This is a genomic window from Streptomyces sp. NPDC001270 (assembly GCF_042896695.1).
Lineage (GTDB): Bacteria > Actinomycetota > Actinomycetes > Streptomycetales > Streptomycetaceae > Streptomyces.
Map to the genome: position 1 here is coordinate 165,937 of NZ_JBIAXM010000014.1, position 56,841 is coordinate 222,777.

A 56,841-nucleotide genomic window follows, 5' to 3' on the forward strand; every position below is an offset into this window, starting at 1 on the left:
TGGTGCGTTCGGAGGCGAGCACCATGTCCAGGGCCTGGTCGATCTCCGCGCGCGTGAGGCCCGTGGCCGTCAGCGTCTCGTCCCAGTCGGCGGCGCGGGCCGCCTCGGTGAACTCCTCGAAGCCATGGGTGTGCTCGCGGACGAATGTCTCGTCGACGGCGCCCTCGGCTTCCAGGATCAGTTTGTTGAGGAGCCGGAACAGGGCCTGGTCGCCGCCGATGCGGATCTGCAGGAACAGGTCGGTCAGCGCGGCGCCCCTGAGCATGCCCTGGGCGGTCTGCGGGTTCTTGAACCGCTCCAGGCCCGCCTCGGGCAGCGGGTTGACGCTGATGATCTTCGCGCCGTTGGCCTTGGCCTTCTCCAGGGCGGAGAGCATGCGCGGGTGGTTGGTGCCCGGGTTCTGTCCAGCGACGATGATCAGGTCGGCCTTGTAGAGGTCTTCCAGCAGGACGCTGCCCTTGCCGATGCCGATGGTCTCGGTCAGGGCGGACCCGGACGACTCGTGGCACATGTTCGAGCAGTCGGGCAGGTTGTTCGTGCCCAGTTCGCGGGCGAAGAGCTGGTAGAGGAAGGCGGCCTCGTTGCTGGTGCGGCCCGAGGTGTAGAAGACGGCCTCGTCGGGGGAGGACAGGGCGGTGATCTCGTCGGCGATGATGTCGAAGGCGCGTTCCCAGGAGACCGGCTCGTAGTGTTCGCCGTCCTCCGGGAGGTACATGGGGTGGGTGAGCCGCCCCTGCTGTCCCAGCCAGTAGCCGCTGCGGTTGGCCAGGTCGGCCACCGGGTGCGCGGCGAAGAACTCCGGGGTGACCCGGCGCAGGGTGGCCTCCTCGGCGACCGCTTTCGCGCCGTTCTCGCAGAACTCCGCCGTGTGCCGGTGGTCCGGTTCCGGCCAGGCGCAGCCCGGGCAGTCGAAGCCGTCCTTCTGGTTGACCCGGAGCAGGGTCAGTGCGGTGCGCTTCACGCCCATCTGCTGCTGGGCGATGCGCAGTGTGTGGCGGATGGCCGGCAGTCCCGCGGCCGCGTGCTGGGGCCCGTCGACCTGCGGCGCGTCCTGAACCGGATCGGTCTGCGGCGGCTTCGTCGCCATCGCGCGCTCCCTTCGCCATGCATCCGTGTGCTGTGCACTCGATCCTCGCATGCGGGGGTGACAGCCCTTGCGGCCGGGCGATCGGGCGCTGGGAGGCCGGGTGACCGCGTGGCTGGTCGGCCGGGTGGCGGGAAGCTGGTCGGCTGCACGGGCGGGCGGGCGGTCGGGCTCGGGGCGGTCCGTGGGCATCGGCGGCGGTTGACGCGCGGACCTGCCACCGGCACTCCCGCGGTCGCTCCCGGTCGGCCGTCGCGGTCGTCTCCCGCCGGGCGGCACCGCTGCCCGGCTGGGGCCGGGGCACGGGGCCGGGCCCGGCTGTCAGCGCGGCGTGGCAGGATCGGGTTCGTGGCAGAGACAGCATCGAAGAAGACCGACAAGACCTCCGGCGGCGGCCGTCCCCGGCTCATGCTCATGGACGGGCACTCGCTGGCCTATCGCGCGTTCTTCGCGCTGCCCGCGGAGAACTTCACGACCGCGGCGGGCCAGCCGACGAACGCGATCTACGGTTTTGCGTCGATGCTGGCCAACACGCTCCGCGACGAGGCGCCCACGCACTTCGCGGTGGCCTTCGACGTCTCCCGCAAGACCTGGCGTTCCCAGGAGTTCACGGAGTACAAGGCGAACCGTTCCAAGACCCCGGACGAGTTCAAGGGCCAGGTCGAGCTGATCGGTGAACTGCTCGACGCGATGCACGCCCCGCGCTTCGCCGTCGAGGGGTACGAGGCGGACGACATCATCGCGACACTCGCCACCCAGGCCGAGGCCGCGGGCTTCGAGGTGCTGATCGTCACCGGTGACCGTGACTCCTTCCAGCTGGTCACCGAGCACACGACGGTGCTGTACCCGACCAAGGGCGTGTCGGAGCTGACCCGCTTCACCCCGGAGAAGGTCGTCGAGAAGTACGGGTTGACGCCCGCCCAGTATCCCGACTTCGCGGCGCTGCGCGGCGACCCGTCCGACAACCTCCCGGGCATCCCGGGTGTCGGTGAGAAGACGGCCGCCAAGTGGATCAACCAGTTCGGTTCCTTCACGGAGCTGGTGGAGCGCGCCGACGAGGTCAAGGGCAAGGCCGGGCAGAACTTCCGCGACCACCTGGAGGCGGTCAAGCTCAACCGCCGGCTCACCGAACTGGAGCGGCAGGTGGAGCTGCCGGGGACCGTGGCCGGTCTGGAGCGCGCGCCGTACGACCGCAAGGGCGTCTCGCTGATCCTGGACACCCTGGAGATCCGCAACCCGTCCCTGCGGGAGCGGTTGTTCGCCGTCGACCCGGGTGCCGAGGAGGCCGGGGCGACCGTGGTCGTGGCCGACGGCGTGGAGCTGGACGGCACCGTGCTCGGCACCGGTGAGCTGGCTCCCTGGCTCGCCGAGCACGGCGGCCGCCCCCTGGGTGTGTCCACGGTCGACAGCTGGGCGCTCGGTGCCGGCTCGGTCGCCGAGGTGGCGCTCGCCGCGGCCGACGGGACGGCCGCCTGGTTCGACCCGGCCGAGCTGGACGAGGCCGACGAGAAGGCGTTCGCGGCGTGGCTGGCGGACGCCGGCCGGACCAAGGTCCTGCACAACGCGAAGGGCGCCATGCGGGTCTTCGCCGAGCACGGCTGGCGCGTCGACGGTGTCAGCATGGACACGGCACTCGCCGCGTACCTGGTCAAGCCGGGCCGTCGCTCCTTCGACCTGGACGCGCTGTCCCTGGAGTACCTGGGCCGTGAGCTGGCCCCCGCCGCCGCGGCCGACGGGCAGCTCGCCTTCGGCGCGGACGACGGCGCCGAGGCCGAGGCGCTCATGATCCAGGCCCGGGTGGTCCTCGACCTCGGTGAGGTCTTCGAGGGCCGGCTGAGCGAGGTCGGCGCGGCGGACCTGCTGCGGGACGTCGAGCTGCCGACCTCGGCGCTGCTGGCCCGCATGGAGCGGCACGGCATCGCGGCCGACCGGGCGCACCTGGAGGCCATGGAGCAGACCTTCGCGGGCGCCGTGCAGCAGGCGGTGAAGGAGGCCCACGCCGCCGCCGGGCACGAGTTCAACCTGGGCTCGCCCAAGCAGCTCCAGGAAGTCCTCTTCGGTGAGCTGGCGCTGCCCAGGACCAAGAAGACCAAGACCGGCTACACCACGGACGCCGACGCCCTGGCCTGGCTCGCCACCCAGACCGAGAACGAACTCCCGGTGATCATGCTCCGCCATCGTGAGCAGGCGAAGCTGCGCGTCACCGTCGAGGGTCTGATCAAGACGGTCGCGGGCGACGGGCGGATCCACACGACCTTCAACCAGACCGTCGCGGCCACCGGCCGGCTCTCCTCGACCGACCCGAACCTGCAGAACATCCCGGTCCGTACGGACGAGGGCCGGGCGATCCGCCGTGGTTTCGTCGTCGGAGAGGGCTTCGAATCCCTGCTGACCGCCGACTACAGCCAGATCGAGCTGCGGGTGATGGCGCACCTGTCCGAGGACGCGGGCCTGATCGAGGCGTTCACCTCCGGTGAGGACCTGCACAGCACGGTCGCCTCGCAGGTGTTCTCGGTCGACCGGACCGGGGTGGACGCGGAGATGCGCCGCAAGATCAAGGCGATGTCGTACGGCCTGGCGTACGGGCTGTCCGCCTTCGGCCTGTCCCAGCAGCTGAACATCGACGCGGCCGAGGCCCGTGCCCTGATGGACACGTACTTCGAGCGTTTCGGCGGTGTGCGGGACTATCTGCGCCGCGTGGTCGACGAGGCGCGTGCGACGGGCTACACCGAGACCCTGTTCGGCCGCCGCCGTTACCTGCCGGACCTCAACAGCGACAACCGGCAGCGCCGTGAGATGGCGGAGCGCATGGCCCTGAACGCGCCGATCCAGGGCACGGCGGCCGACATCGTCAAGATCGCCATGCTCAATGTCGACCGGGCGCTGCGTGAGGCGGGCCTCGCGTCCCGCATGCTGCTCCAGGTCCACGACGAAATCGTCCTGGAGATCGCCCCCGGGGAGCGTGAGGCCACGGAGGAGATCGTCCGCCGGGAGATGGCCGCCGCCGTCCACCTGAGGGCCCCGCTGGACGTCTCGATCGGCGTGGGCCCCGACTGGGAATCAGCGGCCCACTGAGCACCCCGCCGGCGGAGAGGGCGGCCCCACCCCCACCCCCTCCGCCGGCACCCATCCCAACGCGCCCACTCCGAACAACGGCCCGCCACACGCACTCGGTGGCTCCCCGGCCGACGGCCGGATGTCCGCCCCACGCCACCTCACCGCACGGTCGGCCCGCCCCTGTTCCGCCGCAGCGCGGCTCGGCCCTCACAGCGCATCCCGGCGGTGCCGATCCCGCCCTCACCTCACCGCACGGTCGGCCCGCCCCTGTTCCGCCGCAGCGCGGCTCGGCCCTCACAGCGCATCCCGGCGGTGCCGATCCCGCCCTCACCTCATCGCACAGTCGGCCCCGCCCCTGTCCCGCCGCAACGGCGAACATCCCCCCACGACCCACCCCGGCGGCGCCGAGCCCACCTTCGCCCCACCCCTCATCACCAACCCACCCGCACCACCCCCGCCCAAGCCCCGCAGGGAGCCGTCACTCACGTGGCCCCCGCCAAAACGCCCCCGCCCCGCCCGCCAGCAAGGATGCGAGCATGGGTATACGCATGCTCCACCGCCGGACGGCACAGGCGCGGATCATGGCCAGGGCGGACGCCGCCGTGGCCCCGTCCCCGCAGTCCCCGCCGGTCCCGGCCCTCGCGGCTGACGCAAGCACCGCCCGCATCCCCACCGCCCCGGCGACGACGGTGCGCAACGCCGTGACGGACCTCGGGCGTCGACTCGGCGGGCACGCCTCCCGCCCCGATCCGGCCCGGCGCTGGCGCCACTGGAACGAACTGGCCCGCAGCTACCTCGCGCTGCTCCTCACCCTGCTCCCACGCCCCCGCCCACGGCCGTCCCGCACCATCACCGTGTTCGTGGCCACCGTCACGGAGCGACCGTCCGGGTCCGCCGCGCATCGTCCCCACCGGGACCGGCGGGAACCAGGGCCGGACGCCACACCCTGACACCCACGGCGTACGCCACCAGCCCCGGAACCAGCCACGCGCCCGCCCCGAAGCACACCGCGGGCAGCAGGTCCCAGGGGTGCGCCGGGGCGCTCCAGGACGCCCACCAGCGGCCCGCCCGTTCGACGGCTCCGATCGTCGCGCAGCCGCCGAGCACGGCACCGGCCCGCCACCGGTCCCGTACGGACAGGACCGGCACCCCCACCGGTTCGCGCGCCGCGGCCCGCCGCAGCGCACGCGCGGCGAACGCGGTGATCACGAGCGCGGCCAGGGCGGAACCGGCGTACTGCAGGTACCAGTACAGCGGCGCGCCCGCCAGGTCCCGGTCCAGTACCGGGACCAGTCGCGTGCCCCAGCGGCCGTGGTGCGTGAAGGCGTCCCACACGACGTGCGTCAGCGCGCCGAGGACCGCGCAGACGTACCACCACGCGACCGTCGCGGGCCGCACGCGCGCGCGGGGCGCCCCGCACCGCAGCAGGGTCGCGGGCCGTTTCTGGCGGGCCCGCGGCAACAGCGCCACCAGCGGTTCGCGGACCAGCAGCCACAGCGCGACCAGCGCCCACGCGGTCAGCACGTCGATGCCGAGGACGCCGCCGGCCGAGTGGGTGACCGTGCCGTACTCCATCGCGCCGGGCAGGACGCTCGCCGCGTAGAACGTCATGTCGGGGGCGAAGGATCCCGCGACGAGCACCGCGGGCACCAGCCTGCCCCGCCCGGTCCCGTCCGGGCGCAGCGCGGGCAGGACGGCTGCGGCGTGGCTGAGAGTGAACGGCAACGAAAGCCCCCTGGAGCGGTCGTCGGCCGCTGTGCCGACCCGGTGAACGCTTTCGTCAAGTATGAGGGACCTCTTCGAGCACAACGGCATATGGCCAACCGGTGAAAACCGGGCGGCAACGGGTGCCCGTGCAAAGAAAGTTGCCGTAGGGTCACACGGGTCGCCGCCCGGGACGTTCGGCCGAACGGGTCACCGTACGTACTCGGTCGGCGCAACGGGGCAACCTCTGCTCCGGATCGATCGTCGAAACAGAGCGAGCAGACAGTCGGAAGACGGGCGCTGGGACGTCCACGGGGAGGGGTTCACCTTATGGCGGCGCATTTCGGCAGGAGGCTGCGCAAGGGGGCCGCGACGACCGCGGTGGCCGCGGCGGCGGTCGCGGCCCTTTCGGCGTCCCAGGCGCCGAGCGTGACGGCCGACCAGGACAACCGGGCCGCCGCCGGCACCAGTACTCCTGGACCGGAGGAGGGTTCCGGACACAACGCCACCGGTAACTCGCCGTACTACACGGACCTGCCGCCCCTCAACAGCCCCAACCCCAGCCCCAGCCCGTCGTCGTCGCCCGTCGGCACCCCGGTCGCCCAGGGCGAAGCGGAGGCGGGTATACCGGCCACCGTCCTGGACGCGTACAAGAGGGCCGAGGCTGAGCTGCGCACCGCCAAGCCGGGCTGCAACCTGCCCTGGGAACTCCTCGCGGCCATCGGCAAGGTCGAGTCCGGTCAGGCACGCGGCGGCCAGGTCGACGCGAACGGCAACACCCTGGGCAGGATCCTCGGCCCGCAGCTCGACGGCAACGGCTTCGCGCTGATCAAGGACACCGACCACGGCCAGTACGACGGCAACAGCCAGTACGACCAGGCCGTCGGCCCCATGCAGTTCATCCCGTCCACCTGGGCCTGGGCGGGCCGCGACGGCAACGGCGACGGCGCCAAGGACCCGAACAACGTCTACGACGCCGCACTCGCGGCCGGCTACTACCTGTGCCGCTACGACTGGGACCTGTCGACGCAGGCCGAACTCGACCGGGCGATCCTCAGCTACAACAACTCGCAGGACTACCTCGACACCGTCCTGTCGTGGCTGGAGTACTACCGCAAGGGCACCCACTCGGTCCCCGACGGCGCCGGTCACCTGCCCTCCCACCGCAGCGACGAACCGGCCGACCCGAAGCCCCCGTCGACGCCCGGGAAACCGGCCGGGTCGAAGCCGAAGCCGGACGAGCCGTCCGGCACCCCGCAGCCCAGCCCGCCCGCGTCGGGTACGCCGACGCCGCCGCCCGCGTCCGGTACGCCGTCGACCCCGCCGGCCACGCCGCCGACGCCCACCGACACGGTGGACCATCTGGCGAACGCGGGCACCGGCACGCTCTCGGCGATGGCCGGCGACGCCTTCAGCGGGAAGATCAGCACGCGGGCCGTGACCAAGCTCGGCAAGTCCGTCGGGAAGGTTCGCGTTCGGTTCACCCTGGTCGGGGACACCGACGCCACGTTCGCCGGCGGCGAGAGCGTCGCCACGGTCACCACCGACACCAGCGGCGTGGCCGTCGCGCCGACGCTCACGGCGGGCGAGAAGACCGGCGAGTTCACGGTCCGGGCCACCGTGGTCGGCCGGACGGCGGTCAAGGCCCTCGACTACTCCGCGAAGGTCACCCCGCGCGCCGCCGACGCTCTCACCGACGCCAGCAGCGACGCGGCGCTGACCTGCCCCGCGGGCGGCGAGTTCGCCGACCCGGTCACGGTGAAGGCCACGTACCGGGGCGCGGCCGCGGACGGTGTCGCGGCCACCGCCACCCTGGTCAAGTCGGTGCTGGACGACAGCGTGAACGACAAGGGCCCGTACTTCAAGAACGCCGACGGCGACGCCGTACGCACCCTGACCGGCCTGGTCACCGACGAGAACGGACAGCTGAAACTGCCCGAGCTGTACGCGGACGACACCACGGGCACGTTCCTCCTCAAGATCACCACCACCGGCGGCGCGACGCTGACCGTCAGGCTGACGGTGACCGAGGCCGACCCGTCGGGCTCCCCGTCGCCGAGTCCCTCAGCGTCGTCGTAACGACCGCGGGCAGCACGCTCCCTGACGAGGGCGCCCCTCCGCTTCGGCGGGCGGGCGCCCTCGTCCGTGTGCGACCTGTTCTCATCTCGCCCTCCCGTTGCTACCGTGCCGGACCTGACGAACCATCAGTTCGCCACCGGTTCGCGACCGCCGCGGACAGGCGCGCGACTGTGCCCGACTGTTCCGGACCGTCCGGGGAGGCTCCGTATGCGCGCCCTGATCGCCGCCGTGGCGGGTCTCGCCGTCGCGGTCGCCCTGGTCCTCGCCATCACGGCCGTGGGCCTGCCGGACGGCAGGACCTCCCCGAAGCCGCTGCTGACGACCGTGCCCGCACACCCGTGACCGCCCGCCCAGGAGGGAGGCCGAGATGCGCCGCAAGGCCGGCCTGATCCTGCTCGCCCTCGCCGTGTTCTTCGCGGCGCTGTCCCCGCTGCTGCGCTGGTACGCCTTCCCACGCCTCGCCAAGATCCCGCCGAACCAGTACCAGGACATGGTCCTGGAGGCGAAGGACGCCACCCTCCTCGACTACGGCACGATGCGGGCGCGGAAGGTCCCCAAGGTCACCATCGTGCAGACCCTCAAGGGCAATGTGGAGGCCGCGGACAAGGTCGAGCGGACGGCGGGCCGGGACGTGGTCGTCTGGGACGGCATGTCCTACGTCCAGGGACCCGACGGCAAGATGGTCTCCGAGATCCCCGAGCGCTACATCTTCGACGCCCACTCCCAGGAACCCGTCCACGCCACCGGCGAAATGGTCGACGGCGACCCGGTCCGGCGGGACGGCATCGAGTACAAGTGGCCCTTCCTCACCGAGAAGCGGGACTACGAGTACTTCGACGCACAGAGCCGCACCACCAGCCCCATCCACTACAAGGGCACCCAGAAGTTCCGCGGCCTGACGGTCTACTACTTCGAACAGACCATCCCCTGGACCAAGGTCCCCTTCCCCAAGGCCATGCCCGTCGAGGGCATCACCCCCGAGTCCGTCGCCAAGACCGGCACGACCCGCTGGTACAGCACGGTCCGCAAGTTCTGGGTCGAGCCCGTCACCGGGGCGCCCGTGTACGGCGAGGAGATGCACCAGGAGGAACTGCGCGGCGGCACCCTGCTCGGCGGCCGGGACAAGGTGACCGCGTTCGCCGGCGATGTGAAGATGCGCGAGGACTACATCGACAGCACCGTGTCCATGGTCAAGAAGAACCGGACCGTCGTCCTGCTGCTGACGTCGTACCTGCCCTGGGGATGCCTGGCCCTCGGCGCCCTGCTGCTGGTCCTCTCCCTCTGGCTGGAGGCGCGCGGCCGCCGGCCGGGAGAACCCGCACCCGCGGACGTGGCCGAACCCGAACCGGTCGGCGCGTGAACCCGGCCGCTCCCGGGCGACGCGGTCCGCGAGCCGGTCAGCGCCCGAGCCGGGCGTTGGTGTGCCGGGTGGGTTCGGCCGCGGCCGGGTCCTCGGGCCAGGGATGCTTCGGGTACCGACCGCGCAACTCCGCCCGCACACCCCGGTAGCCGTCCCGCCAGAAGGAGGCGAGGTCGGCGGTGACCGCGGCGGGCCGGCCGGCGGGGGAGAGCAGGTGCACGAGCAGCGGCACCCCCGCGACGGCCGGTGACTCGTGCAGCCCGAACATCTCCTGCAACTTCACCGCGAGCACGGGCTGTTCGGGATCGCCGTAGTCGATCCGGACCCGGGACCCGCTCGGCACGGTGATCCGTTCCGGGGCCAGTTCGTCCAGCCGCGCGGCCGTTCCGTCCGCCCAGGGCAGCAGCCGCCCGAGCGCCTGCCCGGCGTCGATCCGCACGAGATCGGCCCGCCGCCGGGCTCGCCCCAGCTCCGGCTCCAGCCAGTCGTCCACGCGCGCGTGCAGCGCATCGTCCGACACGTCCGGCCAGGGCGCACCGAGCCGCAGTCGCAGGAAGGCCAGCCGCTGCCGCAGCACGCCCGACTCCGCGGACCACCGCAGCAGCCCCAGCCCCTCCTGCCGCAGCCCGTCGAGCAGCGCCCCGCGCACCAGGGCGGGCGCCGCGTCCGGCAGCGCCCGCACCGACAGTTCGACGGAGCCCAGCCGCTCCACCCGGCGTGCCGTGACATCACCGTCGGCCCAGCGCACCTCGTCCTGTGCGGCGAGCAGCGCCCCACCCGCGAGCCGGGCCACGTCCTCGTCCACCACGGCCCCGAGCCGCACGCGCGCGTGGCCCCTGCCCACGGGCCGGTCCGCGGCGGCGACGGCGAGCCACTCGCAGCCGCGCAGCACCGAACCCTCCGCGGCCTCGGCCCGCGTCCCCGACACCATCAGCCAGGACCCGCCGCCCCATTTCCCCACCCGTTCAGGGAACGCGAGCGCCGCGACGACACCGGCCGCCCGGTCCGCCCCGGAAACCACCGGACCGGCCGTACCACCCGCGCCACCCGGACCGGCTGGACGGGCCGCACCGGCCGGCGTCGGCGCCCGCGCGGGGACACCGGCGTCGGCGGCCGCGGACTCGGCGGCGGCCCGCAGCCGCCGTACCTCCGTCCGCCACCGCCCCGCGTACCCGTCACCACCGCGCCCGGCCGTCCGCACGGCGGCCGCGAGATCGTCGCCGTACGCCCGCGGCGCCTCCTCGCTCAGCAACGCCACCACCTCCGCCGCCCGCTCCACACCCACCAGGGGCACCGCGTCGAGCAGCGCCCGCCCCAACCGGGGGTGCAGCCCCAGCCGGGCCAGCCGCAGCCCCCGGGGCGTCGCCCGACCCGCCCGGTCCACCGCGCCGATCGCCGCGAGCACCTCGTGCGCCGCCGCCATCGCCCCGCCCGGCGGCGGATCCAGCAGCGCGAGACCGGACGCGTCCGGATCACCCCAGCAGGCCGACTGAAGGGCGAACGCCGTCAGATCGGCCACCTTGATCTCCGGCGCGGGGAACCGCGGCAGACGCCCGTCCTCGGCCTCCGCCCAACACCGGTACACCACACCCGGCCCCTCACGTCCGGCCCGGCCCGCCCGCTGCCGCCCGGCCGCCTGCGACGCCCGTACCGTCGTCAGCGCGCTCAGCCCGCGCGCGTGGTCCACCCGCGGCTCCCGCGCGAGCCCCGAGTCGACCACCACCCCTACCCCCGGAACCGTCAGTGAGGACTCCGCCACCGACGTGGCCAGCACCACCCGGCGCCGCGCCCCGGGCGCCAGCACCGCGTCCTGCACCGCGGCCGGCGCCCGCCCGTGCACCTGGAGCACGTCGACGTCACCGAGCGCACCGGCATCCCCCAACTGCCCGGCCACCCGGGCGATCTCACCGACCCCCGGCAAGAAGCACAGCACGTCCCCGGACCGCTCGGCCAGCGCCCGCCGCACCACCGACGCCACATGCGCCGTCAGCGCCGGATCCACCCACAGCCCGTGCGGCGGCCGCACAGCACGCGCCGGAGGCGCCCACACCACCTCGACCTCGTACGCCGCACCCCGCGCCGCCACCACCGGCGCCCCGCCCAGCAACCACGCCCACCCCTGCGCGTCCGTGGTCGCCGACGCCGCCACCAGCCGCAGCTCCGGACGCAGCGTCTCGCGCACGTCCCACAGGAACGCCGCCGCCGTGTCCGCGTCCAGATGCCGCTCATGGCACTCGTCGAGCACCACGACGTCGACCCCGGACAGTTCCTGGTCCCGCTGGAGCCGCTGGAGCAGCACGCCGGTCGTGACCACCTCCACGCGCGCGTGGCGCCCCACCAGCCGCTCGCCGCGCACGGTGTAGCCCACGCGGTGCCCGACCTCCTCGCCCAGCAGCCACGCCATCCGGCGGGCCGCGGCGCGCGCCGCGATCCGCCGCGGCTCGGCCACCACCACCCGCCGCGCCGGCCCCTCGCCCAGCAGCCCGGCCAGCGCGAGCGGCACCAGCGTCGTCTTGCCGGTGCCGGGCGGCGCCACCAGGACGGCGGTGCCGTGCCCGGCCAGGGCGTCGTCCAGCGCGGGCAGGGCACCGCGTACGGGCAGGGCGTCCAGGGCGTCGTAACGGATCACGCCCCCAGTGTCGTACGCCGCCGGGACCGTCCGGCACACGCGCGTGCCGGACGATTCCGCTGCACGCGCGTGTGCGCACGTGCGTGCGTCCCGCACCGGACCGCGCCTCCCGCACGCGCGCGTGAGTCCCCGTCCGCGGATCCCCCGCGTCAGTCCCCGTCCGCGGATCCCCCGCGTCAGTCCCCGTCCGCGGACCCCTCGCGCCAGGCCCCTTCGAGGCCCCTCTGCCTCAGTCCCGTTCGCAGACGAAGATCGCAGTCCCCGGGAGCAGACCGCCGCGCAGCGGGGACCAGCCGCCCCACTCCGACGTGTTCCACTCCGGCCACTCCGGCTCGACCAGGTCCACCAGCCGGAAACCGGAGGAGGCGATGTCCCGGACGCGGTCGCCGAGCGTCCTGTGGTGCTCGACGTACACCGCCCGGCCCCGCTCGTCCTGCTCGACGTAGGGGGTGCGGTCGAAGTACGACGCCGAGACGGTCAGCCCCTCCGGCCCCGGCTCGTCCGGGAACGCCCAGCGGACCGGGTGCGTGACGGAGAAGACGAACCGGCCGCCCGGCCGCAGCACCCGCCGCACCTCCCGCAGCACCAGCCGCGGATCCGCCACGAACGGCAGCGCCCCGTACGCCGAGCACGCCAGGTCGAACGAGGCGTCCGCGAACGGCAGCGCGGCGGCGTCGGCACACACCAAAGGAAACGATCCGCCGATGCGCAGCGCGTGCTGCAACTGGCGGTGCGAGAGGTCCAGGGCCACCGGACGCGCCCCCTGCGCGGCCAGCCAGCGCGCGCACTGCGCCGCGCCCGCGCCGATCTCCAGGACAGCCTTGCCCTTCAGCTCGTCCGGCGGGCCGAGCAGCTCCGCCTCCACCTCGTCGAGGCCCTCGGGACCCCACACGAAACGGTCGTCCCCGAGGAACGTGCCGTGCTCGGTCTGGTACTCGTCCGCATTCCGGTCCCACCAGCCGCGATTGGCGCGGGCGCTCTCCACGGCACCGGCCGCACGCCGGGTGGCCTCCGGTTCGGACGCTTCGGACTCTTGGATGATCGGCTCCCTCGTCGTACTGTTCCTCTTCCGCACAGCCCTCAAGGTGGGTCGCAGAAGGCGTACCGAGAGACACCCCGCGGACCGGCGTGGCCTGGCTGGACGCATTTTGTGCCGGGTATGCGACGATCCGCCCCGGCTGTGCGCCTTCGTACATTGACCCTGTCCGGCTGCCCCCGTATGCTACAAGTTGCGCTGCGGGCCTGCGCTCCTCAGACGTAGCAGGCTGCGCTCGCATCTGTTGTATGTCCCCTCGGTTGTCGAGGCGCCATCGCCGGATCACCCCGGTGGGGCGCTTCCTTGGCTGTCCGGCTTCTGCAGAGCGAAACGGGCTCCTGGCGCAAGCAGTACCTACGACTTCAATGTCCGTACCGGAGCCCTTTCCCACATGACGAGCAGCACCGAGACCACCGCCACCACCCCGCAGGTAGCGGTCAACGACATCGGTAACGAGGAAGCCTTCCTCGCAGCGATCGACGAGACGATCAAGTACTTCAACGACGGCGACATCGTCGACGGCGTCATCGTGAAGGTCGACCGGGACGAGGTCCTGCTCGACATCGGTTACAAGACCGAAGGTGTCATCCCGAGCCGCGAGCTCTCGATCAAGCACGACGTCGACCCCAACGAGGTCGTCGCCGTCGGTGACGAGATCGAGGCCCTCGTCCTCCAGAAGGAGGACAAGGAAGGCCGCCTGATCCTCTCGAAGAAGCGCGCCCAGTACGAGCGTGCCTGGGGCACCATCGAGAAGATCAAGGAAGAGGACGGCATCGTCACCGGTACCGTCATCGAGGTCGTCAAGGGTGGTCTCATCCTCGACATCGGCCTCCGCGGCTTCCTCCCGGCCTCCCTGGTGGAGATGCGCCGCGTGCGCGACCTCCAGCCGTACGTCGGCAAGGAGCTCGAAGCCAAGATCATCGAGCTGGACAAGAACCGCAACAACGTGGTCCTGTCCCGCCGCGCCTGGCTGGAGCAGACCCAGTCCGAGGTACGCCAGACGTTCCTCACGACCCTGCAGAAGGGTCAGGTCCGTTCCGGTGTGGTCTCCTCGATCGTCAACTTCGGTGCCTTCGTGGACCTGGGCGGCGTCGACGGTCTGGTCCACGTCTCCGAGCTGTCCTGGAAGCACATCGACCACCCGTCCGAGGTCGTCGAGGTCGGCCAGGAAGTCACCGTCGAGGTGCTCGACGTCGACATGGACCGCGAGCGTGTCTCCCTGTCGCTGAAGGCGACCCAGGAAGACCCGTGGCAGCAGTTCGCCCGCACCCACCAGATCGGTCAGGTCGTCCCGGGCAAGGTCACCAAGTTGGTTCCGTTCGGTGCGTTCGTCCGTGTCGACGAGGGCATCGAGGGCCTGGTCCACATCTCCGAGCTGGCCGAGCGCCACGTGGAGATCCCGGAGCAGGTCGTCCAGGTCAACGACGAGATCTTCGTCAAGGTCATCGACATCGACCTGGAGCGCCGCCGGATCTCGCTGTCCCTCAAGCAGGCCAACGAGTCCTTCGGCGCCGACCCGGCCTCGGTCGAGTTCGACCCGACCCTGTACGGCATGGCCGCGTCCTACGACGACCAGGGCAACTACATCTACCCCGAGGGCTTCGACCCCGAGACCAACGACTGGCTCGAAGGGTACGAGAAGCAGCGTGAGGAGTGGGAGCGCCAGTACGCCGAGGCGCAGACCCGCTTCGAGCAGCACCAGCAGCAGGTCATCAAGTCCCGCGAGGCCGATGCCGCCGCTGCCGCCGAGGGTGGCGAGGCCGCCGCTCCGGCCGCGTCCGGTGGCGGTTCGTACTCCTCCGAGGGCCCGGACACCTCCGGTGCGCTGGCCTCGGACGAGGCGCTGGCCGCGCTGCGTGAGAAGCTCGCCGGCGGCCAGAGCTGAACGGTCCCCGAGGGGACTGATTCCAGCCGGCTGCTGAAGCCAGGCAAGTGACCGAGGGGTCGCATCCGTTCCGGGTGCGGCCCCTCAGTCGTGCGCGCGGCCGGGCTTCGGCCGAGGACGGCTCTCGCCGGAGGCGCTCCCGGCGGTCCCGCGAGAGTCCGCTCGCGGCTGGTCGCGGGAGTCACTGCGCAGCCCCCCATGGTTCTCCTCGACATCGAGGCGTGCGAGGCGTGCGAGGCGTGCGACGCGTGCGAGGAATCGAGGCATCCGAGGTACTTGAGGCATTTGAGGGCGCGCCCGTACGGGAGTTGGCGCCAGTACGGCAGAAACCTGCAAGATACATGAGTAGCTGATGGGCTGTAACCGGCCACTGCGAGGCTTCCTCGGTCGTTCATGATCGAGACAGGAGCCTCAGCCATGACAGAGTCTCAGTTCGCATCGGGCACGAGCCGCCGTGACTTCCTGCGCAGTGTCGGCGTCGCCGGCGGAGCGGGAGCCATGTTCGCCACCATGGGGGCGCTCGGTCTCGCCCCCACCGCCGCCTACGCGGCCGAGAAGGACGCACCGTTCCAGGCGCCCCGCCGCAGCGACTTCACCCTCCAGGGCCGCACCGGCAAGCCCGCGAAAGTCGTCGTCATCGGCGCCGGAATCGCCGGCCTGACCTCCGCGTACGAACTCGGCAAGGCCGGTTACGACTGCACGGTCCTGGAGGCCCGCGACCGCGTCGGCGGCCGGAACCTCACCATCCGCGGCGGTGACCGGCTCACCGACATCAACGGCGTGAGCCAGACGGCCGGCTTCAGCAAGGACCAGTACATGAACGCGGGACCCGCCCGGCTCGCCCAGTGGATGGTCACCCTCGACTACTGTCGCGAACTCGGCGTACCCATAGAGGTCTTCACCAACACCAACGCCGGCGCGCTCATCTACAACGAGAGCACCGGCATGAGAGCCCCGGTCCAGTACCGCACCGCCAAGGCCGACGTCTACGGCTACGTCTCCGAACTGCTCTCGAAGGCCACCAACGCGGGCGCCCTCGACGGCGACCTGACGGCCGGCGACAAGGAACGGCTGCTCGCCTTCCTGAAGGACTACGGCTCCCTGGGCGCCGACTACGCCTACACGGGCACCGAACACCGCGGCTACACCCTCGTCCCCGGCGCCGCCGGCACCCCCGGGAAGGAACTCGGCGACGTCCCCACGCTCTCCGAGGTCTTCGCCTCCAACGTCGGCCGGTACTTCTCCTTCGAGTTCGGCTACGACCAGGCCATGCTCATGTTCCAGCCCGTCGGTGGCATGGACCGGATACCCAGGGCGTTCGCCCGCGCCATCGGCGAGGAGCGGATACGCACCGGCGCGCCCGTCACGGACATCAAGAACACCGGCGACGGCGTCGTCGTCACCTACACCCAGCACGGCCGCACCAGGACCGTCACCGCCGACTACTGCATCGCCACACTGGCACCGCACATCCTCGCGAAGACCGCGCACAACCTCGGCTCCGCCGTGCAGACCGCTCTCCTCGCCGTACGGCCCTCCTACGCCTCCAAGATCGGCCTTGAGTACAAGAGCCGCTGGTGGGAGCAGGACTTCAGGATCTTCGGCGGCATCACCGAGACCGACATGGACCTGGACCACATCTGGTACCCGTCCTACGGCCACCTCGGTGACCGCGGTGTCGTCATCGGCTACTACAACACCGGCGCCCACTCCGACGCGTACTCGGCGCTCACCCCCGCCCAGCGCCTGGAACGCGCCCTCTCCCAGGGCGCCAAGATCCACGGCGACAAGTACCGCACCGAACTGGCCACGTCCTTCTCGCACCAGTGGAAGCTCGCCCCCTACCTGGAGGGCGCCTGGCACTCCATGCCCGGCGGCCCCGACGCCCCGGCGTACGCGCCGCTCAACCAGGCGCAGGGCAACGTGTACTTCGCCGGTGACTACCTGAGCTACCTGGACGCGTGGCAGCACGGGGCGATCTCCTCCGCCCGCAAGGTCGTCACCGAACTGCACCAGCGCGTACTCGCCTCCTGACGCGCCCACCCACCGAGGCCGGGCCGAGAGCGGGCCGAGGCCGGGCCGAGGGCGAGGTGAAGGCGAGGTGAGGCCGAGTACTGCGGGGGAGGACCGCAGGGCAGACCGTGGGGGGAGGCGGGAATGCCCGCGTCCCCCCGGGCGTTGAGCCCTGGGGAACAGAGGAGGAGCGGTCACAGTGCTTGATCCGCAGGGTTTGTACGCATGGGAGCCGAAGGGGCTGGCCGTCGTCGACATGGCGCTCGCCCAGGAGTCGGCCGGTCTTGTCATGCTCTACCACTTCGACGGATACATCGACGCGGGCGAGACCGGCGACCAGATCGTCGACCGGCTCCTCGACTCGCTGCCCCACCAGGTCGTGGCCCGCTTCGACCACGACCGGCTCGTCGACTACCGGGCCCGCCGCCCGCTGCTGACGTTCAAACGGGACCGTTGGATCGACTACGAGGTCCCGGCCATCGAGGTCCACATGGTCCAGGACGCCACCGGCGCGCCCTTCCTGCTGCTGTCCGGACCGGAACCGGACGTCGAGTGGGAGCGCTTCGCCACGGCCGTACGGCAGATCGTGGAGCGGCTCGGCGTCCGCCTCTCCGTGAACTTCCACGGCATCCCCATGGGCGTCCCGCACACGCGTCCCGTGGGCATCACCCCGCACGGCAACCGCACCGACCTCGTCCCGGGCCGCAGCCCCTTCGACGAGGCCCAGGTGCCCGGCAGCGCCGAGGCGCTGCTGGAGTACCGCCTCATGGAGGCCGGACACGACGTCCTCGGCGTCGCCGCGCACGTCCCGCACTACATCGCCCGCTCCCCGTACCCGGACGCGGCACTCACCGTTCTGGAGGCCATCACGGCGGCCACCGGTCTGGTCCTGCCCGGCATCGCGCACTCGCTGCGCACGGACGCGCACCGCACCCAGACCGAGATCGACCGGCAGGTCCAGGAGGGCGACGAGGAGCTGACGGCCCTCGTCCAGGGCCTTGAGCACCAGTACGACGCCGCCGCGGGCGCCGAGACCCGGGGCAACATGCTCGCCGAACCGGTCGAGATCCCTTCGGCCGACGAGATCGGACAGGAGTTCGAACGATTCCTCGCGGAGCGGGAGGGCGAAGCCTGACCGACACCGCGAGCCGAGAGGCAGAAGCCCTGGGGGCGAGACCCGAGGAACGCGCCCGCACGGGCCCGGAGGCGTACGGGGCCGGGACGGTCCGGCAGCACGACGCACGGAAATCGCGAACGGCGCGGACCGCACGGGGTGCAGGGGATGCACGCAAGACATGCGATGCAGAGAACGCATGCGATGCAGGAAACGCATGCGATGCAGGAAACGCATGCGATGCAGGAAACGCATGCGATACGCGCACGGCACGCGATACACGGAACGCACGGAGTGCGGGGTGCCGACCTCCAAGGTCGGCCCGCACCGCCCCCTCCGCCCGCGGAGCGGAGCGTCTAGGCTTTCGCCCATGCTGAAAGTTGGCCTGACCGGTGGGATCGGCGCCGGCAAGAGCGAGGTGTCGCGGCTGCTCGTCGACCACGGTGCCGTGCTGATCGACGCGGACCGCATCGCGCGCGAGGTCGTCGCACCCGGCACCCCGGGACTCGCGGCGGTGGTCGAAGCCTTCGGCGAGCAGATCCTCACCGCCGACGGCAGCCTGGACCGGCCCGGACTCGGCGCGATCGTCTTCGCCGACCCCGACAGACTGGCCGTCCTGAACTCGATCGTGCACCCCCTGGTGGGCGCCCGCTCCCGCGAACTGGAGACCACGGCCGCCCCCGACGCCGTCGTCGTCCACGACGTCCCGCTCCTCGCCGAGAACGGCCTCGCGCCGCTCTACGACATCGTGGTCGTCGTCGACACCAGCCCCGAGACCCAGCTCGACCGGCTCGTACGGCGGCGCGGCATGACCGAGGAGGACGCACGCGCGCGTATGGGCGCGCAGACGACCCGTGAGAAACGCCTGGAGATCGCGGACGTCGTCATCGACAACGACGTACCCCTGGACGCCCTGCGCCGCCGCGTCGCCGAGGTATGGACCGACCTGGTCCGCAGAGAGCAGGCCCACCGCGCCGGCTCCCGGCGGGCACCGGGGGAATAGCCCGCACGCGCGCGGGCGTTGAATGTCGTCTGCAAGGGAAGGACTGTGCCGTGCCCGAGACCAGCGGATCGCCCGGACGTACCCCGGAAACGCACGTCATCGACTTCCGTGCCGCCGAGCAACTGCTCAACGCGCGGGATCCGCGGGGCGCGGTGAAACTGCTCGACGGGGTCATCGCCGCGCACCCCGAGAACACGGCCGCCCGTCTGCTGCGCGCGCGTGCCTTCTTCGCCTCCGCACAACTGAGGCCCGCCGAGCTGGAGTTCACCATCGTCCTGGAACGCGAACCGGACAACGCGTTCGCCCACTTCGCGCTCGCCCGCACCTACGAGCGCCAGGGACGCCGTGACCAGGCAAAACGCCACTTCCGGCTGGCCGCCGCACTCGACCCGAACCCGCAGTACCTGAAGGCCGCGCGATTCGATTCCTGACCCCGGCGGACGGGCGGACGGGCAAATGGACGGGCGCGTGTGGCTAGGGGTGGCGGTGCCGCGGCGGACGCCCGTAGGACGGACGGCTCTGCGGCGGGCGACGGTAAGGGGGCGGGACCTCCGGTGGCGAGTACGGCGGCACGTCCCGGCCCGGCTGATAGTGCGGACCCTGCCGGATGTGCCTGAGGACCACGGCCATGTCGACGGTGGCCACCAGCCACAGCACCCCGCAGGCGGCGGCCCAGCCCGGACGCCCGACCAGCGCGAACACCGCCGTGCCGAAGACGGCCCAGACCAGCCCCCACATGCTCAGCCAGAACCGCGCCCGCAGCGCACTGCGCGCGGTCGTCGGTTCACTGCCCGTACGCATCGGATCACCACTCCTGCTTGCAACGTACTCTTCGACCCACGCCCCGACCAAGGCACACACGTCCGCTGGGACACGGACCTTTGGCGCTGAGACGTGGACGTACACACCGGCCAGGACGTACACATCGACCAGAACGAGACGCGAACGCCGTCCGGAGAGGGGAACCGCGTGGTGCTGCCCGCCGCCGAGGACCTGCCCGAGCTGCTGCTCGACCTGAGCGTGCCGCACGAGGACATCAACGAACTGGTACGCCTCCACCGCACCGTCACCGGTGACGCCGGCGCGCTGCGGCTCCTGGAGGAGTGCGTCGAGGACCTGGTCCGGGACATCGGTCTCCCCGGCCGTCCGGTGCGGCCGGCGGAGCGACTTGCCGAGGCACCGGCGCGGACGGGCCCCTACTTCCTGGCCTACGTCTTCCTCGGCGCCCTCCCGCACACGCGCGCGTACCACCGCGACCGCGGCATCCCGGCCGACGTCTCCCGGCGCACCCTCGCCGACCTCGGCCGGGCCATGGCCGTCCACCGCAGGCAGCACGGCCACGGCGGGGTACAGGCATCCGACTGGCTCGTCCGCCACTTCCGCGGCGCGCTGTACCAGCTCGGCCGGCTCCAGTTCGAGCGGACGGCGCTCGGGGAGCGGGCGGCGCACGAGATCACGGAGAGCGGGCAGCCGGTCTCGCCCGGTGACCCCACCCTCGCCCTCCACATCCCCGACTTCTCGGGACCACTGACCCCGGCCGCCTGCGACCGCTCCCTGGCGCGTGCACGAGAGTTCTTCACCCGGCACTTCCCCGAGGAACGGCACCGGATCGCGGTCTGCCACTCCTGGCTGCTCGACCCGCAGCTGAGGCGGTACCTGCCGGCAGACTCCAACATCGTCCGCTTCCAGCAGCGGTTCCGCCCCACCCACGAGGACACGGAACCGTCGGACACCGACCCCGTCCGGTTCGTGTTCGGCGACCCCGGCCTTCCCGTCGACGACCTCCCCCGACGCACATCCGTCGAGCGTGCCGTCGTCGACCACCTACGGGCGGGCGGCCACTGGCACCTCGGACACGGATGGTGCCCGCTGCACCCGGCACCGCCCCACACGTAGTTCCCGACGCTTCCCCACAGTTCCCGACCAGGCCAGAAGTACTCGAACGAGTGAACTAGCCCGCCCCAGGAACGGCCCAGCCACACCCACCCGTTGTTCGGGCATGACGGTCAAAATGCGAGACGGATACCAGGGAACCGGGCCCGGCGCGATCACTCCGGACGGCTGCGCCGTGGAGCTGTATTCACGCCTGCCGGTGAACAACGAGCCCGACATCATCGCCGCGGCCGTGCCCGCCGGAGCACACATCCTGGAGCTGGGCTGCGGTGTGGGACGCATGACGCACCCCCTGATGGAACGCGGGTTCACGGTCACCGCGGTGGACGAGTCCATCGAAATGCTGGAACGCGTCCGCGGGGCGCGCACGATATGCAGCCCGATCGAGGATCTCGACCTGGGCGAGACGTTCGACGTGGTGATGCTCGCGTCGTTCCTGGTGCACGCCGGGGACATAGAAGTACGGCGGGGTCTGCTGCGCACCTGTGCCCGGCACGTGGCGGAGGGCGGCAGCGTGCTCATCCAGCGGGAGGGCGAGGACTACCACACGAATCTGCCCCGGGAACGGGTCGACCCCAGCGGCTTCACGATCCGCATGGTCTCGGCCGAACCGGTCGGCGACGGGGTGAACTCGGTGGTCGCGGAGTACGTGTTCCCGGACGCGGTCTGGACACAGACGTTCCTGGCCCGGCCGCTGACGAAGGAGCAGTTCGAGGCCGCGCTGGCGGAGGCCGGGCTGGAGGTGGCCGAGTATCTGACACCGGACCGGGTGTGGGTGCGGGCGGTTCGGACGGCCTAGTGAGCTGACGGCACAGCTTCACCGGCTGACGGCTGTGCATGTCTCGCTCGCCTCGCCGGAGACCCCGGCCGCCTACGCCGCAGGCTCCGCTACGGTCTTCGACGCGTCCACCTCCGCCATGGCCTTCGGCGCCGCCGGCTCTGCCACGGCCTTCGGCGCATCCGCCTCCGGTTACACGTTCGGCTCGGCCGTCGCCGAGTCCACATCGGCGCGAAGACTCCGCGCCCGCATAACAGTGGGAGGGGGGCGGGAGGGGGAAGGGGGAGGCCCCCGGGTATGGCTAACGTGCTCCCGGAGGTCGGTTCCCCAGTCCCCGCAGGGCCCGTAGCCGTTCCAGTTCGCGGCGGTCGCGTTTGGTGGGGCGGCCGGTTCCGCGGTCACGCAGGCCCGCGGGGGCGACAGCCTCACGGGGCGGGGGTGGAGGCGAGTTGTCGACATAGCACTGAATCGCCACGGAGGCGCCGACCCGCTTGCGGATCAGGCGCTTGACGATGACGATCCGTTCCCGGCCCTCCTGCCGCAGCCGCACCTCGTCGCCGATACGCACGGAGTACGCGGGCTTCACGCGCTCACCGTTGACGTGGACGTGCCCACCACGGCAGGCGGTGGCACCCAGGGAGCGGGTCTTGATCAGACGCACCGCCCAGATCCAGCTGTCGATGCGGACGGTCTCGCCCTTGCCGGGGCCGGCCGCATCAGCGGCTGCGACCGCGGCGGCGACTTTGGGATCCGGAGCGTCGCCGGAGCCGGACACCTCAGGAGCTTCATCGGGCCCGGCGTCGGCACGCGGCCCGTGACCCTCGGCGGAGTCGTCGGCAAGGTCGTGGTCGGGGGCGCTCGCCCGCGTGTCCTGGCGGGCCTCCTCAGGGTCCGCGGGCCGGTGTCCGCCGGTGCCGGATCCGTCGGACGCCCGGGCCCGGCGGACAGCGGATCGCCCGCTCGCCGTCGGAGCGCCGGTCCCGCCTGCCGCGTGGTTCCTGTTCTCGACCGCGTCCTCGGAAGCCATGCCCCGACCTTAGCCCTCGGGACCGGGAGACATCGCAGCGTTTTCCGCGCCCGCCACCCGTCGGCCGGTCCACTCGGCCACGCGCCACTCCGTCTGTGCGTTCGTTGCGATGGGGCGATTTCTCGGCAGGCATACCGTAGAGGCATGGACAGCAGCGGTCTCGACGATCTCTACAGTCTCTACGGTGTCGACGAACTCGATGATCTCGGCGGTCTGGACCGTCGTATCACCGATTGCCGGGCCTGCCCGCGGCTGGTCGCCTGGCGGGAGGAGACGGCCCGCACCAAGCGCGCCGCCTTCAACGACTGGACGTACTGGGGTCGCCCCGTGCCCGGGTACGGACCGCCCGACGCCCGGCTGTTGATCGTCGGGCTGGCTCCCGCCGCGCACGGCGGCAACCGGACCGGCCGCATGTTCACCGGCGACCGCTCGGGAGACGTGCTGTATCAGGCGTTGTACGACATCGGGCTGACCTCACAGCCCACCTCGGTGACCGCGGACGACGGTCTGGAACTGTACGGCGTACGCGTCACCGCACCCGTGCACTGCGCCCCACCCGCCAACAAACCGACCCCCTCCGAACGCGACACCTGCCGCGCCTGGCTGGTCCGGGAACTGACGTTGCTGCGGCCCACCGTGCGGGCCGCGGTCGTGCTGGGCGCGTTCGGTTGGCAGGCCGCGTTGCCCGCGTTCGCCGAGGCGGGCTGGACCGTCCCCCGCCCCCGGCCGGCCTTCGCGCACGGCACCCGGGTGTCGCTCGGCGGTCTGGACCTCTTCGGCTGCTACCACGTGAGCCAGCAGAACACGTTCACCGGCCGGCTCACCCCCGACATGCTGCGGGACGTGCTGCGCGCGGCGGCGGACGCGGCCGGACTGCCCGGAAAGAAATAAGGGGACGGACCCGTCGCGGGACGGGGTCTACGCGCTGATCAAGCTGATCACGGCTGCCACACAAAGCGAACGTCCGGTTCCCGCTCCTCGTTCGCGCTGCCGTCCGTGAACTCGACGGCGACGAAGCCGTGCCGCTCGTAGAAACGGTGGGCGGGCTTGTTGACCTGGAAGGTCCACAGGGTGAGGCCCCCGGGACTGCGTTCCTTGGCCAGGCCGACGAACCGGTCGCCGATGCCGCGGCCCCGCCAGCCGGGGTCCAGATAGAGCTGGGAGAGCAACGTGCCGTTGAGCACCATCACCCCCACGATCCCGCTCCCGTCGGCCGCCTCGGCGACCCAGGTTTCCCTGAGCGGCACGACGACGTTCCGGAAATGGTTCCGGACGTCGTCGTCGGAGCGTGGACGCACGACCGTCGGCAGTGCGGCGTCGTAGGAACGCAGCCAGACGTCGGCGGCGGCGCGCGCATCGGATGCGACGGCCCGCCGCAGGACGACGTCGGTCACGCCGGCCCCGGCGCTCACGCCGGCATCCCCCCTCGATCGTGCTTCGTGCCGGGTTCGCCGACGACGGACGCGCGGCGGTGCCCGAGCGGCGAGAAGAGGGCGGGGACGGTGACCCACTGGGACACGGCGACTCCTGGCACGGGTGGTCGACTGAGGACGATCCGCCGATCATCCAGGGCCGGGTTCCGCATCCGCATCCGAATTATTCGGCTCGCACGTACGACCCACCACACATACGCTTCCCGCGACCTCCATCTCCATCGCACCGCCCACACCGGGCTGTACCGCATCCCGCCGCGACACAAGCCTCCACCCCTGTGCGCCGAACCACCCCACCACGCCCAACGCAACCCCACCCAACCTCATCTCGCACCACCCCGTACCGCCGCGTACCCCACCTCTGCCCCACCCGCCGGAGCCGCTTTCATGCTGTCCCAGCCCGACCAATCCGATCAGACCTTCCTGGACACCACCGCCGACCGCCTCGCCGCGCTCCCCGGTGTGTGTGCCGTGGCCCTCGGCGGCTCCCGGGCCCAGGGAACCCACCGTCCCGACAGCGACTGGGACCTCGCCGTCTACTACCGAGGCCACTTCGACCCCGCCGACCTGCGCGCACTCGGCTGGCCCGGCGAGGTGTCGGAGATCGGCGGCTGGGGCGGCGGGGTGTTCAACGGCGGCGCCTGGCTGACCGTCGACGGCCGTCGCGTCGACGTGCACTACCGCGATCTGGCCGTGGTCGAACACGAACTGGCGGAGGCGCGGGAAGGCCGCTTCCGAGTGGAGCCGCTGCTCTTTCACCTCGCCGGGATCCCCAGCTACCTGGTCGTCGCCGAACTGGCGGTCAACACGGTGCTGCGAGGTGAACTGCCGCGCCTCGGGGCCTATCCACCGAAGCTGCGTCGTACGGCTCCCGAACACTGGTACGCCACCGCCCGCGCCACCCTCGGCTACGCCAAGGCCAACCACGCACCGCACGGCCGTCTCACCGAGGTCGCAGGCGCCCTCGCCGTGGCCGCCGCCCAGAGCGCCCACGCGGTGCTGGCGGCACGCGGGGAATGGGTGACCAACGAGAAACGGCTGCTGGAGCGGGCGGGACTGCGCGCCGTCGACGACATCGTGACCAGGCTGCACGACGGTGGGCCCCACAGCGACGGGCCGCTCGGGGCTGGGTCAAACGCTGATGGGTCAAACGGCGTGCGCGATGACGGACCGGACGGCGATGCTCTCGTGGCCGGGATCGAGCGGGCCGAGGCCCTCTTCGAGGAGTCGGTCACGGCAGCTCGCGCTCGACCAGCTGCGGCGGCGCCGGGCCGGAGTGCCTGATGAGGTCGGGCATGTGTCCAAGATGCGTCCGGCGCTGGGGCTGCTGGACCAGCTGGCCGAGCAGGGGCTGGTGGTGCCGGTGATCGTGGCGGATGCAGGCTATGGCCGCAGTGTCTCCTTCCGGATCGAGCTGGAGGAACGCGGCTGTTCCTACGTGATGGCCGCGGATCCCAAGGAGATCGCCCGGCCCGTCACCGCCGGACCTCATCAGCCCGACTACGGCGGGCTGGGGCCGCCCACACTGTCTCGTTACCGCGAGTCCGCCCGGCCGCTTCCCGGTCTCGTCGAGGCTGGCGCCCTCTTTCGGGAGGTCACCTGGCGGCAGGGCAGCAAAGGCGTGATGACCTCGCATTTCGCTGTGCTTGAGGTGAGGCCGTCGGGAAAGGAAGCCACCCGAACCGCCCAGGAACAGGCGGCGGACGCAGCCGCTGGGACGGGGTGCTGCCGTTGCGGACTCTGCTGGTTGAGCAGCCCGACGCAGCGTCGGAGCCGACCGGATACTGGATGAGCAACCTGCCGGCCACCACCCCGATCGCCGACCTGGTGCGGTGGGCGAAGATGCGCTGGCGGATCGAGCACGACTACCGCGAACTCAAGCACGGCCTGGGCCTGGACCACTTCGAGGGCCGCACCTGGCGCGGCTGGCACCACCATGTCACCCTCGTCACCGCGGCCCGAGCCTTCCTCACGCTCAGGCGGCTCGGCCCCCCAGACGCCGGCCTGACCCTCTACCAGGTCCTCGACACGCTCCACGACCTGCTGAGGTGCTGGACCGGCATCTGTACCACCTGCGGTCGAACCCTGCCAACCAGCAGAAATAGAACCTAACGAAGCACTACTAGGCTGGAGCTCATGGATCTCGCGGACGGCCTGCTCGACCACCCCTACGACGTGTACCGCCGACTGCGCGACAGTGCGCCGGTCCACCGCATCACCGGCCCCGACGGCACCCCCGCCTGGCTCGTCACCCGCTATGACGACGTGCGGACCGCCCTCGCCGACCCCCGGCTCTCGCTCGACAAACAGCACGCCACAGCGGGCACCTACAAGGGTTTCTCCCTGCCGCCCGCGCTGGACGCCAATCTCCTCAACATGGATCCGCCCGACCACACGCGCGTGCGCCGACTGGTCGGCCGGGCCTTCACACCACGCCGCGTCCAGCAGTTGCGTGCACCGATCCGGCGCACCGCCGACGCGTTGCTGGACGCGCTCGGCCCGCACGGCAGCGCCGACCTCGTCGCCGCCTACGCCGCGCCCCTGCCGATCACCGTCATCTGCGATCTGCTCGGCATCCCCGACGAGCACCGGTTGGACTTCAGGGCCTGGACCGACGTCCTCGTCGCGCCCGATCCGGCCCGGCCCCAGGCCGGCAAGGAGGCGGTGGCGGCGATGCTGGGGTACTTCACCCGGCTGCTCGGCGACAAACGCGCGGACCCCGGTGACGACCTGCTCTCCGACCTGATCGCCGTCCGTGAAGCGGGCGACCGGCTGAGCGAGGACGAGCTGATGTCCCTCGCCTTCCTCATCCTCTTCGCCGGATACGAGAACACGGTGCAGCTCATCGGCAACTCGGTGCTCGCCCTCCTCACCCACCCCGCCCAACTCGCCGAACTGCGCCGGGATCCCGGCCGGCTGCCGAGCGCCGTCGAGGAGTTCGCCCGCTACGAGGGACCCGCCCTCTTCGCGATCCGCCGCTTCCCGGTCGAGGACGTGACGATCGCCGGGGTGACCGTGCCCGCGGGCGAGACGGTCTGGCTGTCGCTGGCCGCCGCCAACCGCGACCCCGCTCGTTTTCCGGACCCCGACCGCCTCGACCTCGGCCGCGACGCCACCGGTCACCTCGCTCTCGGCCAGGGCATCCACTACTGCATCGGCGCGCCGCTGGCCCGCGTGGAGACCGAGATCGCCCTGGCCGCGCTGCTGGAACGGTTCCCGGATCTCGCACTCGGCGACGGCGAGTTGCGCCGGCGCCGGTCGCTACGCGCGCGTGGCCTGGTCGCGCTCCCCGTGACCTACTGACCTCAGGGAACACGGGCTGCGAAAAAAATTTCCCGCGCGGCGATGAGTTCCGCCCCGCCCGTCGGTCACCACTGGGAAGGCAGCGTCGTGGCCGTCGTACAGGAGGAGTTCATGCGGTTACCGGAGGTCGTCTCGCGTGAGCAGTGGCGCGCGGCGCGGGCGGATCTGCTCGCCAAGGAGAAGGCGGTCACCCGCGCGCGTGACGTGCTCAACGCGGAGCGGCGCGCGCTGCCCGTGGTCGAGATCGACTCGGAGTACCTCTTCGAGGGCGGCGACGGCAAGGCGACGCTGCTCGACCTCTTCGAGGGACGGCTCCAGCTCATCGTGTACCACTTCATGTTCGCGCCCGAATGGGACGCGGGCTGCCCCAACTGCTCGGCATTCCTCGACCAGGTCGGACACCTGGCGCACCTCCACGCGCGCGGGACGTCGTTCGCGGCCGTGTCCCGGGCACCGTTCACCCGGATCCTGCCGTTCAAGGCGCGGATGGGCTGGACGCTGCCCTGGCTCTCGTCGTACGACAGCGACTTCAACCGTGATTTCGACGTGACCCTGGAGAGGGAGGGGCGGCTCGTCGAACGGCCGGGGATCAGCTGCTTCCTGCGGGAGTACGACCGGGTTTTCCACACCTACTCGGCGTACGAGGACGGGCTGGACGGGCTGGGCTCCGTCCCCAGCCTGCTGGATCTGACGGCGCTCGGCCGCACGCCCGAGGGCAGTGACCGCGTCCGTTATCACGACGAGTACGACTACTGACCCGGGACGGCGGGCCACCGACCTGGGACGTGGGCTGCTGACCCGGGCCGCCGAGCGGGCAGCCGACCTCGGACAGGACAGTGGGCTACCGGCCCAGGTCACCGGGCTGCTGACCCGGGCCGCGGACCGCGGGCTACTGACCCGGGACGGTGGGCGTGGGCAGCTTCGTCGTGAACTGCTCCGCCTGGAGCCCGTACAACTCGGCGTAGACCCCGCCGAGGGCGAGCAGTTCGTCCGGGGTGCCGGACTCCACCAGCCGGCCGTGTTCGAGGACGTGCACCAGATCGGCGTGGCGCACCGACGCCAGCCGGTGGGTGATCAGGACGACTGTCTGACCGCTGCCCGCCAGTGCCCGGATCTTCTCGAAGACCTCCAGTTCGGCGCGTGCGTCCAGGGCAGCCGTCGGTTCGTCCACGATCAGGATGCGCCCGCGCCGGTACGCCGCGCGGGCGATGCCGAGCCGCTGCCACTGGCCGCCGGACAGTTCGTGCCCGCCGCTGAAGTTCCGGGCGAGCAGCGTGTCCAGGCCGTGCGGCAGATCGGCGACCACCTCCTCCGCGCCCGCCTCGGCGACCGACGCGGCGAGCCGTTCCTCGGTCAGGGGCGCCGAGGAACGCCCGACGGCCACATTGACCCGGGCCGTGAACGGCCACCGCTTGAAGTCCTGCGCCACCATCGCGATCCGCTCGGCCAGGTCGTGCCGGTCGGCGGTCGCCGCGTCCACGCCGTCCCACAGGATCCGGCCCTCGTCCGGCTTGTACAGGCCCGCGAGCAGCTTGACCAGGGTCGTCTTGCCGGAGCCGTTCTCGCCGACCAGTGCCACGATCCTGCCGAGCGGCAGCGCGAGCGTGACGTCGTCGAGGGCGGGCCGGGCGGCGTCGCCGGGGTAGCTGAACGTGACGTTCTCGAACCGGACCTCCTTCGGGTCCTCGGGCAGCGGCCGGCCGCCGACCGGGATCGCCCGCTCGGCGGCCTCGACGTACAACCGCTGCAGATCGCCGACGAACAGGGCTTCCTCGTGCAGTTGGTTGATCTCCAGGACGAGGGTGTCGAGGCTCGCGGAGCCTGTGCGGATGGCGATCACTGCCGTGCCCGCCACGGACAGCGCCATCGCGCCGGTCAGCAGCAGCCCGCCCAGCGTCGCGTACGTCGCCACCGTCGCGAGGCCCGTCCAGGCCGCCGCGATCAGGCCGGTGCGGGCCGCCAGCCGGGCCAGCCGCTCCTGCTCCGCCTCCGCGGTCTCCGACATGTCCCGGAAGTGCCGCAGCAGGAACGGGCCGACGCCGTGCACACGGATCTCGGGGGCAGCCTCCGGCTCGGTGAGCAGATTGGCGATGAGATGTCCGGCGCGGGCGTGTTGCACCCAGGTGTGGAAGGACTCGTAGCGGCGCCGGGCGTTGGTCAGCGCGCCCCACGCGCTGGGCAGGGTCATGGTGATCAGCAGCGGCAGCAGTGCCGGGTGCAGCACGGTCAGCACGCCGGCCGCGGCGATCAGCGAGATCGCCGCGTTCACCACCCGCGTCCCGTACATGATCATGCGGCGGGCGGACTGGGCGCCGTACTGCGCGGTGTCCAGCAGTTTGTGGAAGGCGTGGTCCTCGATGGCGGACAGTTCCACGGCCGCCGCCCGCTCCAGGTACAGCTCGGTCGCCACCCGTTCCACCTTGGGTTCCAGGCGGCCGGTCGCGTACGTCGACGCGGCCCGCAGCAGTGCGGCCACCAGCGTCACCGCTGCCATGGCGATCAGGGCCGGCAGGGCGCCGCGCAGCCGTTCCTCGATCGGGCCTGTGCCGATCAGCTGTCCCAGCACGCTGTTGACGGCCAGCAGGCTGACCGCCTGGGCCGCGCCCCGGCCCGTCTCGGCGGCGAGCACCGTCCGCGCGGCGCGCGGGTCGGCCCGCCTGGCCAGCCGGAAACTGGACGCCAGCATTCCGGGCAGCCGGGTCACCATCGCCCGGAAGTCCAGTTCCAGGAAGGCGTCCCGGTGCTGGTTCCATCCCATGTCGTAGCGCAGCGGCCCGCCGAACAGCAGCCGCTCCGAATCGGACACCTCCGGTGTGATCCGATCGCGCGTCTTTCCCACCGACGACCTCCCCCGGACATGGACGGACGGCCACTATCGCGGGACCGTCCGCCGCCGGGCAGAGCGCGAACAGGGAGACAGGGAGCACGCGGGCGTACGCTGCCGCGGGCACACCGCGGCCGGGGTCTCGGCGGGCCGGGGCGGGCCGGGGCGGGCGCGCGTCCGGCGGATCGCGGCGGCCTGCGTCCGGATCCGGAGCCGGACCGGCGGCTGCACGCCGAGCGGGCCGTGCCGCCGGCGGCTAAGCGCTGAGCCGGCGGGACCAGTCCGGGGTGGTCCCCGTCACCCGGCACAGGGCCAGGTAGAGCGGGATCGGCGGGGTGTACGGGACGGTGTCGTCCGGCCGGTGGATGAGGCGGGTGGTGGAGGGGAGGCGCGCGCCCGGCGCATAGCGCACGGGGGCCGGCCAGACCAGCGCGTAGTCGGAGTCTGACGGCACGATCCACCACCAGTGCGACCCGTCGGCGTACACGCAGCCCAGCCGCGGCAGCCGCGGGACGACGAGCGGCCCGAACCGGGCGGGCACCGCGACCGCGTCGCAGCCCAGGGGTGTCGTCATGCCCTCGGGCAGCGCGAGCGGCCCGAGGGCACCGGTGGTACCCGGCGAACGCTGCTCACGCTGCAGGCGCACGAGGGTGTCGAGGCCGCGCACCTGGCCGGGTTGGCCGCGCACTGGACCGGACCGGCCGCCTCCGTGACCGGATGAGCCGTTCACTTGACCGGACATGCCGTACGTCTGACCGGACAGACCGCGTACCTGATCGGGTTGGGGGACACCGCTCACCGCCATTCGCGCCTCACAGACTGCCGTGTCTCCGGCTCGGACGTCCTGTGGTACTGCTTGCGCACCCGCTCCTCCTCGCCGGGACCGCGGGCGGTGCCCGGCTGCGGGCGGGCACCCCAGCCCAGGTCGTTGCGCGGATCGTCCGCGTCCGGGGCGCTGTCGGCCTGACGCGGCAGCTCGGCCCAGACCAGCAGGCCCGGCCCGTGTTCCTGGGCGCCCCAGGCCCGGCACATGGCGCCGACGAGAAGCAATCCCCTCCCGTGCTCCTCCTCCGACCGCTGCGAGGAAGGGTGGGGCGTACCGGGCGCGCAGCCCTCGTCACGTACCGCTATGCGCAGCACGTCGTCGTGGTCGTGCAGCTCGCACACCACCCGCCCGCTTGCCGTGTGCACGATCGCGTTGGTGACCAGCTCGGATATCACCAGGACTGCGGTGTCGCAGGTGTCCGCGCACACCGACCAGCCGGACAGCCGGTCCCGTGTCAGGCGTCTCGCCTGGGCGGGGGAGCCCGGATGTGCGGCAAGCTCGAACCGGAACCGGCGCTCGGCAGTGGCCTGACCTGCGGCTGCTCCGGCGTCGGCGCTCAGACCCGGTCGGTCTGCGGCGGCCTCTGCTCCTAAGGGCACGGACGGAATCACGCTTGCCACTATCGCCCCGCCGTGAACACTTGGCAAGTGTCACTATGAAAATTGCAGAGTGCTGTATGACTCGGTCGAGGGCCGTGGCACACTGCTCGCAACAGCACGGCCGGCGGCGCCAGTTCGGATCATCGGCGATTCAGTGGATCACCGATCGCTTCTTCGAATGGCGCCGCAGGGCTGTCCGGATTCATGCGTGTGCAGACGTGGAGGTGGAAGGTGAGCGAACCGCGGTCCGCGCCGACCGTGGGCCAGGTGGTTCTCGGCCGGCGCCTGCTGGACCTGCGGGAACGCGCTGGTCTCAAGCGCGAGGAGGCCGCTCACATTCTCCGGGTGGCCCCCGCCACCGTCCGTCGTATGGAGATGGCCGAAGTCGCCTTCAAGATCCCCTACCTCCAGCTCCTGCTGAAGGCGTACGGGGTCACCGACGGCGAGGCCGAGCAGTTCGTGCTGCTGGCCGAGGAGGCCAACAAGCCCGGCTGGTGGCAGCGGTTCCACGACATCCTGCCGGGCTGGTTCTCGATGCACGTCAGCCTCGAAGGCGCGGCCAGCCTGATCCGCTCGTACGAGCCGCACTTCGTGCCCGGCCTGCTGCAGACCGAGGACTACGCGCGCGGCGTCCTGGTGGCCGGAGCCATAGGGCAGGCCCAGCCCGAGGACATCGAGGGCCACGTCGCCCTGCGCATGCGGCGCCAGGACCTGCTCACCCGTACCGACGCGCCCCGATTCTGGGCGGTGATGGACGAAACCGCCCTGGTCCGCCCGGTCGGTGGTCCCGAGGTGATGCGCGCGCAGATCGACAAGCTGCTTGAGGCCGCCGAACTGCCCAACGTGACCCTCCAGATCGCCCCGCATGCCAACGGGCCCCATCCGGGCACATTCGGGCCTTTCGTGCTGTTCCGATTCGCCGTGTCGGAATTGCCGGACATGGTTTACAGCGAGTACCTGACCGGCGCCGTCTACCTGGACGCGCGCTCGGAGGTGGCGACCCACCTTGAGGTCATGGACCGCATGGCGGCGCAGGCCGCCACGGCACATCGCACCAAGGAGATCCTCCGGGATCTTCGCAAGGAGTTGTAATGGAACGTATCAAGCCCCAGCCCAAGTCGCTGCTCTTCGGGCAGCGGATCTACAACGGCATGCCCGCGCGCGAGCTGGGCAGCGAGGGCTGGCACAAGCCGTGGAGCGGCGGCAACGGAGGCAACTGTCTGGAAGCCATGAAGCTCGCCGACGGCCGGATCGCCGTCCGTCAGTCGACCGACCCGGACGGGCCGGCGCTGATCTACACCTCGGACGAGATGACCGCCTTCATCGAGGGCGCGAAGGCAGGTGAGGCGGACTTCCTGCTGCCCTGAACCCGGCTCGTTGATTTTTATCTGACTCGACTTCCCCCCTATGGGCACAGACTTGGTACGGACTTGATCATTCACCGCGTCAGACACTTATGGAGTGCCGTATGACCGGGCAGGACCGCACGGCCACCGAGATCGACACCAGCAGGCCACACCCCGCGCGCATGTACGACTGGTACCTCGGGGGCAAGGACAACTACCCCGTCGACGAGGAGATGGGCCGGCAGATGCTTGCACTCGAACCCCGGGTGCCGGTGATGGCCCGGGTCAACCGCGCGTTCATGCACCGGGCCACCCGCTGGCTGGCCCGGCAGGGTGTACGGCAGTTCCTGGACATCGGCACCGGCATACCCACCGAGCCGAACCTGCACCAAGTCGCCCAGGAGATCGCGCCCGACGCCCGCGTCGTCTACTGCGACAACGACCCGATCGTGCTGGCCCACGCGGCGGCCCTGCTGCGCAGCACGCCGAACGGTGTCACCGAGTACCTCCAGGCCGACGTGCGCGATCCGGCCGCCATCATCGAGGGGGCCAGGCCGATCCTGGACCTCGGCCGCCCCGTCGCGCTGTCTCTCGTCGCGCTGCTGCACTTCGTCTCCGACGAGGACGGCGCGCACGAACTGGTCGGCCGGCTGCTGTCGGAACTCCCTTCCGGCAGCTACCTGATGATGACCCACGCCACCGCCGACTTCACCCCGGAGGAGTCGGCGGCGGCCACCGCGAAGCTCAAGGGGGCAGGCGTGACACTCGCGCTGCGCTCCCGCGAGGAGTTCAGCGCCTTCTTCGACGGCCTGGACCTGGTCGAACCCGGGGTCGAGATCGTCCACAAGTGGCACCCCGAACTGGGTGAACCGGTCGCCGGTCAGGACGACGGCGTCATCCCCGGATACGGGGCGGTGGGGCGCAAGCCCTGACCACCACCGGTGGCCACCGACAACCCCCGGCACTTTCTGACGAGCTCTGAGGAAGCCTGCACGAACTCTGCCGAGCTCTGACTGAACGGCCGCATCGGCGGCGGTCCGGCGGCCACCCTGGCCTGCCGGACCGCCTGCCGGACCGCCTGCCGGACCGCCTGCCGGACCGCCTGCCGGACCGCCTGCCGGACCGCCTGCCGGACCGCCTGCCGGACCGCCCGTTCCGACCGGGACGCCGTGGTCGGCAGGGCCCGGACCTCACACGGTCATCGGCCGGTCGTACGCCGATATCGGCGCCGGGAGTTGCGAACTCCCCGTCAAATACCGGTCGACCGCCGCCGCCACCGCCCGCCCCTCCGCGATGGCCCACACGATCAGCGACTGCCCGCGCGCGGCGTCCCCCGCGGCGAACACGCCAGGGACATTGGTGGCGAAACCGACATCCCGCGCGATCGTCCCCCGCGGCGCCATCGCCACCCCCAGCTGATCGACGAGCCCGTCCGTCCGATCGGGCCCGGAGAAGCCGAGAGCGAGCAGCACGAGGTCGGCCGGCAACGTCCGCCCGGTACCCGGCCGTGCCCGTCGTGCCGTGTCCACCTCCATCAGATGCAGCGCCCGCACATGCCCGCTGTCGTCCCCGATGAAGTGCAACGTCGATGCGGCGAACAGCCGCGCGTCCGCGTCCGCCGCCGGTGCCGTCACCAGATCGCGCGCCTCCTCGTGCGCGGCCGACAGCCGGTAGATCTTCGGATACGTCGGCCAGGGCTCGGCGTCCTCGTCCCGCTCGGCGCCCGGCTGGGCATAGATGTCCAGTTGGGTCACGGACGCGGCGCCGTCCCGCACCGCGGTGCCCAGACAGTCGGCGCCGGTGTCGCCGCCGCCCACGATGACGACGTGCTTCCCCGCCCCGGACAGCGGCGAGACCGCCAGGTCGCCCTCGCCCACCCGGTTGGACAACGGGAGGTACTCCATCGCCTGATGGATCCCCGCCAACTCCCGCCCCGGCACCGGCAGTTCCCGCCACGCAGTCGCCCCCGTGGCGACCACCACCGCGTCGTACCGTGCCCGCAACTCGTCCGCCCCGACGTCCCGCCCGACCGTCGTGGACGTACGGAACCTGGTCCCCTCGGCCCGCATCTGCTCCAGCCGCCGCTCCAGATGCCGCTTCTCCATCTTGAAGGAGGGGATGCCGTACCGCAGCAGCCCGCCGACCCGGTCGTCCCGTTCGTACACGGCGACCGTGTGCCCGGCCCGGGTCAGCTGCTGTGCCGCGGCGAGTCCCGTGGGCCCCGACCCGATCACCGCGACCGTCCGACCGGACAGCCGGTCCGGCGGCCGGGGCGGTGCGAAGCCCTCCTCCCAGGCCCGGTCGGCGATGGCGCACTCGACGTTCTTGATGGTCACCGCCGGCTGGTTGATCGCGAGCACGCATCCCGCCTCGCACGGCGCCGGACACAACCGTCCCGTGAACTCCGGGAAGTTGTTCGTGGCGTGCAGCCGGTCCCCGGCCGCCCGCCAGTCCTCGCGCGACACCAGGTCGTTCCACTCGGGTATGAGGTTCCCCAGCGGACAGGCGTCGTGGCAGAACGGTATGCCACAGTCCATGCACCGGTCGGCCTGCTTGCTGATGATGGGCAACAGCGCCCCCGGGACATACACCTCGGCCCAGTCCCGGACCCGCTCCTCGACGGGCCGACGTGGCCACTCCTCGCGCGGCGTGGTCATGAAACCCTTGGGATCGGCCATGGTCGTCTTCCTTGCCTGCGCGTACGACGGGCCATGCGTCGTCGGGTGGCGTTCCTTCGGCCACGATACGTCTCCCCGGCCCCCTGCGCAGAGCCGCCGACGGCGCTTTTCCCGGGGCCCCGAGCCGCCCTCCGCCCCGACCGCCTCCGGCACTCTGATCTGCCAGGAACCCACCGCGCGACGCTCAGCTCAGCGCCAGCAGATACACCACCGCGGCGGCCGCCGAGGCGACCGTACGAACGTGGTTCCACATGGTCCATTCGCGTACGTACGTCGGCCAGTAGGCGGTGGCCTCCGGAGTACCCGGCTCCAGTCTGGCCAGGGCGTCGTTGCGGGGCACGTTGGCGACCAGGGTCAGCCCGAACGAACCGAACAGGAACAGCGCGCTGCCCAGCAGCAGCTCCACCTTGCCCTCGTCCGGCCACAGCACGAATGTCACCACGGCGATCATCGCGCACAGCACCGCGGTCCCCGCGAACACCAGCATGAAGGCGGGGGTCACCGCGGACACGTTGATCGCGTTCATCGCGGCGGCCCCCTGCGCGGGCGGCAGCGCGGCCAGCCCGCGCATGACGAACGTCGAGAACCCGCAGAACACCCCGGCCACCACCCCGGTGCCCAGCACCCCCGCCACGATCAGTACGAAGTACGGTCCATCGATCATGTACACAACGCTCCCCCCCCCTGAACCGGGCTCACCCGGCGCTCTCCGTCACTTCAGTGCATTCCCCCGACAGAACCGCGATCATCGCCCGATGACTGAACCGCGCTCACCACCGGACACACGAGGGCCCTCGCCGGCACCCTCGCGAGCGTCAGGCTCCGTCCGCAGGTCCATCCGCCGCTCCGTCCGCCGGTCCGTCGGCGGGTCCCGTCTGCCGGTCCTGTCTGCGAGTCCGGTCCGATGACGCGGTCTGCGGGCCTGGTCCGGTTGGCCTCACCCCACGTCCGTCGCTGCCTCCCGCCACCCGAACAGCACCGTGTCCACGGCGGGCGTGATCCGCCGTCGCGCCTCGTACCGGGCCACGCCGCTCATCAGCAGCCGGTCGTACGGCGTGTCCAGATGCCGCACGGCCGCCACGACCGCCGACACCACGGCCCCCTCGGACAACGCCCGCCCCGCCGCGCTGCGCCCCACCCGGCCGCTGCCCCGCACCGACGCGTGTGCGGCGATCGCCTCCGCCCGGTCCGCCGGGCACCCGGGGAAAAGCCGCCGGATCTCCGCCGCGAACTCCTCGGCGAACCGCGCGTCCTGGACCGCCCGACGCTGTGCGTCCCGTGCCCGGCGCCGCCGCCGCGCCTCCGCGTCGGCCAGGCATCGCTCCTCCGCCCGGGCGAGAGCCGCCTCCTCGACCAGGACGCCCTGCCGCTCGTACCGGCTCCTGCGCCGGTTGAACCGGACCACCACCGCCGACAGCCCGCTCTCCTCCCTCGATCTGCGCGTCAGCGCCGTGTCGCCGCGCGGCAGGAACACCAGATGGCCCAGGTCGGCACAGTCGAGGCAGTGCGGCACCCCGTCCTCGAACACGAGCAGCGACAACGGCCCACGACGGCATGCGCCGCACTGCTTCCGCCGCAGCGGTTGGATCACGACAAGTCCGTTGTGGGACAGGTCGGTTGCGAAGCGCGCCATACCCCGTTCCTTCCCCGCGGGACCCCCGTTCTCCCGTCTGCCGCTGCCGGCCCGCGGTCGGGCGGAAGTCGACACCGACACCCGTGTGCGGTGCCGCAGCGGGGCCCCGATCCCGTCGGCGACCGCCGCGGCGAGGTCCGCGTACGACAGCCGGACGTCACCCTCGGGGACCCGCTCCCCACCGACGCGGTACCGTCCGGTCCGCGCACCACCGTCCTCCAGACGTCCGCTCGGCATGACCATCACCCGGCCGACGGCCCCGCCCCGGTACATGACGGCCCCGCCCCGGTACATATGGAGCGGTTCTGGACCTGGGCGCGTGCGCCGACGCGAACCGCCGAATCCTCGCCGGGGCGGCCACGACATCGTCCATCACCACCCGTCCGCCTGCTCGCCCGTCCGCTTGCTCGCTACTCACCCGACCGTCCGCCTACCTGCTCGATAGTCCGCTCGCCGACGCTCCGCCCCGCGGCCCCGGGCGATCACTACGGCCCTCCTGACCGCTGTAGCCGTAGCGGGTGATTCCGCGATTCGCCGGAAGCCCCGGATACAGCGGGCACCGGCGCCGGACGGCGGACGTGTTGCGGCATCGGCCGCTCCGTTGGAGGCGGGCCTGGAACCGGACCCCACGGGCGCGGGTGCACTGGCCTCGGTCGGCCCCGGTCTGCCTCGATGTGCCCGGTCGGCGCTGGTCATCAGCCCGGTCGGCGGATCGGCCCCGGAGCGCCGGGCCGCCGGTCCCGCTCCGGACGGCCCCGCGTCAGTGCGCACGCTGCCGCGCGGCATCATGGGGCCGTGCGACTCGAAGCGATCACTTGGGACCGGCTCGGCGAGCTGTTGGCGGAGCGGCTGCTCGACATGCGGCCCGCGGACGGCGGCTCCTGGCCCCGCGTCGCTTTCGACGGCGCCCCGGCCGCTCACCCGGGCGACCTCGCGGAGCGGGTCGCGCAGGCACTGCGAGTGCGTGGGCGTCCCTCGCTCGTCGTGGGCACGGAAGGGTTTCTGCGTCCGGCCTCGCTCCGGCTGGAGCACGGCCGCCGGGACGTGGAGTCGTACTACAGCGGCTGGTTCGACACCGCGGCACTGTGGCGTGAGGTCTTCGGCCCGCTCGAACCCGGCGGCGACGGCCGTGTCCTGCCCGACCTGTGGGACCCCGCGACCGACCGGGCGACCCGCAGCTCCTACGTCCAACTCCCGCCCGGCGGAATACTGTTGCTCCACGGCCCCCTCCTCCTGCGGCACTGGTTTCCTTTCGACCTGACCGTTCACCTTCTCCTCTCTCCGGCTGCCCTGCGCCGCCGTACCTCCGAGACGGACCACTGGACGCTGCCCGCCTTCGACCGGTACGCGGACGAAACCGACCCCGCGACGACGGCCGACATCCTGGTACGCGCCGACGACCCCCGGCGCCCCGCCTGGAACGGCTGATCCCGCTTCCCCCGCCGCGTCCACGGCACGCGTGGCGTCCGGTGGTCCGCGCCGCCTGCGGGTGCGGACACCTGGCCGCGCGCGGGACAATGAGTGCGCCGGGACCCAGCGGCGTTTCCCGCGCCGCGCCGGCCCATCCGGTACCGGGAGGTGCACCATGACCACTGCCGGAGACATCATGCACCGTGGCGCCCAGTGGATACCCGCCCACGAGACCCTCGACCGCGCCGCCCAGTTGATGCGCGAACTGAACGTAGGAGCGCTGCCCATCAGCGACGAGAACGATCGGCTCTGCGGCATCCTCACCGACCGTGACATCGTGGTCGGCTGCGTGGCCATCGGACACGACCCCGCCAAGATCACCGCAGGGCAGCTGGCCCACGGCACACCCCGCTGGATCGAGGCGAGCGCCGACGTCACCGAGGTGCTCCAGGAGATGCGGGAGCACCAGATCCGTCGCCTGCCTGTCATCGAGAACAAGCGCCTCGTCGGCATGATCAGCGAGGCCGACCTCGCCGAGCACCTGGAGGACGACCAGATCGCCGCCTTCACCGAGAGCGTCTACGCCCGGACCTCGCCGTCCCTCCACTGACGCCCCTGATGCCCGTCGCCGGGCGGGTCACAGCCAGCCGTTGCGCCTGAACCCGCGGTACAACGCCAGACACGCGACCGATATCACCCCGATGACCAGCGGATAGCCATATCGCCACTCCAGTTCCGGCATGTGCTTGAAGTTCATGCCGTAGACGCCGCAAACCATCGTCGGCACGGCGATGATGGCCGCCCAGGCCGTGATCTTCCGCATGTCCGAGTTCTGCGCGACGGTCACCTGCGCCAGATGGGCCTGCAGGATCGAGTTGAGCAGTTCGTCGAAAGAGGCGATCTGTTCCTTGGCCCGTATCAAGTGGTCGAGGACATCCCTGAAGTACGCCTGTATCTCCGGGTCGACCACCCGGATCGGGCGTGTGGCGAGGTCCTCGACCGGGCGGGCCAGCGGCACCACCGCCCGCTTCAGTTCCAGGAGTTCACGCTTGAGCTGGTAGATCCGCCCGGGGTCGGCCCGCGCCCCGTTCTCCGTGAACACATCCGTCTCGACCTGGTCGATGTCGGACTGCACGGCGTCGGTGACGTTCAGATACTCGTCCACCACGTGGTCCGCGATCGCGTGCAGCACCGTCGCCGGGCCCTTGGCCAGCTGTCGCGGCTCCGACTCCAGCTCCTCACGCAGCGGCCCCAGCGAGCCGTGCCGGCCATGCCGGACCGTGATCACGAAGTCCTGGCCGAGGAACACCATGATCTCGCCGGTGTCCACGACCTCGCTGGTCGCCGTCAGCTCCTCGTGCTCCACGTAGCAGACCGTCTTGAACACCGCGAACAGCGTCTCGCCGTACCGTTCGAGCTTCGGGCGCTGATGGGCCTCCACCGCGTCCTCGACCGCCAGCGGGTGCAGGTCGAACAGCTCGGCGATGCCCGCGAACTCGTCGTCCGTCGGCTCGTGCAACCCGAGCCAGACGAACCCGTCCCCGTTCTTGCGCACCCGCTCCACGGTGTCCACCAGGTCGCCACAGCCGGGGATCCGGATGCCGTCCCGGTACGTCACACAGTTGACCACCGAGGAGCCCAGGGGCGAGCGGGCGGGATGGCTCAGGTCGACGCGTGGGCGGCGCCGGGCCAGCCGCGCCACCTTGCGCAGACCACCGACCCTGCTCAGGTCCTTGACCTTGCGCAGATTTCCTGCCATGGACATGTGGATCCCCCCTGCATGGAACTTCTCGTGCCGTGCTGCCGCGTCTTGGTCAGAGAGTCTGCCAGCCCGGCGCAATGTGCGGGCAAGCCTGTGGGAACGAACTGTTCCGTTTGGTTCCCGGCTGTGGACAAGTCGTCTCCCAGCTGTGAACCAGCCGTTCCGCCCGCCACGCCCGCCACGCCCGCCACGCCCGCCACGCCCGCCACGCCCGCCACGCCCGCCACGGCCGCCACGGCCGCCACGGCCGCCACGGCCGCCACGGCCGCCACGGCCGCCACGGCCGCCACGGCCGCCACGGCCGCCACGGCCGACTCGTCGAGCCGGAGCGTCGCCCGTCCCCGGCAGGTGGGACAACTGGGATGATCGCGGCATGACGCGATCCGACGGGTATCTCCTCGACAACCAGCAGACCGAGGCGGGGCAGCGCTTCGACGCCTTCGCCACCCTCTTCGACCCCACCACCTTCCGGCACCTGTCCGATTTCGGGCTGGGAGCCGGCTGGCGCTGCTGGGAGGTCGGCGCCGGCGGTACCTCCGTGGTGTCCTGGCTGGCCAAGAAGGTCGGCCCGACAGGCACGGTCCTCGCGACCGACATCGACACCTCGCTCCTCACCGAGGTCTCCCGCGCGCCGGTCGAGGTGCGCGTCCACGACGTCGGCGCGGAGGAGCCGCCCGGAGAGGGCTTCGACCTCGTGCACGCCCGGCTCGTCCTCGTCCACGTCCCGGACCGGGAGCGGGCGCTGCGCTCGATGGTCCAGGCGCTGCGGCCCGGCGGGCGGCTTCTGATCGAGGACGCCGATCCGGCCCTCCAGCCGCTCATCTGCCCGGACGAGTCCGGTCCCGAGCAGCAGGTGGCCAACCGGCTGCGGAAGGGCTTCCGCAGCCTGCTCGCCGAGCGCGGCGCCGATCTGGCCTACGGCCGCACGCTGCCACGCCTGCTGCGCGAGTCCGGCCTGCACGAGGTGCAGGCCGACGCGTACTTCCCGCTCACTTCGCCCGCCTGCGCGGCCCTGGAGTCCGCCACCGTGCGGCAGATCCGGGACCGGCTCGTCACCGCGGGACTCGCCACCGACGAGGACATCGATCAGCACCTCGCCAACGTCGCCGGCGGCGGCATGGATCTGGCGACGGCGCCGATGATCTCGGCATGGGGCCGCAAGGCGTGAGCCGCGGTCCGTCGCCCGGGCGCGGTCATGTCCGTGCCGGTGGCCGGCCGCCCACCAGCTCCACCGCCTGGGCGCCCGCCCGGCATCCCTGCGCCGCAGCGTCCTCGGCGCCCGCGCCCGCGACGAGAGCGGCCAGGAAGGCGCCCGTGAACGCGTCGCCCGCGCCCGTCGTGTCCCGGGGCGTCGCGGGTACGGCGGGTACGCGGGCGACGACGCCGCCGGACCGGGCCAGCAGCGCCCCGTCGGCGCCCTGCTTGGCGACCACCAGCGGAACGAAGCGGCTCAGCGTGGCCGCGGCGTCCGCCGGATCAGACAGTCCGGTCAGCAGGCACGCCTCGTCCCGGCTGGGCAGCAGAACGTCCAGCCCCTCGGCGAACGCCAGGAAACGTTCCGTCCCCAGGGCCCGGAGGAATCCCGTCGACGCCGGGTCAAGGCTCACCGGCACGCCCTGCGCGTGTGCCGCCCGCAGCGCCACCGCCGCCAGCGCCCGGCTCGGCTCCGAGAACAGCAGATAGCCGGACAGGTGAAGCCGGGCGACCCCGTCGAGCAGGGTGTCCGACCAGTCCGCGGGTTCGAGCCGTAACGACGCACCGCTGTCCGTGAGGAAGGTGCGTTCGGCTGCGGCGTCCATGTCCACCAGGCAGATTACCGTCGCGGTCGCCGCCTCCGCGTCGTGCACGAGCCGCGGGCGCACTCCGGCAGCCAGCAGCTCCCGCGTCTGCCACTCCGCGGTGTCCGCCCCCACCCGGCCCAGCAGCCGCACGTCGGAGCAGCCTGCGTCGGCAGCCCAGCAGGCCACGTTGGCGCCCGCGCCGCCGGGCAGCGTCCGGATCACGGCCGCCGTGTCGGTGCCGGGTGCGAGCGGTCCCCGGTGCCGTGCGACGACATCGGTGACGACGTCACCGACGACCAGCAGTGCTCCCGCCCGGCCGGCGCTCACCCCCGGGCCCACGCCGCGGCGATCCGCGCGGCGAGCCGCACATTGCCACGGACGGCCGCCAGGTTGGCGCTCAACGAGGCACCGTCGGTGTGCCGGACCAGGTAGTCCAGCAGGAACGGCGTGACCGCCTGGCCTGCGATCCCCTCCGCCTCGCACGCGCGCAGCGCTTCGGCGAGCACCCGCGCGTGCAGGGCGGGATCCAGTTGCTCCTCCGCGGGCACGGGGTTCGCGACGATCAACGCCGACTCCGGCCCGTCCAACGAGTCCTGGGCCCGCATGACCCGAGCCACCTCTTGCGGGCTGTGCAGCGTCCAGTCGACGGGATGTCCGGAATCGGACAGATAGAAACCGGGGAAACGGTCCGTGCCGTACCCGGCGACCGCGACGCCCAGTGTCTCCAGACGCTGCAAGGTGGCCGGAACGTCCAGGATCGACTTCACCCCTGCGCACACCACGGTGATCCGCGTCCGCGCCAGCAGACCCAGGTCCGCGGACTCGTCCTGCGTCACCGTCCACTGCCGGTGCACGCCGCCGAGCCCGCCTGTCGCGAACACCCGGACGCCGGCCAGGGCCGCCAGCAGCGCGGTCGCCGACACCGTGGTCGCCCCGCTCGCCCCCGCCGCCACGGCGAGCGGCAGGTCGCGATGGCCCAGCTTGCGGATGCCCTCCTCGTTCGCGACGCGCTCCAACTGCTCCTTGTCCAGGCCCACATGCGGCCGCCCGTCCAGCACGGCGACGGTCGCGGGCACCGCTCCCTCCCGCCGGACCGCCTCCTCCAGCTCCTGCGCCACCCGCAGATTGCGCGGACGTGGCAACCCGTGCGCGATGATCGTGGACTCCAGGGCCACCACGGCGCGACGCGCGTCGATCGCCTCCTGTACTTCCCGCGACACCACCAGCACCACGCGTCCGCCTCCTGCCGCTCGGTTCTCCCTCATACCTGGCGATCCGCGTCCCGGGACAAACGCATGCGAGCCCAGGAACCACGAACCACGGCCGGAAAGCGCCCCGGAACCTTCAGAACAGAGGTTCGGGCAGCACGCCCTCCAGGGCGAGCAGCTTCCGCTTCGTCTCCAGCCCGCCCCCGAAGCCGCCGATGCCACCGTCGCTCTCCACGACACGATGACAGGGCACGACGACGGGCAGCGGATTCGAGCCCATGGCCACGCCCACCGCCTGCGCCGCGCCCGGCTGGCCGACCCGCCCGGCCAGGTCGCCGTACCCGACGACCGTGCCGTAGGGGACGCCGGACGCCAGCTCGCGCAGCACCTGCCGGTTGAACCCAGAGACCAGCGACCAGTCCAGCGGCAACCGGAAATCGTGCCGCTTCCCCGCGAAGTAGTCGACGACCTGCCGTATCGCCTCGGTCAGCAGCGGCGAGCCGGGATCCTCGACGGGCTCGCCGCCCAACCGGGTCGCGAGCCGCTCCAAGGCCCGGTCACGCATGGCGTCGGTGGCGTGGAAGACGACGTTGACCAGGCCGTCGCGGGTCGCCGCCAGCAGCAACGGACCGATGTCGGTGGCCACGACGGCCCACACGACCCGCTGCTCGCACTGCCCATGGCTGTCCATGCGCCAACCGTACGGCCCGCCACTGACAACGCCATGTCGTCGGCCCGCCGGGCCCCCGCTCCGCGGCGTGGGGCTCAGAACTCGGGCTCAGAGCGCGCTCAGCGCCTCCCGCACCAGGTCGGGTTCGTTGGTGATGACGCCGTCGACGCCGTAGGAGGCGGCCTTCCGCGCGGTGGGAGCGTCGTTCACGGTCCAGGTGAACACCCCCAGCGGCCTGCCGTGCGGCCCGTCGCAGGCGTGCACGGCGGCGACGTAGCCGCTGGAAACGGATCGGTAGGCGGGGTTGATCAGGTCCGTGAAGCCCGCGTACGCGGGCAGCTCGGCCACCGGCGGCGCACCCAGGTAACCCGTCGTGAGGCCCGGCCTCAGGTCGTGGACGATCCGCAGGCTGTCCGCGCTGAAGCTCTGCACGACGAGTCGGCCGGCGTGCCGTGGGTCGAGCCAGCCCTCGTTGCCGAGGAGTTTGAGGATCTCCCGTTCGATCCCCGGGTACAGCTCGGGGCTCTTGATCTCCAGGAGCAGCTTCTCGTGGTCGTGCTCGACCCGGCGCATGTACTCCTTGAGCGTCGGCACGCGCGTGCCCGCGTACGCGGGTTTGAACCAGCTGCCCGCGTCCAGGCGGGCGATCTCGGCCGCGGTGAAGTCCTTCACCTTCCAGGGGGCCCGGCCGGGGAACACCTCCTCGGCGTTCGTGGTCCGCGTCAGGCTGTCGTCGTGGAGGACGACCAGTTCGCCGTCCCTGGTCTGCTGCACGTCGTTCTCGACCCAGGTGAAGCCCCTTCGGGCCGCCTCGTCGACGGCGGGCAGGGTGTTCTCCGGCGCGTAGGCGGAGGCTCCCCGGTGGGCGACGACCGTGACCTGGCCGCCGACGCCGCCGGCCCGTGCGCCGAGGGCGAGGGTGACCAGGGCGGCGGCCGCCAGAAGCGCGGTGGTCGTGGCGGCAATCGCGCGCACGCGCATGCGTACTCCTCACGTCCTGCGAAGTCGGGTGAATGCGGATGAGCACGAACGGCTCCGAGTACGGAAAGCATCGGACGGACAGCACAGAGTAGGTGGTGACGGGGTACGCGATGAGCACAGTTTGAACGGAGTTGCCCGCGGGCGCTCACTGATGCCGCACAAGTGGGGCAAGGGCGTGTTTCTTTGCCGGAAAATCGTTCGACCGTTCCGATGGGGGTCATACTCTCTGCGAAACCCTGATCGCCCGCGCGGTCCTGGGACGGGGGCACGGTTCGGGTATTCCGGGACTCAAGAGGGCGGGAGGGCAGCCGGGCATGCAGGGCACGGTCGAGGAATTCAGTTACGGGGCCGTCACCCCGTTGGTGGGCTTCGTGATGGCCTGCCTCGGTGCCGCGCTCGGACTGCGCTGCACCGCCAGGTCCCCGCTGGTGTCGCACTCCAGGCGGCCCGCCTGGCTCGCCCTGGGCTCGGCCGCCATCGGCTCCGGCATCTGGACCATGCACTTCGTCGCCATGATGGGGTTCACCGTGGCGGAGGCGCCGGTCGGCTTCGACATACCGATCACCTTCGCGAGCCTCGGCATCGCCATCGTCATGGTGGGCGTCGGCATCTTCATCGTCGGCTACCGCGGGGCCACCGGAACGGCACTGTTCACCGGCGGAACGATCACCGGGTTGGGCGTCGCCTCGATGCACTACCTCGGCATGGCGGGCATACGCCTGGACGGAAGACTGACGTACAGCACCTTCACCGTCGTCGCCTCCGTGGTGATAGCGGTCGTGGCCGCCACGGCCGCGCTGTGGGCGGCGGGACAGACCCGCGGTTTCCTGTGGAGCGTGGGCGCGAGCCTCGTCATGGGGCTCGCGGTCAGCGGCATGCACTACACCGGAATGGCCGCCCTCACCGTCCATCTGCACGGCACCGCGGCCGCCACCGGCGACTCCTCGCCCGCCGCCACGCTCGCGCCCATGCTGATCGGCCCCCTCGTCTTCCTCGTCCTCGCCGGCGCCGTCGTGATCTTCGACCCGCTGATGATCGCGGGCAGGCCCGTCCAGGCCCCGCAGGAGCGCAAACCGGGCATCCCGGCCGCCGCCGTCGCCCCGCACCCGCGCCGCCGCCCGGAGGTCACGGCCGGTCCGCCGCGGATCGGCCAGGGGGCTCACCCAGCGCACCACCACGGCTCACGCACCCCGCAGAACCGGTGAGCGGAGCCCGTTGTCAGTGCGGGGTCGTACGGTGGATGACATGCGGCCCGTTTCCCACATCGAACGCACGGTGGCGCCCTTCGAGGTCGTCAGCCCCTACCGGCCCAGCGGCGACCAGCCGACGGCCATCGCCGAGCTGGCCAAGCGCATCGAGGCAGGTGAGAAGGACGTCGTCCTGCTGGGCGCGACCGGCACCGGCAAGTCAGCCACCACGGCGTGGATGATCGAGCAGCTCCAGCGCCCCACGCTGGTGATGGCGCCGAACAAGACGCTGGCCGCGCAGCTGGCCAACGAGTTCCGCGAGCTGCTCCCGAACAACGCGGTCGAGTACTTCGTCTCGTACTACGACTACTACCAGCCCGAGGCATACGTCCCGCAGTCGGACACTTACATCGAGAAGGACTCCTCGATCAACGAGGAGGTGGAGCGCCTGCGGCACTCCGCCACCAACTCGCTGCTCACCCGCCGCGACGTCGTCGTGGTCGCCTCGGTCTCCTGCATCTACGGCCTCGGTACGCCCCAGGAGTACGTGGACCGGATGGTCCCCCTCAAGGTGGGCGACGAGATCGACCGCGACGAGCTGCTGCGCCGCTTCGTGGACATCCAGTACACGCGCAACGACCTGGCGTTCACCCGCGGTACCTTCCGCGTCCGCGGCGACACCATCGAGATCTTCCCTGTGTACGAGGAACTCGCCGTCCGCATCGAGATGTTCGGCGACGAGATCGAGGCACTGTCCACGCTCCACCCCCTCACCGGAGAGATCATCAGCGACGACGAGCAGCTGTACGTCTTCCCGGCGTCCCACTACATCGCGGGGCCCGAGCGCATGGAGCGGGCCGTCAACGACATCGAGAAGGAACTGGCCGAGCGTCTCGCCGAGCTGGAGAAGCAGGGCAAGCTCCTGGAAGCCCAGCGCCTGCGGATGCGCACTGGGTACGACATCGAGATGCTCCGCCAGATCGGCAGCTGCTCCGGTGTGGAGAACTACTCGATGCACTTCGACGGCCGCCTGCCCGGCTCGCCGCCCAACACCCTGCTCGACTACTTCCCGGACGACTTCCTCCTCGTCATCGACGAGTCGCACAACACCGTCCCGCAGATCGGCGCCATGTACGAGGGCGACGCGTCCCGCAAGCGCACCCTCGTCGACCACGGCTTCCGGCTGCCGTCCGCCCTGGACAACCGGCCCCTGAAGTGGGAGGAGTTCCAGGAGCGGATCGACCAGACCGTCTACCTGTCCGCCACCCCGGGCAAGTACGAGCTGTCGCGAGCCGACGGCGTCGTCGAGCAGATCATCCGCCCCACCGGCCTCATCGACCCGGAGGTCGTCGTCAAGCCCACCGAGGGCCAGATCGACGACCTGGTGCACGAGATCCGCCGGCGCACCGAGAAGGACGAACGCGTTCTGGTCACCACGCTCACCAAGAAGATGGCCGAGGACCTCACGGACTACTTCCTGGAACTGGGCATCCAGGTTCGCTACCTGCACAGTGACGTCGACACCCTGCGCCGCGTGGAGCTGCTGCGTGAACTGCGCTCCGGCGAGTTCGACGTCCTGGTCGGCATCAACCTGCTGCGTGAAGGGCTCGACCTGCCCGAGGTGTCCCTCGTGGCGATCCTCGACGCCGACAAGGAGGGCTTCCTGCGCTCCGGTACATCGCTGATCCAGACCATCGGCCGCGCGGCACGCAACGTCTCCGGCCAGGTCCATATGTACGCGGACAAGGTCACCCCGGCGATGGAGCGGGCCATCGACGAGACCAACAGGCGCCGGGAGAAGCAGATCGCCTACAACACGGCCAACGGCATCGACCCGCAGCCGCTGCGCAAGAAGATCAACGACATCGTCGCGCAGATCGCCCGGGAAGAGGTCGACACCGAGCAACTGCTCGGCACCGGCTACCGCAAGGCGAAGGACGGCAGAGGTGCCAAGGCCCCGGTCCCCTCGCTCGGCGACAAGGCGGCCAAGGGCGCCAAGTCGGCCAAGGGCAAGGGCAAGGCCAAGGAGACGGTGCCGACGGACCGCCCGGCCGCCGAACTCGCCGAGCAGATCGAGGAGATGACGGAGCGCATGCGGGCCGCCGCCGCGGACCTGCAGTTCGAGATCGCGGCCCGGCTGCGTGACGAGGTCTCCGAGATGAAGAAGGAACTGCGCCAGATGCGGGAGGCGGGGCTGGCCTGAGCGCCGAGACGGGTCCCGAACCCCGGTATGGGTGCAGAGTGTTGCAACACCGACACAAAGCGCGGACCGGGGTTCGGCACTGTCAGTGGCGCTGCATAGGGTTCTGGTCAACCGCGGGTACCGCGGCAGCAGGGGAACGCCGAGAGGGGAAACAGCCGTGACCGTCAACTTGAGCAAGGGACAGGCCATCAGCCTGGAGAAGAAGGACGGGGGCACTCTCGCGGCGGTGCGGATGGGACTCGGCTGGCAGGCGGCCCCGCGGCGTGGCCTGTTCGGTTCGCGTACCCGGGAGATCGACCTGGACGCCTCCGCCGTGCTGTTCGCCGGCCAGGAGCCCGTCGACGTCGTCTTCTTCCGCCACCTGGTGAGCGACGACGGTTCGGTGCGGCACACCGGCGACAACCTCGTCGGCGGTGCCGGCCAGGGTGGCGACGACGAATCGATCCTCGTCGACCTGCAACGAGTGCCCGTCCACATCGATCAGATCGTCTTCACGGTGAACTCCTTCACGGGCCAGACCTTCCAGGAAGTGCAGAACGCGTTCTGCCGCCTCGTCGACGAGACCAACGGCCAGGAACTCGCCCGCTACACGCTGGCCGGCGGCGGCGCCTACACCGCGCAGATCATGGCCAAGGTGCACCGTTCCGGCGGGGGCTGGACGATGACCGCCCTCGGCACCCCGGCCAACGGCCGTACCTTCCAGGACCTGATGCCGACGATCCAGACGCATCTGTAGGACGACCGCGGCAGCGGAGAGCGGCGCACGACACCAGGACACAGGGGGAAGGCGATGACGGCCGAACTGGTGCGGGGGCAGAATCACCCGCTGTCCCGGGCCCGGCTCGAGATCCGGGTCTCGGCAGGGGTTCCGGTCATGGCGGGCGCCGTGCTCGGCGACGTGAACGGCCGGGTGCGCGGCGACGGGGGTGTCGCCCACCTGGGCGCGCCCACGCTGCCGGGCATCGAGGTGTCCCGTCAGGCTGCCGCCGACCACCGGTTCGCCGTGGACCTGGCGGCCGTTCCCGAGGCTGTGCACCGGGTCAGCGTGCTGCTCGCCCTGCCGTCCGGCGTGGGTGGGCCGCTGCGCTTCGGCGGCGTCACCGCCCCGAGAGCGGCGGTCACCGGCCTCGACGGCACGGAGATCGCCCGCTACACCCTGACCGGCCTGGACGCCGAGTCGGCCGTCGTCGCGCTGGAGCTGTACCGCAGACAGGGCGCCTGGAAGGTGCGCGCCGTCGGACAGGGGTACGCGGGCGGCCTCGCCGCGCTCTTCACCGATCTGGGCGTACCCCGGGCCGACGAACTCGCGAGCGGCATCCAGGAGGCGGTGGCCCGGGGTTCGGCCCGGTCGGTCGCGGCACCGCCGCCGCGCCCGGCGGACGGCGATCGCACCCGCCGGGCATCGGCGCCCGCGGCCGGCACCGACCAGCCGGGCTCCGCGTCCCGGGCCGCCACCGGACCGGCCGCGCCGCGCCCCGCCCATCCGTACGAGGCACCGAGCGCCCGCCCGGCGCCGGGCGGGCCGGGGGATTACCGGCACGAAGGCGGAACGACGGGCGCGGCGCAGCCGCCTGCGGACGGCGGCGGCCCGATCGACTACACCCACCCGGACCGAAGACACGCGACGCCACCCCCGCCTCCACGGCAGGCGCCGCCCGTTCCGCCGGGCTCGCCCGCACCACCGATCGCCGGCGACGCGGCCGGCTGGTCCCTGGAGGAGCGGCTGTACAACCAGGTCTGGGGCATGTTCGAGGATCTGGCCCGGACGACGGCCGCCTACCGCAGCGCGGTCGACTTCGCGGACTTTCGGATGGAGAAGGAGCTGGACCAGATCCTCGCCGACCCGCGCAGCAGACTCGGCTCGGCCGGTGACGCCGCGCGGGAGGCGGCCCGTGCCAAGCGTGCTCAGCTCGTCGACCAGGCCGCGGCGGCCCTCGACCGTGACCTGGCCCAGCTCACCGCCGAGGCCGAGGTCGTCGAACCCGCGCTCCCGCCGGCGTACGCCCGTTGGGACAACCCCGTCTGGCACGGCTACCGGGTACCTACGGAGTCCCCGATGGCCCTGAGGCTGGGCGACCTCCATCTGCCGGAGAGCCCGGCGCTGCGCATACCGTTGCTGGTCCGCCTGCCCCTGGAGCGGGGCGTGTGGATCGACAGCGGGGCCGTGCCGGGGGAGAGCTTGTTCCTGGACGCCACCGAGCTGCGGCAGCGGGCGATGGAGGCGGCGGTGGCGGTCGCGGCCCGGATGCTCGCCGCGCATCCCGCGGGCGAGGTCGCCGTCCACGTGATCGATCCGGCGGGTTCGGCAGCCCGGACTCTCGCACCGCTGGTTCGGGCCGGTGTGCCGGCCGATCCGCCCGCCGCCGGTGCGGCGGGCGTGACGCAGGTCCTGGGTCAACTCGCCCAGCGCGTCGACCTGGTGCAGATGGCGCTGCGTGGGGGCGCCGCCGATGCGCTGCCGCCGGGCCTCGACGCCGCCCAGCACCTGCTGATCGTCAACGACTTTCCGCACGGATTCGACGACCGGGCCGTCACGGCGTTGCGCTACCTCGCCGATGAGGGTCCGTCGGTCGGTGTCCACCTGCTGATGGTCGCGGACCGTCAGGACGCCACCGCCTACGGCCCTTTGCTGGATCCGCTGTGGCGTTCGCTGATGCGACTCACGCCGGTGCCCGACGATCACCTTGCCGACCCCTGGGTCGGTCATGCCTGGACGTATGAGCCGTCGCTCGTCCCACCCGGCAGTCAGGTGCTCGACCATGTGCTCACCCAGGTGGCCATCGCCCGAACCAAGATCAAGTAAAGCCCTCTGACCAGGCAATTTGATCAATCTTTTGCCAATCGCTTTACCTTTACTTGGTGATTGGGGTACTGTTTTCCGTACGGAGGGGAGTACTCCCTGTCTGCTGCGGCGTACCCGTCAATACGGATCGGACCAGATCCCGGGGCGTCGGCCCAACCCGGGTGGAAGAGACCTCCGACAGCGACCACGCTGACTCTTTGCCGTTCACGTATCGGAGGCGCAGTGGATGTATCCGTGGCCCTGTGGGTCCTGACCATCGCGGGGCTCGCCGCCCTGATCTCGGTCGACTTCTTCATCGGCCGCAAACCCCACGACGTGTCGATCAAGGAAGCGGGCATCTGGACGGTGGTCTGGATCGCCCTGGCCGGACTCTTCGGGCTCGGCCTGCTCGTCTTCGCCGGCGGACAGCCGGCCGGCGAGTTCTTCGCGGGCTTCATCACCGAGAAATCGCTGAGCGTCGACAACCTCTTCGTCTTCGTCCTGATCATGGCGAAGTTCGCGGTGCCCTCGCAGTACCAGCAGCGGGTACTGCTCGTCGGTGTCCTCATAGCCCTGGTCCTGCGGGCCGTCTTCATTGCGGCCGGGGCCGCGATCATCGCGAGCTTCTCCTGGGTCTTCTTCCTCTTCGGTGCCTTCCTGATCTGGACCGCCTGGAAGCTGATCCAGGAGGCCATGGCGGGGGAGGAAGAGGAGGAGTACGAGGAGAACAAGCTGCTCAAAGCAGTCGAGCGCAGATTCGGCGTGGCCGACCGCTACCACGGCACCAAGCTGTGGATCCAGCAGAACGGCAAGCGCGTCATGACGCCGATGCTCGTCGTGATGCTCGCGATCGGTACGACCGACGTGCTGTTCGCGCTGGACTCCATCCCCGCGATCTTCGGTCTGACGCAGGACCCGTACATCGTCTTCGCCGCCAACGCCTTCGCTCTGATGGGGCTCCGTCAGCTGTACTTCCTCATCGGCGGGCTGCTGAAGAAGCTGGTCCACCTCTCCTACGGCCTGTCCGCCATCCTCGGCTTCATCGGCGTCAAGCTGGTGCTGCACGCCCTGCACGAGTCCGGGGTGCACGTCCCGGAGATCAGCATCCCGGTCTCGCTCGCCGTGATCTGCGGTGTCCTGATCGTCACCACGATCACCAGCCTGATGGCGACCAGGAGACAGTCGGCACCCGCGGCGGCGAAATCGCCCGGCGAAGGATCGAAGAACAGCATCGACGCATGACCGGTGTGAACGCCGGGCTCCGACCTCGGTGAACGCGGAAAGAACCGGAGGCGGCGGGCGGCGCGTCACGCCCGCTGCCCGCTGCCCGCTGCCGGAGCCGCGCCCGCTGGTGAGGCTCCCTGCCCGCCCACGGGAGACCGGACAGGTTCAGGCCGACGCGCCGGACACCCCGAACCTGCGGGGCCGAGCCGCGCTCCCGCACCCCACGACCTACAGAGTCGGCTTTGCGCAGGAAAGGACCGGAATGCGAACCCTGTACGCCTCTGCAACCATCGCCGCATGATCTCTCGGCTCAGGTCGCTCACTCAGTGGACGTTCCTCGTGCCGGTGCTCGCGGTCGTCCTGCTCGTCCTCACCTGGGGCCGCAGTCTGCCCGGCGTGCTCGTCGCGCTGATGACCGTGGTCCTCGCCGGGTCCGTCCTGGCGGCCGTGCACCACGCCGAGGTGGTCGCCCACCGGGTGGGCGAACCCTTCGGCTCCCTGGTCCTCGCTGTCGCCGTCACGATCATCGAGGTCGCCCTGATCGTCACCCTCATGGTCGACGGTGGTGACAAGAGTTCAACGCTGGCCCGGGACACCGTCTTCGCCGCGGTGATGATCACCTGTAACGGAGTGGTGGGCCTCTCCCTCCTCGTCGGTTCACTGCGCCACGGCACCGCAGTCTTCAACCCGGAGGGCACCGGTGCCGCCCTTGCCACGGTCGCGACCCTGGCGACCCTCAGCCTGGTGCTGCCGACCTTCACCACCAGCAGACCGGGCCCCGAGTTCTCCGGTGTGCAACTGACCTTCGCGGCACTTTCCTCGCTGATTCTCTACGGACTGTTCGTGGCCACGCAGACCGTCCGGCACCGTGACTACTTCCTGCCGATCACCCGCCACGGCGAGGTGATCTCCGCGGAAGACCATGCGGAGGCGCCCTCGGTGCGCACGGCCCGGACCAGCCTCGGCTTTCTGGGCCTGGCCCTGGTCGGCGTGGTCGGTCTCGCCAAGGGCGTGTCACCGACCATCGAGTCCGGTGTGGCGGCCGCCGGCCTGCACCACGCCGTCGTCGGCGTGATCATCGCACTGCTCGTACTGCTTCCCGAGACCATCGCCGCGCTCCGCTCCGCCCGTCGCGACCGGGTGCAGACCAGCCTCAACCTCGCCCTCGGCTCGGCGATGGCCAGCATCGGGCTGACCATCCCGGCCGTCGCCCTCGCCTCCGTCTGGCTCTCCGGACCGCTGCTCCTCGGCCTCGGTGCCACCCACATGCTGTTGCTCGCCCTGACCGTGGTCGTCAGCTCCCTGACCGTCGTGCCGGGCCGGGCCACGCCCCTGCAGGGCGGGGTGCACCTGGTGCTGTTCGCGGCGTATCTGGAACTGGCGATCAACCCGTGACCGGCTCGGCCGCCGCCGCGGGCACCGGACGGGTCTCCGGCAGCAGGGCGAAGCACCCGAGGCTGAGCAGTGCCACCCCGGTCAGATAGGCGCCCACGCCCCAGGGCACGCGTCCCGAGTTCTCGGCGAGCGCAGTCGCCACGATCGGCGTGAGCGCACCCCCGAGGACACCGCCGAGGTTGTAGCCCACCGCGGCTCCGGTGCAGCGCAGCCGGGCCTCGTACAACTCCGGCAGGTAGGCGGCGATCACCGCGAACATGGTGATGAACGCGACCAGCGCGCCGAGGAAGGCGAGGAAGATGAGCAGCGGCTCGCCGGTGGCCAGGAGCGCGACCATGGGAAACATCCACAGGGCGGCGGCGGCGCATCCGGTCAGGCACATGGACCGCCGCCCGTAGCGGTCGCCGAGCAGGGCCATCAGGGGGGTCAGCGCCCCCTTGACCACCACGGCGGCCATGACGCAGGTCAGCATGACGGTACTGCTCACCCCGAGCCGCTCCGTCCCGTAGGCGAGGGACCACGTGGTCACGGCGTAGAACACGGCGTACCCCACCGCGAGCGCCCCCGCCGTCAGCAGGACCAGCCGCCAGTGGTGCCGGAAGACGTCGAGGAGCGGTACGCGCGCGTGCTCCTCGATGTCCAGGAACCGGGGGCTTTCGGCGAGTGACGACCGCAGCCACAGTCCCCCCAGGGCGAGCAGCCCGGCACCCCAGAACGGCACTCGCCAGCCCCATTGCGCGAACTGGGCATCGGACAGCGACGTCGACAGCGCGAGCATCACGCCGTTGGCGAGTGTGAAGCCCAGCGAGGGTCCCACCTGGGGAAAACTCGACCACAGGACGCGCCGCTCGGGCGGTGCGTGCTCCGCGGTCAGCAGTACTGCCCCGCCCCACTCCCCGCCGAGCCCCAGCCCCTGCAGGAAGCGCAGCAGGAGCAGCAGCACCGGAGCGGCCACCCCGATCGTCGAGTAGGTCGGCAGACATCCCACCGCGACCGTCGACACGCCGGTGAGCAGCAGCGAGAGGATGAGGACCGGCCGCCGGCCCCGACGGTCTCCCATGTGCCCGAACAGCACGGATCCCAACGGCCGGGCCACGAACCCGACGCCGAACGTCGCGAAGGCCGCCAGCGTGCCCGCCAGCGGCGAGAACGTAGGGAAGAACAGCGGGCCGATGACGAGGGCCGCCGCCGTCCCGTAGACGAAGAAGTCGTAGAACTCGATCGCGCTCCCGACGAGTGAGGCGGCAGCGAGCCGCAGCATGGAAGGTGCCTTGACGGTGCGTACATCGTGCATGCCGCGTCAACTACCCACAGTGACAGGCGGTTACGGGGGCGCGCGGAGGTGAGGCGTGCGTCAGTAGGTGACTGTGATGCGCCGGGCCGGGCCGTCGACGCGAATCATTCCTCCATGAGGGAGCACGAACTGAGGGTCGGTGTGGCCGAAGTCGACGTCGAAGACGACCGGCATGTCCGGGGCGTACGCCCGCAGCGCACGGCACACAGCCTCGCGCTGTTCCGCGACATGACGCGCCGCCTCCTGCGGGCTGTTGGGCCGCTGCAACGACCAGGCTCTGGCGCGGCCCATCAGCAGGGCGGAGAACCGTTGCAGCAGACCGCGCTCGCCGAAGTTCCGCAGGGTGCGGAACACCTCCGTGCCGCTGGGCAGGTCCTCGGAGGTCTCCAGGAGCAGCACCCCGCCGTCGTACTCCGAGAGGTCGTGCGCGATCTCCCGGTCGGCCATCAGCAGCCAGCCCAGGATCTCCAGGTTCCCGCCCCAGCCGCGGCCCTCGACCACCTGACCGGCGTTCAGCCACGTCCATCCGGTGCCGGGACGGGTGGCCGGCTCCGCGTCGAAGGTGGCCGGGTCGGCCCAGTCGCCGTTGACATCCGTCCAGCGCTCGGCGGGCCGCAGCTCGTACGCCCCGGACGTGAACAGCGCGGCCCTCAGGGACTCCGCGGTCTGCGGGTGCATGGCGCCGGGCCGGCCCAGCTCGCACATCACCGTTGCCCCGTGGTAGCCGACGATCCCGGTGTTGTACAGGAACATGAGCAGGTTGGTGTTGTCGCTCATCCCGAAGAACGGCTTCGGGTGAGCCCGGATCAGTTCCCGGTCCAGCAGCGGAAGCACGGTGATCTGGTCGTCGCCGCCGATTGAGGCGATGACCGCCCTGATGTCCGGGTCGGCGAAGGCGGCGTGGATGTCGTCGGCCCGCTCCTGGGGCGTCGCGCCCATCTTCCGGGTCGTCGGATACTCGACCGGCTCAAGTCCGTAGTCCTCACGCAGCCGTTCCAGCCCCAGCTCGAACGGGCGCGGGAACAGCCCCGGGAGGCCGGCCGAGGGCGAGACCACCGCGATGCGGTCGCCGGGCGAGGGCTTCGGGGGGTACGCGATGGTGGGCATGCCGCGAGAGTAGGGCCGGCAGCGGCGCGGGCGCACCGTGATAAACCGGTCCGAGCGGCGGTCGCCGTCGCACCGCCCACCCCGACGGACCGGAGGAACCGTGCCCCGCACCCTGGCCAACGCCCCGATCATGATCCTCAACGGGCCCAATCTGAACCTTCTTGGCCGGCGCCAGCCCGAGATCTACGGCTCCGACACGCTGGCCGACATCGAGGCCCTGTGTGCCAAGGCCGCGGGGGCGCACGGCGGCACGGTGGACTTCCGGCAGTCCAACCACGAGGGCGAACTGGTCGACTGGATCCACGAGGCCCGGCTCGGCCACTGCGGGATCGTCATCAACCCGGCTGCCTACTCGCACACGTCCATCGCGATCCTGGACGCGCTCAACGCCTGCGACGGCCTGCCCGTGGTGGAGGTCCACATCTCCAACATCCACAAGCGCGAATCGTTCCGTCACCACTCGTACGTCTCCCTGCGTGCGGACGGCGTCATCGCCGGGTGCGGCGTACAGGGGTACGTGTTCGGCGTGGAGC

The 56,841-nt window shown here is 71.3% G+C and carries 51 protein-coding genes and 1 pseudogene (2 of these 52 cut by a window edge); 32 read left to right on the forward strand and 20 right to left on the reverse strand.

What is annotated here, in order from left to right; genetic code table 11:
- Window positions 1-1,087, reverse strand: the beginning of a protein-coding gene (locus ACFY2B_RS24255) for an FdhF/YdeP family oxidoreductase (protein ID WP_390765167.1). 1,193 nt of this gene lie to the left of the window's left edge; the window shows 1,087 of its 2,280 coding nt (coding positions 1-1,087); the start codon lies at window positions 1,085-1,087; the stop codon falls past the left edge of the window.
- Between the two features lie 345 nt (window positions 1,088-1,432).
- Between ACFY2B_RS24255 and polA the strand changes: the two genes are divergently transcribed.
- Both polA and ACFY2B_RS24265 read left to right on the forward strand, forming a co-directional pair.
- Complete coding sequence (gene polA, locus ACFY2B_RS24260; protein ID WP_390765168.1) at window positions 1,433-4,159, forward strand: DNA polymerase I; 2,727 nt, start codon at window positions 1,433-1,435, stop codon at window positions 4,157-4,159.
- 518 nt (window positions 4,160-4,677) lie between these two features.
- Window positions 4,678-5,091, forward strand: a complete 414-nt coding sequence (locus tag ACFY2B_RS24265; protein ID WP_390765169.1) for a hypothetical protein — start codon at window positions 4,678-4,680, stop codon at window positions 5,089-5,091.
- Here ACFY2B_RS24265 and ACFY2B_RS24270 read toward each other — a convergent pair.
- On the reverse strand, window positions 5,012-5,866 hold the full coding sequence (locus ACFY2B_RS24270) for a DUF4184 family protein (protein ID WP_390765170.1): 855 nt from the start codon (window positions 5,864-5,866) through the stop codon (window positions 5,012-5,014). The genes ACFY2B_RS24265 and ACFY2B_RS24270 overlap by 80 nt on opposite strands.
- 309 nt (window positions 5,867-6,175) lie before the next feature.
- On the opposite strand from ACFY2B_RS24270, the gene ACFY2B_RS24275 reads away from it, so the two are divergent.
- From ACFY2B_RS24275 to ACFY2B_RS24285, 3 genes are all read left to right on the forward strand, one after another.
- Entirely contained in the window at window positions 6,176-7,924 is a 1,749-nt protein-coding gene (locus ACFY2B_RS24275) for a lytic murein transglycosylase (RefSeq protein ID WP_390765171.1), read from the forward strand.
- 207 nt (window positions 7,925-8,131) lie between these two features.
- The gene (locus tag ACFY2B_RS24280; RefSeq protein WP_376532484.1) at window positions 8,132-8,266 is read left to right on the forward strand and encodes an SPW_0924 family protein; all 135 of its coding nucleotides are present in this window, start codon (window positions 8,132-8,134) and stop codon (window positions 8,264-8,266) included.
- Between the two features lie 25 nt (window positions 8,267-8,291).
- Window positions 8,292-9,284: a DUF3068 domain-containing protein gene (locus ACFY2B_RS24285; RefSeq protein ID WP_390765172.1), complete on the forward strand. Its 993-nt coding sequence runs from the start codon at window positions 8,292-8,294 to the stop codon at window positions 9,282-9,284.
- A 37-nt stretch (window positions 9,285-9,321) separates the two neighbouring features.
- Here the strand turns inward: ACFY2B_RS24285 and hrpB are convergent, their stop codons facing one another.
- Window positions 9,322-11,913 carry an ATP-dependent helicase HrpB gene (gene hrpB / locus ACFY2B_RS24290; protein WP_390765173.1) on the reverse strand — a complete coding sequence of 864 codons (2,592 nt, stop codon included), beginning with the start codon at window positions 11,911-11,913 and terminating at the stop codon, window positions 9,322-9,324.
- A 229-nt stretch (window positions 11,914-12,142) separates the two neighbouring features.
- Complete coding sequence (locus tag ACFY2B_RS24295; protein WP_390765238.1) at window positions 12,143-13,009, reverse strand: class I SAM-dependent methyltransferase; 867 nt, start codon at window positions 13,007-13,009, stop codon at window positions 12,143-12,145.
- Window positions 13,010-13,340: 331 nt separating this feature from the next.
- Between ACFY2B_RS24295 and rpsA the strand changes: the two genes are divergently transcribed.
- From rpsA to ACFY2B_RS24320, 5 genes are all read left to right on the forward strand, one after another.
- A complete protein-coding gene (gene rpsA / locus ACFY2B_RS24300) occupies window positions 13,341-14,834 on the forward strand; it encodes a 30S ribosomal protein S1 (RefSeq protein ID WP_390765174.1) in 1,494 nt (497 codons plus the stop codon).
- A 417-nt stretch (window positions 14,835-15,251) separates the two neighbouring features.
- Window positions 15,252-16,868: a flavin monoamine oxidase family protein gene (locus ACFY2B_RS24305; RefSeq protein WP_390765175.1), complete on the forward strand. Its 1,617-nt coding sequence runs from the start codon at window positions 15,252-15,254 to the stop codon at window positions 16,866-16,868.
- Between the two features lie 178 nt (window positions 16,869-17,046).
- On the forward strand, window positions 17,047-17,982 hold the full coding sequence (locus ACFY2B_RS24310) for a PAC2 family protein (RefSeq protein ID WP_390765176.1): 936 nt from the start codon (window positions 17,047-17,049) through the stop codon (window positions 17,980-17,982).
- Between the two features lie 349 nt (window positions 17,983-18,331).
- The gene (gene coaE, locus ACFY2B_RS24315) at window positions 18,332-18,964 is read left to right on the forward strand and encodes a dephospho-CoA kinase (RefSeq protein ID WP_390765177.1); all 633 of its coding nucleotides are present in this window, start codon (window positions 18,332-18,334) and stop codon (window positions 18,962-18,964) included.
- A gap of 50 nt (window positions 18,965-19,014) precedes the next feature.
- Window positions 19,015-19,395 (forward strand): tetratricopeptide repeat protein, encoded by a 381-nt coding sequence (locus ACFY2B_RS24320; protein WP_390765178.1) that lies wholly within the window; start codon window positions 19,015-19,017, stop codon window positions 19,393-19,395.
- Window positions 19,396-19,438: 43 nt separating this feature from the next.
- On the opposite strand, the gene ACFY2B_RS24325 is transcribed toward ACFY2B_RS24320, so the two are convergent.
- Window positions 19,439-19,765, reverse strand: a complete 327-nt coding sequence (locus ACFY2B_RS24325; RefSeq protein WP_390765179.1) for a DUF6343 family protein — start codon at window positions 19,763-19,765, stop codon at window positions 19,439-19,441.
- Window positions 19,766-19,936: 171 nt separating this feature from the next.
- Here ACFY2B_RS24325 and ACFY2B_RS24330 point away from each other — a divergent pair, with 171 nt between their 5' ends.
- Both ACFY2B_RS24330 and ACFY2B_RS24335 read left to right on the forward strand, forming a co-directional pair.
- Complete coding sequence (locus ACFY2B_RS24330; protein ID WP_390765239.1) at window positions 19,937-20,860, forward strand: acyltransferase domain-containing protein; 924 nt, start codon at window positions 19,937-19,939, stop codon at window positions 20,858-20,860.
- Window positions 20,861-20,975: 115 nt separating this feature from the next.
- Window positions 20,976-21,656 carry a class I SAM-dependent methyltransferase gene (locus ACFY2B_RS24335; RefSeq protein ID WP_390765180.1) on the forward strand — a complete coding sequence of 227 codons (681 nt, stop codon included), beginning with the start codon at window positions 20,976-20,978 and terminating at the stop codon, window positions 21,654-21,656.
- Window positions 21,657-21,936: 280 nt separating this feature from the next.
- Here the strand turns inward: ACFY2B_RS24335 and ACFY2B_RS24340 are convergent, their stop codons facing one another.
- Window positions 21,937-22,410, reverse strand: coding sequence for an RNA-binding S4 domain-containing protein (locus ACFY2B_RS24340; protein ID WP_390765240.1), 474 nt, complete (start codon window positions 22,408-22,410; stop codon window positions 21,937-21,939).
- A gap of 396 nt (window positions 22,411-22,806) precedes the next feature.
- On the opposite strand from ACFY2B_RS24340, the gene ACFY2B_RS24345 reads away from it, so the two are divergent.
- Window positions 22,807-23,553: a uracil-DNA glycosylase gene (locus ACFY2B_RS24345; protein WP_390765181.1), complete on the forward strand. Its 747-nt coding sequence runs from the start codon at window positions 22,807-22,809 to the stop codon at window positions 23,551-23,553.
- A gap of 47 nt (window positions 23,554-23,600) precedes the next feature.
- Here the strand turns inward: ACFY2B_RS24345 and ACFY2B_RS24350 are convergent, their stop codons facing one another.
- Window positions 23,601-24,074 (reverse strand): GNAT family N-acetyltransferase, encoded by a 474-nt coding sequence (locus ACFY2B_RS24350; RefSeq protein ID WP_390765182.1) that lies wholly within the window; start codon window positions 24,072-24,074, stop codon window positions 23,601-23,603.
- A gap of 408 nt (window positions 24,075-24,482) precedes the next feature.
- Here ACFY2B_RS24350 and ACFY2B_RS24355 point away from each other — a divergent pair.
- The 5 genes and pseudogenes from ACFY2B_RS24355 to ACFY2B_RS24375 form a co-directional block, all read left to right on the forward strand.
- A pseudogene (locus ACFY2B_RS24355) lies at window positions 24,483-24,647 on the forward strand (nucleotidyltransferase domain-containing protein); the annotation flags it as partial.
- A 589-nt stretch (window positions 24,648-25,236) separates the two neighbouring features.
- Window positions 25,237-25,887, forward strand: coding sequence for a transposase (locus tag ACFY2B_RS24360; protein ID WP_390765183.1), 651 nt, complete (start codon window positions 25,237-25,239; stop codon window positions 25,885-25,887).
- Window positions 25,884-26,207 (forward strand): transposase, encoded by a 324-nt coding sequence (locus tag ACFY2B_RS24365; RefSeq protein WP_390765184.1) that lies wholly within the window; start codon window positions 25,884-25,886, stop codon window positions 26,205-26,207. The genes ACFY2B_RS24360 and ACFY2B_RS24365 overlap by 4 nt, the downstream gene beginning before the upstream one ends.
- 24 nt (window positions 26,208-26,231) lie before the next feature.
- Window positions 26,232-27,398 carry a cytochrome P450 gene (locus ACFY2B_RS24370; RefSeq protein WP_390765185.1) on the forward strand — a complete coding sequence of 389 codons (1,167 nt, stop codon included), beginning with the start codon at window positions 26,232-26,234 and terminating at the stop codon, window positions 27,396-27,398.
- Window positions 27,399-27,509: 111 nt separating this feature from the next.
- Window positions 27,510-28,154, forward strand: coding sequence for a DUF899 domain-containing protein (locus tag ACFY2B_RS24375; protein WP_390765241.1), 645 nt, complete (start codon window positions 27,510-27,512; stop codon window positions 28,152-28,154).
- A 133-nt stretch (window positions 28,155-28,287) separates the two neighbouring features.
- On the opposite strand, the gene ACFY2B_RS24380 is transcribed toward ACFY2B_RS24375, so the two are convergent.
- From ACFY2B_RS24380 to ACFY2B_RS24390, 3 genes are all read right to left on the reverse strand, one after another.
- Complete coding sequence (locus ACFY2B_RS24380) at window positions 28,288-30,156, reverse strand: ABC transporter ATP-binding protein (protein ID WP_390765242.1); 1,869 nt, start codon at window positions 30,154-30,156, stop codon at window positions 28,288-28,290.
- 322 nt (window positions 30,157-30,478) lie between these two features.
- Window positions 30,479-30,964: a hypothetical protein gene (locus ACFY2B_RS24385; RefSeq protein WP_390765186.1), complete on the reverse strand. Its 486-nt coding sequence runs from the start codon at window positions 30,962-30,964 to the stop codon at window positions 30,479-30,481.
- Between the two features lie 53 nt (window positions 30,965-31,017).
- Window positions 31,018-31,668, reverse strand: coding sequence for an ATP-binding protein (locus tag ACFY2B_RS24390; protein WP_390765187.1), 651 nt, complete (start codon window positions 31,666-31,668; stop codon window positions 31,018-31,020).
- 210 nt (window positions 31,669-31,878) lie between these two features.
- Between ACFY2B_RS24390 and ACFY2B_RS24395 the strand changes: the two genes are divergently transcribed.
- The 3 genes from ACFY2B_RS24395 (at window position 31,879) to ACFY2B_RS24405 (ending at window position 33,925) form a co-directional block, all read left to right on the forward strand.
- Window positions 31,879-32,739, forward strand: a complete 861-nt coding sequence (locus ACFY2B_RS24395; protein WP_390765188.1) for a helix-turn-helix transcriptional regulator — start codon at window positions 31,879-31,881, stop codon at window positions 32,737-32,739.
- Window positions 32,739-33,014, forward strand: a complete 276-nt coding sequence (locus tag ACFY2B_RS24400) for a DUF397 domain-containing protein (RefSeq protein ID WP_390765189.1) — start codon at window positions 32,739-32,741, stop codon at window positions 33,012-33,014. The genes ACFY2B_RS24395 and ACFY2B_RS24400 overlap by 1 nt, the downstream gene beginning before the upstream one ends.
- Before the next feature lie 101 nt (window positions 33,015-33,115).
- Entirely contained in the window at window positions 33,116-33,925 is an 810-nt protein-coding gene (locus ACFY2B_RS24405) for an SAM-dependent methyltransferase (RefSeq protein WP_390765190.1), read from the forward strand.
- Between the two features lie 258 nt (window positions 33,926-34,183).
- On the opposite strand, the gene ACFY2B_RS24410 is transcribed toward ACFY2B_RS24405, so the two are convergent.
- The 3 genes from ACFY2B_RS24410 to ACFY2B_RS24420 all read right to left on the reverse strand — a co-directional run bounded on the left by ACFY2B_RS24410 (window position 34,184) and on the right by ACFY2B_RS24420 (window position 37,304).
- Window positions 34,184-35,671 carry a glutamate synthase subunit beta gene (locus ACFY2B_RS24410; RefSeq protein ID WP_390765191.1) on the reverse strand — a complete coding sequence of 496 codons (1,488 nt, stop codon included), beginning with the start codon at window positions 35,669-35,671 and terminating at the stop codon, window positions 34,184-34,186.
- A gap of 184 nt (window positions 35,672-35,855) precedes the next feature.
- A complete protein-coding gene (locus ACFY2B_RS24415; RefSeq protein ID WP_390765192.1) occupies window positions 35,856-36,335 on the reverse strand; it encodes a DUF1772 domain-containing protein in 480 nt (159 codons plus the stop codon).
- 273 nt (window positions 36,336-36,608) lie between these two features.
- Window positions 36,609-37,304, reverse strand: coding sequence for a DUF2293 domain-containing protein (locus ACFY2B_RS24420; protein WP_390765193.1), 696 nt, complete (start codon window positions 37,302-37,304; stop codon window positions 36,609-36,611).
- A gap of 795 nt (window positions 37,305-38,099) precedes the next feature.
- Between ACFY2B_RS24420 and ACFY2B_RS24425 the strand changes: the two genes are divergently transcribed.
- Window positions 38,100-38,732 (forward strand): uridine kinase, encoded by a 633-nt coding sequence (locus ACFY2B_RS24425; protein ID WP_390765194.1) that lies wholly within the window; start codon window positions 38,100-38,102, stop codon window positions 38,730-38,732.
- Window positions 38,733-38,889: 157 nt separating this feature from the next.
- Complete coding sequence (locus ACFY2B_RS24430; protein ID WP_390765195.1) at window positions 38,890-39,324, forward strand: CBS domain-containing protein; 435 nt, start codon at window positions 38,890-38,892, stop codon at window positions 39,322-39,324.
- A gap of 27 nt (window positions 39,325-39,351) precedes the next feature.
- On the opposite strand, the gene corA is transcribed toward ACFY2B_RS24430, so the two are convergent.
- Window positions 39,352-40,479: a magnesium/cobalt transporter CorA gene (corA, locus tag ACFY2B_RS24435; protein WP_390765196.1), complete on the reverse strand. Its 1,128-nt coding sequence runs from the start codon at window positions 40,477-40,479 to the stop codon at window positions 39,352-39,354.
- Window positions 40,480-40,602: 123 nt separating this feature from the next.
- Here corA and ACFY2B_RS24440 point away from each other — a divergent pair, with 123 nt between their 5' ends.
- Window positions 40,603-40,842 (forward strand): hypothetical protein, encoded by a 240-nt coding sequence (locus ACFY2B_RS24440; RefSeq protein WP_390765197.1) that lies wholly within the window; start codon window positions 40,603-40,605, stop codon window positions 40,840-40,842.
- Window positions 40,843-40,849: 7 nt separating this feature from the next.
- Entirely contained in the window at window positions 40,850-41,644 is a 795-nt protein-coding gene (locus ACFY2B_RS24445; protein WP_390765198.1) for a methyltransferase, read from the forward strand.
- A 25-nt stretch (window positions 41,645-41,669) separates the two neighbouring features.
- Here the strand turns inward: ACFY2B_RS24445 and ACFY2B_RS24450 are convergent, their stop codons facing one another.
- The 4 genes from ACFY2B_RS24450 to ACFY2B_RS24465 all read right to left on the reverse strand — a co-directional run bounded on the left by ACFY2B_RS24450 (window position 41,670) and on the right by ACFY2B_RS24465 (window position 45,116).
- Window positions 41,670-42,584 carry a carbohydrate kinase family protein gene (locus tag ACFY2B_RS24450; protein WP_390765199.1) on the reverse strand — a complete coding sequence of 305 codons (915 nt, stop codon included), beginning with the start codon at window positions 42,582-42,584 and terminating at the stop codon, window positions 41,670-41,672.
- Window positions 42,581-43,489 (reverse strand): pseudouridine-5'-phosphate glycosidase, encoded by a 909-nt coding sequence (locus ACFY2B_RS24455; RefSeq protein ID WP_390765243.1) that lies wholly within the window; start codon window positions 43,487-43,489, stop codon window positions 42,581-42,583. Before ACFY2B_RS24455 ends, ACFY2B_RS24450 begins: the two co-directional genes overlap by 4 nt.
- A gap of 112 nt (window positions 43,490-43,601) precedes the next feature.
- Window positions 43,602-44,156 (reverse strand): methylated-DNA--[protein]-cysteine S-methyltransferase, encoded by a 555-nt coding sequence (locus tag ACFY2B_RS24460; RefSeq protein WP_390765200.1) that lies wholly within the window; start codon window positions 44,154-44,156, stop codon window positions 43,602-43,604.
- Between the two features lie 87 nt (window positions 44,157-44,243).
- Window positions 44,244-45,116 (reverse strand): glycerophosphodiester phosphodiesterase, encoded by an 873-nt coding sequence (locus ACFY2B_RS24465; protein WP_390765201.1) that lies wholly within the window; start codon window positions 45,114-45,116, stop codon window positions 44,244-44,246.
- A gap of 314 nt (window positions 45,117-45,430) precedes the next feature.
- Between ACFY2B_RS24465 and ACFY2B_RS24470 the strand changes: the two genes are divergently transcribed.
- From ACFY2B_RS24470 to ACFY2B_RS24495, 6 genes are all read left to right on the forward strand, one after another.
- Window positions 45,431-46,321: an MHYT domain-containing protein gene (locus ACFY2B_RS24470; RefSeq protein WP_390765202.1), complete on the forward strand. Its 891-nt coding sequence runs from the start codon at window positions 45,431-45,433 to the stop codon at window positions 46,319-46,321.
- A gap of 40 nt (window positions 46,322-46,361) precedes the next feature.
- Window positions 46,362-48,506 carry an excinuclease ABC subunit UvrB gene (uvrB, locus tag ACFY2B_RS24475; RefSeq protein ID WP_390765203.1) on the forward strand — a complete coding sequence of 715 codons (2,145 nt, stop codon included), beginning with the start codon at window positions 46,362-46,364 and terminating at the stop codon, window positions 48,504-48,506.
- Between the two features lie 157 nt (window positions 48,507-48,663).
- Window positions 48,664-49,242, forward strand: coding sequence for a TerD family protein (locus ACFY2B_RS24480; protein ID WP_376532413.1), 579 nt, complete (start codon window positions 48,664-48,666; stop codon window positions 49,240-49,242).
- A 54-nt stretch (window positions 49,243-49,296) separates the two neighbouring features.
- Window positions 49,297-51,309, forward strand: a complete 2,013-nt coding sequence (locus tag ACFY2B_RS24485; RefSeq protein WP_390765204.1) for a TerD family protein — start codon at window positions 49,297-49,299, stop codon at window positions 51,307-51,309.
- A gap of 222 nt (window positions 51,310-51,531) precedes the next feature.
- The gene (locus tag ACFY2B_RS24490) at window positions 51,532-52,530 is read left to right on the forward strand and encodes a TerC/Alx family metal homeostasis membrane protein (RefSeq protein ID WP_390765205.1); all 999 of its coding nucleotides are present in this window, start codon (window positions 51,532-51,534) and stop codon (window positions 52,528-52,530) included.
- A gap of 279 nt (window positions 52,531-52,809) precedes the next feature.
- Window positions 52,810-53,907 (forward strand): calcium:proton antiporter, encoded by a 1,098-nt coding sequence (locus ACFY2B_RS24495; RefSeq protein WP_390765206.1) that lies wholly within the window; start codon window positions 52,810-52,812, stop codon window positions 53,905-53,907.
- Here the strand turns inward: ACFY2B_RS24495 and ACFY2B_RS24500 are convergent.
- Together ACFY2B_RS24500 and ACFY2B_RS24505 are read right to left on the reverse strand one after the other, a co-directional pair.
- Window positions 53,897-55,168 (reverse strand): MFS transporter, encoded by a 1,272-nt coding sequence (locus ACFY2B_RS24500; protein WP_390765207.1) that lies wholly within the window; start codon window positions 55,166-55,168, stop codon window positions 53,897-53,899. The two genes, ACFY2B_RS24495 and ACFY2B_RS24500, sit on opposite strands and share 11 nt — an antisense overlap.
- Before the next feature lie 93 nt (window positions 55,169-55,261).
- The gene (locus ACFY2B_RS24505) at window positions 55,262-56,308 is read right to left on the reverse strand and encodes a S66 peptidase family protein (protein WP_390765208.1); all 1,047 of its coding nucleotides are present in this window, start codon (window positions 56,306-56,308) and stop codon (window positions 55,262-55,264) included.
- 100 nt (window positions 56,309-56,408) lie between these two features.
- On the opposite strand from ACFY2B_RS24505, the gene aroQ reads away from it, so the two are divergent.
- Window positions 56,409-56,841, forward strand: partial view of a type II 3-dehydroquinate dehydratase gene (gene aroQ / locus ACFY2B_RS24510; RefSeq protein WP_390765209.1) — the 5' portion only. 41 nt of this gene lie beyond the right edge of the window; only the first 433 of its 474 coding nucleotides appear in the window; the start codon lies at window positions 56,409-56,411; its stop codon lies off the right edge, out of view.

Coding starts and splice junctions, on each gene's coding strand:
- ACFY2B_RS24460 (WP_390765200.1), bottom strand. CDS start 44,156: ATGGACAGCCATGGGCAGTGCGAGCAGCGGGTCGTGTGGGCCGTCGTG.
- ACFY2B_RS24335 (WP_390765180.1), top strand. CDS start 20,976: ATGCGAGACGGATACCAGGGAACCGGGCCCGGCGCGATCACTCCGGAC.
- ACFY2B_RS24485 (WP_390765204.1), top strand. CDS start 49,297: ATGACGGCCGAACTGGTGCGGGGGCAGAATCACCCGCTGTCCCGGGCC.
- ACFY2B_RS24325 (WP_390765179.1), bottom strand. CDS start 19,765: ATGCGTACGGGCAGTGAACCGACGACCGCGCGCAGTGCGCTGCGGGCG.
- ACFY2B_RS24275 (WP_390765171.1), top strand. CDS start 6,176: ATGGCGGCGCATTTCGGCAGGAGGCTGCGCAAGGGGGCCGCGACGACC.
- ACFY2B_RS24465 (WP_390765201.1), bottom strand. CDS start 45,116: ATGCGCGTGCGCGCGATTGCCGCCACGACCACCGCGCTTCTGGCGGCC.
- ACFY2B_RS24400 (WP_390765189.1), top strand. CDS start 32,739: ATGGAACGTATCAAGCCCCAGCCCAAGTCGCTGCTCTTCGGGCAGCGG.
- rpsA (WP_390765174.1), top strand. CDS start 13,341: ATGACGAGCAGCACCGAGACCACCGCCACCACCCCGCAGGTAGCGGTC.
- ACFY2B_RS24505 (WP_390765208.1), bottom strand. CDS start 56,308: ATGCCCACCATCGCGTACCCCCCGAAGCCCTCGCCCGGCGACCGCATC.
- ACFY2B_RS24380 (WP_390765242.1), bottom strand. CDS start 30,156: ATGGGATGGAACCAGCACCGGGACGCCTTCCTGGAACTGGACTTCCGG.
- ACFY2B_RS24445 (WP_390765198.1), top strand. CDS start 40,850: ATGACGCGATCCGACGGGTATCTCCTCGACAACCAGCAGACCGAGGCG.
- uvrB (WP_390765203.1), top strand. CDS start 46,362: ATGCGGCCCGTTTCCCACATCGAACGCACGGTGGCGCCCTTCGAGGTC.
- ACFY2B_RS24420 (WP_390765193.1), bottom strand. CDS start 37,304: ATGGCGCGCTTCGCAACCGACCTGTCCCACAACGGACTTGTCGTGATC.
- ACFY2B_RS24285 (WP_390765172.1), top strand. CDS start 8,292: ATGCGCCGCAAGGCCGGCCTGATCCTGCTCGCCCTCGCCGTGTTCTTC.
- ACFY2B_RS24385 (WP_390765186.1), bottom strand. CDS start 30,964: ATGTCCGGTCAAGTGAACGGCTCATCCGGTCACGGAGGCGGCCGGTCC.
- corA (WP_390765196.1), bottom strand. CDS start 40,479: ATGTCCATGGCAGGAAATCTGCGCAAGGTCAAGGACCTGAGCAGGGTC.
- ACFY2B_RS24345 (WP_390765181.1), top strand. CDS start 22,807: ATGGACAGCAGCGGTCTCGACGATCTCTACAGTCTCTACGGTGTCGAC.
- ACFY2B_RS24430 (WP_390765195.1), top strand. CDS start 38,890: ATGACCACTGCCGGAGACATCATGCACCGTGGCGCCCAGTGGATACCC.
- ACFY2B_RS24415 (WP_390765192.1), bottom strand. CDS start 36,335: ATGATCGATGGACCGTACTTCGTACTGATCGTGGCGGGGGTGCTGGGC.
- ACFY2B_RS24370 (WP_390765185.1), top strand. CDS start 26,232: ATGGATCTCGCGGACGGCCTGCTCGACCACCCCTACGACGTGTACCGC.
- ACFY2B_RS24375 (WP_390765241.1), top strand. CDS start 27,510: ATGCGGTTACCGGAGGTCGTCTCGCGTGAGCAGTGGCGCGCGGCGCGG.
- ACFY2B_RS24305 (WP_390765175.1), top strand. CDS start 15,252: ATGACAGAGTCTCAGTTCGCATCGGGCACGAGCCGCCGTGACTTCCTG.
- ACFY2B_RS24495 (WP_390765206.1), top strand. CDS start 52,810: ATGATCTCTCGGCTCAGGTCGCTCACTCAGTGGACGTTCCTCGTGCCG.
- ACFY2B_RS24405 (WP_390765190.1), top strand. CDS start 33,116: ATGACCGGGCAGGACCGCACGGCCACCGAGATCGACACCAGCAGGCCA.
- ACFY2B_RS24470 (WP_390765202.1), top strand. CDS start 45,431: ATGCAGGGCACGGTCGAGGAATTCAGTTACGGGGCCGTCACCCCGTTG.
- ACFY2B_RS24280 (WP_376532484.1), top strand. CDS start 8,132: ATGCGCGCCCTGATCGCCGCCGTGGCGGGTCTCGCCGTCGCGGTCGCC.
- ACFY2B_RS24365 (WP_390765184.1), top strand. CDS start 25,884: ATGAGCAACCTGCCGGCCACCACCCCGATCGCCGACCTGGTGCGGTGG.
- ACFY2B_RS24500 (WP_390765207.1), bottom strand. CDS start 55,168: ATGCTGCGGCTCGCTGCCGCCTCACTCGTCGGGAGCGCGATCGAGTTC.
- ACFY2B_RS24410 (WP_390765191.1), bottom strand. CDS start 35,671: ATGGCCGATCCCAAGGGTTTCATGACCACGCCGCGCGAGGAGTGGCCA.
- coaE (WP_390765177.1), top strand. CDS start 18,332: ATGCTGAAAGTTGGCCTGACCGGTGGGATCGGCGCCGGCAAGAGCGAG.
- ACFY2B_RS24360 (WP_390765183.1), top strand. CDS start 25,237: ATGGGTCAAACGGCGTGCGCGATGACGGACCGGACGGCGATGCTCTCG.
- ACFY2B_RS24265 (WP_390765169.1), top strand. CDS start 4,678: ATGGGTATACGCATGCTCCACCGCCGGACGGCACAGGCGCGGATCATG.